We start from the raw sequence: 56,197 nt of genomic DNA on the forward strand, positions 1-56,197 counted from the left end.
TGGTGATCCCGGGCCTCGCGACCGAATGGAAGGTCGACGAGTCAGACAAGACCAAATGGACCTTCAAGCTGCGCCCCGGCGTCACCTTCCACGACGGCACCCCGTTCAATGCCGACGCAGTGGTCTGGAACGTCGACAAGGTCTTGAAGCAGGACGCGCCGCAGTTCGATCCGAGCCAGGTCGGCGTCACGGCCTCTCGTATGCCGACGCTGGCCTCCGCAAGGAAGATCGACGACATGACGGTCGAGCTCACCACCAAGGAGCCCGACAGCTTCCTGCCGATCAACCTCACCAACCTCTTCATGGCGAGCCCGGCAAAGTGGCAGCACTTCTACGACAAGGCCGAAGGCGCAGATGCCAAGGCCAAATCGCAGGCCGCCTGGACTGCCTTTGCCAAGGACGCCGCCGGCACCGGCCCGTGGAAGATGGCGGGCTTCACGCCGCGCGAGCGGCTCGAGCTGGTCAAGAATGCCGACTATTGGGACAAGACCCGCGTGCCCAAGATCGACAAGATGGTGCTGTTGCCGATGCCGGAGGCCAACGCGCGCACCGCGGCGCTTTTGTCTGGACAGGTCGATTGGGTCGAGGCGCCGGCGCCGGATGCGCTGCCCGAGCTCAAGCAGCGCGGCTTCAAGCTCTATGCCAATGAGCAGCCGCACGTCTGGCCGTGGCAGTTCTCGCGTGTCGAAGGCTCGCCCTGGAACGACATTCGCGTCCGCAAGGCCGCCAATCTTTGCGTCGATCGCGAAGGCCTCAAGGACGGATTGCTTGCAGGGCTGATGGTGCCGGCGACCGGCACCTTCGAGCCCGGCCATCCCTGGCGCGGAAAACCGACCTTCGAGATCAAGTACGACAAGCCGGCTGCGCAAAAGCTGATGCAGGAGGCCGGCTTCGGTCCGAACAAGAAGCTGACGGTCAAGATCCAGACCTCAGCCTCGGGTTCGGGCCAGATGCAGCCGTTGCCGATGAACGAATACCTCCAGCAGGCGCTCGCCGAATGTTATTTCGACGTGCAGCTCGACGTCATCGAGTGGAACACGCTGTTCACCAACTGGCGCCGCGGCGCCAAGGATCCGAGCGCCAACGGCTCGAACGCGACCAACGTCACCTATGCGGCGATGGACCCGTTCTTCGCGCTGGTGCGCTTCCTGCAATCGGGCATGGCCCCGCCAGTCTCGAACAATTGGGGGTTCATCAACAATCCCAAATTCGACGAGCTGGTGAAGAAGGCAAGGCAGACCTTCGACCCCGCCGCGCGCGACGCCGCGCTCGCCGAGCTGCACGCAGCCTCCGTCGACGACGCCGCCTTCCTCTACGTCGCCCACGACGTCGGCCCGCGCGCCATGAGCCCGAAAGTGACAGGTGTGATCCAGCCGAAGAGTTGGTTCATCGACTTCTCACCGATTGCGATGCAGCAGTGAGGTGAGCACGCTGGTAGAGTTCCCTCCCCCCTTGTGGGGGAGGGTTAGCCACACAGGGACTGCCCGTGTGAACCCCCTTCCCCAACCCCTCCCCGCAAGGGGGAGGGGAGCCCTACCATCGCGCGTCCCTTACTGAAGACGCGCACCCAATCGTACGACATCACGTCAGGTCAATCCGTGCTCGCCTATATCGCCAGACGCATCGTCTATGTCATCCCGATCGTCATCAGCGTGGCGCTGGTGTGCTTTCTGCTCGTGCACATCACGCCGGGCGATCCGCTGGTCGCGGTGCTCCCCGCCGATGCCTCTCAGGAGCTCGCGGCGCAGCTCCGCGCCGCCTATGGCTTCGACCGGCCGCTGCCGGTGCAGTTCGGCCTCTGGCTCTTGCGCGCGCTGCATGGCGATCTCGGCAATTCCATTGCCACGGGGCGCCCCGTGCTCGCCGAGGTCATGCGCGCGGTCGGCAACACCGTTACGCTGGCGATTGCGGCCGCCATCATCGGCTTCACCATGGGCATCCTGCTCGGGCTGATCGCCGGCTATTTCCGCGAGACATGGATCGACAAGCTCGCGACGTCGTTCGCGATCGCCGGCGTCTCGGTGCCGCATTACTGGCTCGGTATGGTGCTGGTCATTATCTTCTCGGTGGAGCTGAACTGGCTGCCCGCGGTCGGCGCCGGGCCCGGCGGCTCTGCGGCCTGGGCCTGGGATTGGGACCACCTGAAATATCTGGTGCTGCCGGCGATCACGACCTCGGTGATTCCAATGGGCATCGTCACACGCACCGTCCGCGCGCTCACTGGCGATATCCTCTCGCAGGATTTCGTTGAAGCGCTGCGCGCCAAGGGCCTGCACGAAACCGGCGTATTCCGCCACGTCATCAAGAACGCCGCGCCGACCGCGCTCGCGGTGATGGGGCTCCAGCTCGGCTACATGCTCGGCGGCTCGATCCTGATCGAGACCGTGTTCTCCTGGCCGGGCTCGGGCTTCCTGCTCAACTCCGCGATCTTCCAGCGCGACCTGCCGCTGCTGCAGGGCACGATCCTGGTGCTGGCACTGTTCTTCGTCTTTCTCAATCTCCTTGTCGACATCGCCCAAGCCGCGATCGATCCGCGTATCAAGCGGGGCTAGCGGGATGAGCGAGCTTCCCTTGTCCACCACCGCCGATGCCGCGCTGCAGGCCGCGCCCGCGACCAAGGCGCGCGGCTATTGGGCGACGGTCGGCCGCCGCATCCTGCGCGACAAGGTCAGCATGGCCTGCGCCATCGTGCTGCTGTTGATCTTCGTCTCCGCGATCCTCGCGCCCTGGCTCGGCCTGGAAGATCCCTACAAGGGTTCGATGATCCGCCGCCTGCGCCACATCGGCACATCAGGCTATCCGCTCGGCACCGACGAACTCGGCCGCGACATGCTGGCGCGACTGATCTATGGCGGCAGGCTGTCGCTGGTCATCGGCATCCTGCCTGTGATCCTCGCCTTCTGCATCGGCACCTCGCTCGGCATCATCGCCGGCTATGTCGGTGGCAAGCTCAACACCGCGATCATGCGCACCGTCGACGTGTTCTACGCCTTCCCGTCGGTGCTGCTGGCGATCGCGATCTCCGGTGCGCTCGGCGCCGGCATCCTCAACTCCATCGTGGCGCTGACCATCGTGTTCGTGCCGCAGATCACCCGCGTCGCCGAGAGCGTCACGACAGGCGTGCGCAACATGGATTTCGTCGAAGCCGCACGTGCCTCCGGCGCCGGGCCGCTCACCATCATGCGCGTGCACATTCTCGGCAACGTGCTGGGCGCGATCTTCGTCTATGCCACGAGCCTCATCTCGGTTTCCATGATCCTGGCGGCCGGCCTCTCCTTCCTCGGCCTCGGCACCAAGCCGCCGGAGCCGGAATGGGGCCTGATGCTGAATACGCTGAGGACCGCGATCTACGTCAATCCCTGGGTGGCAGCATTGCCGGGCGCGATGATCTTCGCGGTCTCGATCTGCTTCAACCTGCTCTCGGACGGCCTGCGCAGCGCCATGGACATCAGGAATTAGAGCGATGAGAGAGATTCTGATTGCGGCGATGTTGGTGCCACACCTCTCCCGATGGGAGAGGTCGGATTGCATCGCAAGATGCAATCCGGGTGAGGGGTTACGCTCTATCGAGTTTGCCGCGCCCCCTCACCCGGCGCTGAGCGCCGACCTCTCCCCGACGGGGAGAGGTGGGAGATCGTGGCGATGACAACAACTGAACCAATTGCCATGCTGGAGCCGGTCGAGGACCGCGGCGGCGTCGCGCAGCCGCTGCTTCAGGTCAACGGGCTGACAAAACACTTCCCCGTCCGTGGCGGACTGTTCGCCGCCAAGCGCACCGTGCGCGCCGTGGACAATGTCTCCTTCTCTGTCGCCAAGGGCGAGACCGTCGGCATCGTCGGTGAATCCGGCTGCGGCAAGTCGACCACGGCGCGCCTCTTGATGCATCTGATGCCGCGCGATGACGGCGACATCATCTATGATGGCATGACCGTCGGGCAGTCGCTCTCCTTGCGCGAATTGCGCCGCGGCATGCAGATGGTGTTCCAGGACTCCTACGCCTCGCTCAATCCGCGCCTGACGATCGAAGAGTCCATCGCGTTTGGCCCGAAAGTCCACGGCATGGCTGATGGCGCGGCGCGCGCATTGGCGCGCGAGCTGCTCGGCAAGGTGGGTTTAGTCCCTGCAAATTTCGCCAACCGCTATCCGCACGAAATCTCCGGCGGCCAGCGCCAGCGCGTCAATATCGCACGCGCGCTGGCGCTGTCGCCGCGGCTGGTGATCCTGGACGAAGCCGTCTCCGCGCTCGACAAATCCGTCGAGGCGCAGGTGCTCAATCTGCTCGCCGACCTGAAGCGCGAGTTCGGGCTGACCTATCTCTTCATCAGCCACGACCTCAACGTCGTCCGCTACATCTCGGACCGCGTGCTGGTGATGTATCTCGGCGAGGTCGTCGAACTCGGCCCGGTCGATCAGGTCTGGGACAGCCCCGGGCATCCCTATACGCGCGCGCTGCTTGCAGCGATGCCGTCCTCCGATCCTGACAGGCGCACCGAGAAGCCGCCGATCTCGGGCGACCCGCCCAATCCGATCGATCCGCCCACGGGCTGCCGCTTCCATACCCGTTGCCCGTTTGCGGAGCCGCTCTGCGCAAATGCGACACCAAAGCTTACGGCACTCGATAAGATGGGCCACGAAGCCGCGTGCTATATGGCCATTCCGGGATCTGGCCATAGCCGTGCGCCAGGAGAGGAAACCGCATGACGAGACCGACGACGAAAGAAATCCAGGCGACCGCGCAAGTCGCCGGCGTTCCTGTCGACGAGGAGATCGCGACACGCATCTCCAATTCCATCGGGCCGGCCTTCGAGGGCTTTGCCGCCATTGCCGGCACGCTGCCGTTCGACCTCGAGCCCGCGCTCTATCCGCTTGCGCAAGCCGCGAAGGTGTCGAAATGAGCCGTGAACCTGCCCTGATGACGCTCACCGAGGTCGCGCGTGCGATCGCGATGAAGCAGGTGTCCTCGCATGAGGTGACGCGCGCGCTGTTGCACCGCATTGCGCAGTGGCAGCCGCATCTCAACGCCTTCATGTCGATTGAATCAGAAGCCGCGCTGAAGGCAGCCGATGCCGCCGACGCCGCGCTTGCGAACGGCGAGGTGCGTGGCCCGCTGCATGGCGTGCCGCTCGCGCACAAGGACATGTATTACGATGCCGGCAAGGTCTCGACCTGCGGCTCGTTGATCCGCCGCGATTTCGTGCCATCAGTGACGTCGACTGCGTTGCAGCGGCTGAAGGATGCCGGCCAGGTCAGGCTCGGCACGCTGCATCTGGCCGAATTCGCCTATGGCCCGACCGGGCACAACGCCCATTATGGCCCGGTACGCAATCCCTGGAATGTCGCGCATATCACCGGCGGGTCCTCCTCGGGCTCCGGTTCGGCGGTGGCCGCTCGGCTGACCTTTGCGGCGCTCGGCTCGGACACCGGCGGCTCGATCCGTATGCCCGCGCATTTCTGCGGTGTCACCGGGCTGAAGACCACGGTCGGTCGCGTCAGCCGCGCCGGCGCGATGCCATTGTCGCAATCGCTCGACACGGTCGGCCCGCTCGCTCGCACCGCGGAAGACTGCGCGCTGCTGCTGGCGCTGATGGCTGGCCCCGACCCCGAGGATTCGACCACGAGCCAAGAGCCGCTCTCGGACTACGTCGCGGCGACCAAGGGCTCGCTCAAGGGCCTCAAGATCGGCATCCCTGCGTCCTTCTATGTCGACGATCTCGACAGCGAGGTCGCGCGCGTGCTGGACGAGACCATCGCGGTGCTCAAGCGCGAGGGCGCAGATATCGTCAAGGTGGAGCTGCCGGACCAGCGGCAATTGCAGGCAGCGAGCCAGCTCGTGCTCGCCGCGGAAGCCGCCGCCTTCCACAAGCGCTGGATGATCGAGCGTCCCCAGGACTATGGTCCGCAGACCTTGATGCGGCTTCAGAACGGCCTCGCCATACCCGCCATCACCTATCTCGAGGCGATGCGCTGGCGCGGCCCGGCCCTCGCTGCGCACAATGCAGCGACCGCCGGCGTCGACGCGGTGATCGCGCCGGCCTCGCCCATCCCGGCGCCGACGATCGAGGAGAGCGATGTCGGCGGCGGACCGAACGCGCCGGCGCTGCTGCAGCGGCTGACGCTGTTCACCCGCCCGGTGAATTTTCTGGGCCTGCCGTCGCTCACCGTACCATCAGGGTTTACCAAAAGCGGCTTGCCTGTCGGCATGCAGCTGATCGGCCGCTCCTTCGATGAAGCGACTTTGCTGACCATCGGCGCCGCCTTCCAGCGCGTCACCGATTATCACGAGAGGTTGCCAAAACTGCCGTCATGACAAAGCTCGTCGAGATTTCAGGCCTCAACATCCGCTTCACCGGCGAGCGCACGGTCTATGCCGTGAACGATCTCAATCTCTCGCTCGGTGATGGCGAGGTGTTGGGCCTGCTCGGCGAGTCCGGTTCGGGCAAGAGCGTGACCCTGCGCGCGCTGATGCGGCTGTTGCCGAAGAAGCGCACGCAAATTTCGGGCGCTGTCAATGTGATGGGCCGCGACGTGCTCGCCATGAACGACGAGGAGCTGTCGTCGTTTCGCGGTCAGACCGTGTCGATGATCTTTCAAGAGCCGGCGCTCGCGCTTGACCCCGTCTACACCATCGGCGCGCAGATCGCCGAAAGCGTGGTGCGGCACGAAGGCAAGTCTCATGCGGAAGGGCGCGCGCGGGCGCTCGAAATGCTCGACATCGTGCGCATCCCCTCGGCAAAGCGACGGCTGGATGCCTATCCGCACGAAATGTCCGGCGGCATGCGCCAGCGCGCGATGATCGCGCTGGCGCTCGCATGCCGGCCGAAAATCCTGCTCGCGGACGAGCCCACCACCGCGCTCGATGCCACCGTGCAGATCCAGATCCTCTTGCTGCTGCGCGAGCTGCAGCGCGAGTTCGGCATGTCCGTCATCTTCGTCACCCACGACATTGGCGTCGCGATCGAGATCTGCGACCGCGTCGCGGTGATGTATGCCGGCCAGATCGTGGAGCAGGGCGCCTTGCGCGACATCGTCCGCACCCCGGTGCACCCCTATGCCAGGGGCCTGCTCGCCTCGACCATCCAGGGCGCCAAGCGCGGCGCCCGCCTCGAAACCATCCCCGGCACCCCGCCATCCCTCGCCGAAAAGCCGAACGGCTGCTCCTTCGCCCCCCGCTGCGCCGTGGCCCAGCCCCGCTGCCTGGAGCAGCTGCCGCCGAACGTCGAGGTCGGCCCGGGCCGGGCGGCACGGTGCGTGCTGGCCGAGCCGGTGCACGTCTGAACTCAAAAATACCCTGCGCCGGCACGCCCTTGTCACAATCCACCGCGCCCATCCCGCTGCGGCCATTTCTACTGTGCATGGGGTTGTTTTCGCGATTGCGGATCCGAGGGCCCTCCGGGAACACCATTCAGACCCCATTCATCCCGGTTCCCGTTCCATGGCCCCGTTAACGGAGAGGGACTTCATCTTATGTACATTTCTGGTCAAAGCCTCATCGTCATCCTGTTTGTCGGCTTGGTGGCCGGCTGGCTCGCTGGCAAGATCGTGCGCGGCGCCGGGTTCGGCATCATCGGCGATATCGTGATCGGCATCGCCGGCGCGTTCGTCGCAACCTTCCTGTTCCCGAAGCTCGGCATCCATATTGGCGTCGGGCTGGTCTCGGAGATCATCTATTCCGCCATCGGCGCCATCATCCTGCTGCTGGTGGTCCGGCTGATCCGCGGCGGCGGCCGGCTCTAGCGGTTCGACCGATCGGAACCTTGTGCCTCTCCCCGGCGCCTCGTCAGCGCCCTGGGGGGAGGCGCTTGTCTTTACTCGAAAAAGCCGCAAAGACTGTGAAATACCGGACTTGCGGATCGGGCTGTCCGCAGTAGATGTGGCAAGGTCCGGATGAATTTGATTGCATTGCAAGCGGGGAGAACCCGATATTAATCCGCGGCGCGTACGCCTCGATTTGCCTTTTAAATCAGGGGGTCTGCCCCTCACCCGAAAGAGATCAGACTGATGGCAGCCGTTCCCGGCCTCCGCCGTTCAGAGCTCGGTGACGCGCTGCGTGCCTGCCGCACTGCATTCGTCGGCGTCGGCTTCATGAGCTGCATGATCAACCTGCTCTATCTGACCGGATCGATCTTCATGCTGGAGGTCTACGACCGGGTGCTGCCGAGCCGCAGCATCCCGACCCTGGTCGGCCTGATCGTCCTCGCCGGCGGCCTGTATGTGGCACAAGGCGTGCTCGACATGATCCGCAGCCGCATCCTCGGACGGGTCGGTACCGCGCTCGACGAAGCCCTGAACGCGCGTGTGTTCGACACCATCGTGCGGCTCCCGCTCCTCGTCGGCAATCGCAACGAGGGGCTGCAGCCGCTGCGCGATCTCGACAATGTCCGCTCCTTCCTCGGCAGCATGGGCCCGAGCGCCTTCTTCGACCTGCCCTGGCTGCCGCTCTATCTCGGCATCTGCTTCGTCTTCCACGTCTGGATCGGCGTGACCGCGCTGGTCGGTGCCGTCATCCTGGTCGGCCTGACGCTTGTCACCGAGTTCCTGTCCCGCCAGCCGGCGAAGGAGGCGATGGGCCTTGCCGCCCAGCGCAACGACCTCGCCCAGTCCAGCCGCCGCAACGCCGAGGTGCTGGTGTCGATGGGCATGGCCGGCCGGCTCAACGCGCGCTGGAGCGCGGCCAACGAAAAATACCTCGCCGGCAATCAGCGTGCGAGCGATGTCTCCGGCGGCCTCGGCGCGATCGCCAAAGTGCTGCGCATGATGCTGCAATCGGCCGTGCTCGCTGTCGGCGCGACGCTCGTCATCCACCAGGAGGCGACCGCCGGCATCATCATCGCAGGCTCGATCCTCTCGGCCCGCGCGCTGGCGCCGGTCGATCTCGCCATCGCGCACTGGAAATCCTTCGTCGCGGCCCGCCAGAGCTGGCACCGCCTCAGCCGGCTCCTGGACCAGATACCGGCGCAGACGATGCCGACCCAGTTGCAGGCGCCCACCAGTCGCCTCTCGGTCGAAGGCGTCGCCATGGTGGCGCCGGGCGACCAGCGCCTGATCGTCCAGGACGTCAATTTTACACTCGAAGCCGGCAACGGCCTCGGCGTGATCGGGCCGAGCGGCTCCGGCAAGTCCTCGTTGATCCGAGCACTGGTCGGCGTCTGGCAGCCGGTCCGCGGCAAGGTCCGGCTCGATGGCGCCGCGCTCGACCAATGGTCGAGTGACGTGCTCGGCCGCTACATCGGCTATTTGCCGCAGGACGTCGAACTGTTCGGCGGCACCATCGCGCAGAACATCAGCCGGTTCGATCCCGAGGCGACCTCCGACGGCATCATCGCCGCGGCCAAGGAAGCCGGCGTGCATGAGATGATCATCAAGATGCGCGAGGGCTACAACACGCAGGTCGGCGAGCAGGGCACTTCGCTCTCCGCCGGCCAGGCCCAGCGCGTGGCGCTGGCGCGCGCGCTCTATGGCAATCCGTTCCTGATCGTGCTGGACGAACCCAATTCCAATCTCGACACCGAAGGTGACGAAGCGTTGACCCGCGCGATCCGCAGCGCCCGCGAGCGCGGTGCGATCGTCGTCGTGGTCGCACATCGCCCGATCGGCGTCGAGGCGGTCGACCAGATCCTGGTGCTGCGCGATGGCCGCATGCAGGCCTTCGGTCCGAAGGAGCAGGTGCTCGCCCAGGTGCTGCAGCCCCGCGTCGCGCCGCCGGCGCCGATCAAGGTCGTCAGCGAAGGCGGAGTGGCCAAAGCATGAGCACGATGACGGTTGGCGGGACCAAGTCCGCCGCGACGAAGACCGTACGGGAATCGATCCGGTTTCACCTGTTCCTCGGGCTCGGAATCGTGGCGTTCCTCGCCGTCGGCCTCGGCGGCTGGGCCTCGACGGTGCTGATCTCGGGCGCGCTGATCGCGCCGGGCCAGATCGTGGTCGAATCCAACGTCAAGAAAGTCCAGCATCCGACCGGCGGCGTCGTCGGCGAGGTGCGCGCCCGCGACGGCGACGTGGTCAAGGCCGGCGACATCGTGGTGCGGCTCGACGACACCGTCACCAAGGCGAACCTGGCCATTGTCACCAAGAACCTCGACGCAGCGCTGGCGCGCGCGGCGCGGCTTCAGGCCGAGCAGCGCGGTCTGGACAAGATCGAGTTTCCGCAATCATTGCTTGACCGCGGTGACGATCCCGACGTCAAGGCGTTGCTCTCTGCCGAGACCAAGCTGTTCGACGTCCGCGTCAACGGCCGTGCCGGTCAGAAGGCGCAGCTGCGCGAGCGCATCCAGCAGCTCAATGAGGAGATCGAGGGTCTTTCCGCGCAGGAGAAAGCCAAGGACAAGGAGATCGCGCTGGTGCAGCAGGAGCTCACCGGCGTGCGCGATCTCTATGACAAGCACTTGGTGCAGATTTCGCGCCTGACCACGCTCGAGCGCGATTCGGCCCGCCTCAACGGCGAGCGCGCGCAATACATCGCTTCGCGGGCGCAGGCCAAGGGCAAGATCACCGAGACCGAGTTGCAGATCATCCAGGTCGACAAGGACATGGTGAGCGAGGTCTCCAAGGATCTGCGCGAGACCAACGACAAGAGCGGCGAGCTGATCGAGCGCAAGGTCGCGGCCGAAGACCAGCTTCGCCGTGTCGACATTCGCGCCCCGCAGGACGGCATGGTGCTGCAATCCACGGTGCACACCGTCGGCGGCGTCGTCACCGCCGGCGACACCCTGATGCTGATCGTGCCGCAGGCCGACGACCTTCAGGTCGAGGCCAAGGTCAATCCGGTCGACATCGACAAGCTGCAGATCGGCCAGAAGACGCTGCTGCGCCTCTCCGCCTTCAACCAGCGCACCACGCCCGAGCTCACCGGCGTCGTCAGCCGCGTCTCGCCTGACGTCACCACCGACCAGCGCACGGGCCAGAGCTACTACACCATCCGCGTCTCGATGTCGGCGGAGGAAGTCGCCAAGCTCGGTGATTCCAAGCTGATTCCTGGCATGCCGGTGGAAGCGTTTGTGCAGACCGGCGACCGCACCATGCTGTCCTACCTGTTGAAGCCGCTGCACGACCAGTTCATGCGGGCCTTCCGGGAGAAGTGACGCGCGGCAGCGCGTCATCCCGGAGCGCGCTCAGCGCGCATCCGGGATATCGAGCGGCAAGCTCAGTCTCGTAGGGTGGGTTTAGCCCTGCGGACTGCGCGAAGCGCAGACCGCTCTGCGTAACCCACCACTACTCTATCCGCGGAAGCAGAAGTGGTGGGTTACGCTGCGCTAACCCACCCTACGGCACTTTTTTCTTTGCTATAGTTCGACTCAAGCTCCAGCAACCCCGCCGGTCGAACAATGCAATCTCCACCCTCCATCGCCACGAAATCCTTCTCCGATGCATCCGCGGCCGTCGCTCGCCTCGAAGAGATCTACGAGCGCAATACAAAGTTCCTGCGTGACCGGTTCGAGGTCTATGTCTCCGGCGAGGCGATCACGACGCGGGTGCGGGCCTATTATCCTTTCGTCCGCCTCACCACTGCGACGCATGCGCGACTGGACTCGCGTCTCTCCTATGGCTTTGTCGCCGGCCCCGGCGTGCACGAGACCAGCGTGACGCGGCCGGATCTGTTCCGGGCCTATCTCACCGAACAGATCGGCCTGTTGATCCAGAACCATGGCGTACCCGTCGAGATTGGCGAATCCGCCGAGCCGATCCCGATCCACTTCGCCTATCGCCGCGACATCAACATCGAAGCCGCCATCACCACCAGCGAGAATTCGCCGATCACGCGATCGCTGCGCGACGCGTTCGACGTGCCTGATCTCGCCACGATGGACGATTCCATCGCCGACGGTACGTTCCAGCGTCAGGCGGGCGCCCCCGAGCCGCTGTCGCTGTTCCGCGCCGCCCGCGTCGACTACTCGCTGCGCCGGCTCTACCACTACACCGGCACGGACCCGGAGCATTTCCAGAACTTCGTGATTTTCACGAACTACCAGTTCTATGTCGATGCCTTCGCGCAAGCGTGCCAGCAGCGGCTCCAGTCCGGTGAAGCTGGGCTCGACGCGTTCGTTGCACCCGGCAACGTCATCACGCGCGGCGACGGAAGCACGACCGGGATCGCGCCTGCGCGTACACCGAATATGCCGGCCTTTCATCTGGTCGCGCCTGATTGTCGCGGCATCACGCTGATCAATATCGGCACCGGTCCGTCCAATGCGCGCAACGTCACCGATCACGTCGCGGTGCTGCGGCCTCATGCCTGGCTGATGCTCGGGCACTGCGCGGGCTTGCGCAACACGCAACGGCTTGGCGACTATGTGCTCGCGCACGGCTATGTGCGCGAGGACCATGTGCTCGATCGCGAGCTGCCGCTGTGGGTGCCTATCCCGGCACTGGCCGAGATGCAGGTCGCGCTCGAGCAAGCGGTTGAGGACGTCACGGGGCTCGAGGGCTTTGAACTCAAGCGCCTGATGCGTACCGGCACCGTCGCCAGCGTCGACAACCGCAATTGGGAGATCTCCGGGTCCGAGGTCATTCGCCGCCTGTCGCAATCGCGCGCGGTCGCGCTCGATATGGAATCGGCCGCGATCGCCGCCAACGGTTATCGCTTCCGCGTGCCTTACGGCACGCTGCTCTGCGTCTCCGACAAGCCGCTGCACGGCGAGATCAAGCTCGCCGGCATGGCCAGCGAATTCTACCGTGCCCGTGTCGGCCAGCATCTCGAGATCGGCCTGAAGGCGCTCGAACGGCTCAAGCAGCAGGAATCGGAGCGGCTGCATTCGCGCAAGCTTCGCAGCTTTGCCGAGGTCGCGTTCCAGTAAAGCCGGGCAGCTCTGCCCGAACAACGGCAGCACGCCTGTCGTGCCGAGCCGCTGATGTGCTCGCCTTCGTGTCGCGGGAATATCCCTGCCGAAGCAGGGTTATCATCTCGTCCGGGGCGTGTTCGAGCAGACATCAGGAGACCTCAATGGTCAGTCCGATCATCAGGCTTGCCGTTCGCGGCGCGTATCTTGCGGCGTTCGTTGTCGCAGCCGGATCTGCGCCTGTCTGGGCCGCAGGCGGAGGTGGCGGCGGCGGTGGTGGAGGCGGCGGTGGTGGCGGAGGCGGCATGGATCCCTTCGCCCACCCCTCTTCCAGCCAGAGTACGCCGGCCCCGACCTATCCCGCGCGCACCGGCACCAAAGCCACCCAAAAGGGCAAGAAGGCCAACAACCAGTCGAGCATCGATGATCCGGCTTTTGCCGCAGGCTACCGCGTGGCCTACGACACCATATACGAGCGCAACGACTACCCCGCCGCGATCGCGCAGTTGAAGTCACTTGGCCACGACGACAATGCGAATGTCGCGAACCTGATCGGTTACTCCTACCGCAAGCTTGGCGACTACAAGCAATCGCAGGTCTGGTACGAGCATGCGCTGACGATCGATCCGAACCACGTGCTGACCTGGCAGTATTATGGTCTATGGCAGCTCGAGCAGGGCAATCGCGAGCAAGCGATGTTTCATCTCAGCCGGATCGCGGCCATTTGCGGTACGGATTGCGATGAATACAAGTCGCTGGCCACGGCATTGAACAAGCCCACTGGAACAGCTCTCGCGTACTGAAGCAGGCCGGGACGGCCGGCTATGAGATGCACGCCATCTGCGGGGTGACAAGTTGCGCGAATTTCAGCATTGTCCCGTTCGGGGGGCGAACGGGACAGTTGCATGCCGCTTTTGCGCGACAGGATCATCGGCCACGACATCGAACGTCTGGCCTTTCGCTTCACCATGCTGAATGACGGTGACGTTGTGGACTGCCAGATCAGCGACGCTGCAATGGACGAACTCGCGGGCATGCAAGGCACCGAGAGCAGCGCCCGGCAAGCGCAGTTCTTGTCTTTGCGCGAAACCATCGAGCGGATCGCGTCAGATCTTTATGATGAGGCGCCGCGGTTCAAGGGTTATGTGGTGCGGATTTTTGTGCGGCATTTGGGGCGGTAGCTATCGCGTCCTATTCTGCCGTCATCGCCCCGCTTTCGCGGGGCATGACAGAGAATATATTGCGATAGCGTCCCGATTCACGAGAGCAGCAGGAGCCAGCTCATCCCTCGAGTTTCCCTAACAGCAACTTCAGCGCCGTCGCCGCAAACACCTGCATGTTGGCGAAGCGATCACTGCTGCCCGTCTCCAGCGTCACCACCTCCGTCGCGGGCCCTGTGACCGCCATGCAGCTGTGGCCGGCGGCATCGCCGTAGCGGTTGCCGCTCGGGCCGGCTGCGCCGGTCTCGGACAGGCCCCAGTCGGAGCCGAAGCGGCCGCGCATCTGCTCGGCGAGCAGCTTTGCGTAGGGCTCCGAGGATGAGCGGAAGCCTTTCATTCCTTCGTCCGAAATATCCATCAATACGCGTCTGGCGTCGCGGGTGTAGACCACTGCGCCGCCGAGGAAATAGGCCGAAGCTCCGGGCACCGCGAGCAGGCTTGCTGCGATCAGGCCGCCGGCCGAGGATTCTGCAACTGCAATGGTTTGTTGGCGCGCGATCAGTTTCGCTGCAACCTGTTCGGCAATGCCGACGAGCTCTTTCATCCCTCACCCCTTGTTCCCTCGCAACCGAGCTCAGCCTTCCTAGCATATGACAGCGGCATTGGCCGAGTTGCGGGCGAGGGGCAGGCCTGCTTGAATGGAAGGCGAGGCGGCCAAGCGCCGCCCGCGACAAGACGACGAGGAAACGTGAGAAGGGAGACGTCATGGCGTCCCTGATCGCCGGCGGGGTGGATTGCGATGTGCATCCGGCCGTGCCGCATCTGACCAGCCTGCTGCCCTACCTGAACGACTATTGGCGCGACCAGGTGACGACGCGCGGCATGGTCGACCTTGTCTCGCAATCCTATCCGAAGAACTCGCCGATCGTGGCGCGACCCGATTGGCGTCCCGAGACCGGCAAGCCGGGCGAGAGCCTCGAGGACATGCAGCGGCATGTGCTCGATCCCTTCCAGCTCAAACACGCCATCTGCAATCCGATTTACGGCGTGCAAATGGTGTTCTCCGAGGACATGCAGGCTGCCTTCTGCCGCGCGCTGAATGAATGGCTCGCCAGGGAATGGCTCGATCGCGACTCCAGATTGCGCGGCTCGATCGTGATCCCGACGGAAAGCGTCGAGAAATCAGTCGCCGAGATCGAGCGTTGTGCAGAGGACAAGCGCTTCGTGCAGGTGCTGATGCTGGTCATGGGGGACACCCCGCTCGGCAAGCGCGCGCTGTGGCCGATCTATGAAGCCGCGGAGCGGCTCGACCTGCCGGTCGGCATCCATGCCGGTTCCGCCTATCACAATCCGCCGACCGCGGTCGGTTGGGGTTCCTATCACATCGAGGACTATGTCGGTCAGGCCCAGGCGTTCCAGACCCAGCTCACCAGCCTGATCGTTGAGGGCGTGTTCGCAAAATATCCGCGGCTGAAGATGGTGATGCTGGAGTCAGGCGTCTCCTGGATCTCGCCCTATCTCTGGCGCCTGCACAAATTCTGGCGTGGGGTGCGGATGGAAACGCCCTGGGTCGATCGCGCCCCGCTGGACATTGTGCGCAGCAACATCCGCTTCTCATTACAGCCATTTGATGCGCCGCCGGACGAGGCGACATTAATTCGCCTGTTTGATCATATGCAGTCCGACGAATTGGTCCTATTCTCCACGGACTATCCGCACTGGCAGTTCGACGGCCAGGACGCGCTGCCCGAGGGTCTCACCCCCGATCTCGTGCGCAAGATCATGATCGACAATCCGCATGCCACCTATCCCCGCCTGAAATGAGCCCGCTGCCAAAGGAGGCAAGGCGATGAATATCCAGTTCCGCGAGAGCCAAGAAGCCGCTTCCCCCTTGACGACGAAGACCGCAATTGCGGACTGCGACATCCATCCGGCACGCGCTACGCGGACCGAGCTTTATCCCTACCTCGCCAAACGCTGGCAGCATCATCTCGAGGTCTACGGCGTCCATGCCTATCAGGGCATGATGGAAGGCCCGCCCTACCCGAAGGCCCAGCCCAACGCCTCGCGCCGCGATGCTTATCCGCCCGAAGGCGGCCCGCAGGGCTCTTCGCTCTCCTTCATGCAGAAACAGCTGCTCGATCCCAACAACGTGCAGCTCGGTGTGCTCAATCCGCTCAACACCGGGCAGGGCATCCGCAATCACGAACTCTCGGCGGCGCTGTGTTCGGCGATCAACGACTGGCAGATCGACAAATGGACCAGCAAGGACAAGCGGCTGAAGGCGTCCATTGTCGTGGGCAATGAGGACGGGCTGTCGGCTGCTGCGGAGATTCGCGAGCGCGCCGGCGACAAGAACTTCGTGCAGGTGCTGCTGCTGAGCCGCAATGTCGAGCCGCTTGGCCAGCGCCGCTATTGGCCGATCTATCAGGCCGCGGAAGAGGCGGGGCTTCCGGTCGGCGTCCATGCCTTCGGCTTTGGCGGTAATCCGATCACGCCATCAGGCTGGCCGTCCTATTACATCGAGGAGATGGTCGGCCACTCGCAGTGCCAGCAATCCGCGCTGGCGAGCCTCGTGCTGGAAGGCGTGTTCGAGCGTTTCCCGAAACTGAAGATGGTGATGATCGAGGCCGGGTTCGGCTGGGCGCCGTCGCTGGCGTGGCGGCTCGACAAGGTCTGGCAGCGGTTGCGCAGCGAAGTGCCGCACGTCAAGCGGCCGCCGTCCGAATATATCCGCGAGCAGGTGTGGTGGACTACGCAGCCGATGGAAGACCCTGAAAGACGCGAGGATCTGTTCGACGTCATCAAATGGATCGGCTGGGACCGGCTGTTGTTCGCGACCGACTACCCGCATTGGGATTATGACGAGCCGTCGCGTGTGCTGCCGGCGGGCGTCAGCGAAGCCGATCGCGATGCGTTCTATCTCGGCAATGCCAAGACGCTGTACGGGATTGCTTGATGGCGCGGCATGTGGTCGCCGCGGTCGATGAATTGCCGCCCGGCACGCGAAAATTTCTGGAGATCGACGGACGGCCGATCGCGGTCTTCAACATCAAGGGCGAGTATTTCGGTCTGATGAACCGCTGCCCGCATCAGGGTGCGGCCTTGTGCGAGGGCCCGCTGATCGGTCTCGCGCAGTCAAAGGATCCGGGCGAGATCGAATACACCAAATTGGGTGAGATCATCCGCTGTCCCTGGCACGGCTGGGAGTTCGACATCCGCACCGGCCAATCCTATTGCGACCCTCGCCGTTTCCGCGTGAAGGCCTATCCGGCCCATGTCGAGCCGGGCGCAAGCGTGGTGAAGGGACCATATGTGGCGGAGACGATACCCGTGAAGGTCGAGAGCGACTACGTGGTGGTGGAGCTGTAGCTGCTGGCCGCACGGGAGCTGCGCTCCTTCTCCCCACAGCCGGGGAGAGGCGAAGAACAACGACCATCCTAATGCCCCGTCGCCGGCTCGACGGCCGTATCATAGACCGGCACCGTCTTGCCGCCGCCGCGATAAACCACGAGCGCGGCGATGATGCCGAGCGCGGCGCCGAACATGAGCCAGTACGCCGGCGAGGCCTTGTCGCCGTTGGTCATGCTGATCAGCTTGGTCGCCACAGCCGGCGTCGATGTGCCGAAGATGCCCGCAGCCAGTGCGAAGGCGATCGAGAAGCAGGTGGTCCGGACATGGGCCGGCACGATCTCGACCAGACATCCCAGCATCGTGCCGCTGTAAACGCCGAAGTAGAACGAGAACATCATCTGGACGGCCAGCAATTTCCCGAGCGTGGGAGCTGCCGCGAGCCAGGATAGCGCAGGGTAAGCCGTCAGGAATGACAGGGTTGCGATGGTCACCAGCACGGGCTTGCGGCCGATCCGGTCGGACAGCGCGCCGCCGACCGGATTCCAGATGAAGTTGGTCACGGCAACGAGCAGGGTCACAAGCAATGTTCCCGTCGGCGAAAGGTTGAGCTGCTTGCCGAAGCCGGGGGCATAGACCGTGATGAAGTAGAAAGTGGTCGTGGTCAGCACGGCAATCATCATGCCGAGGATGACGATGCGCCAGTTGGCGAGCGCCGACGCGAACACTTCGCGTGCGGTCGGATGCTTCTTCATGGCCAGGAACGCCGGCGTTTCCTCGAGCGAGCGCCGCAGGAAGAAAATCACGGGGATGATGATGCAGCCGACGAAGAACGGGATGCGCCACTTCGCGACTCCCCCAAACACATCCAGGAAGGTGTCACCGGGGATAGCTTCCCGCAGGATGAAACCGAGGATCGCTGCGACGAAGATCGCGACCTGCTGACTGGAGGACTGGAACGAGGTGTAGAAGCCGCGATTGCCTGGTGTTGCGATCTCCGACAGATAGACCGAGACGCCGCCCAGCTCCACGCCGGCGGAGAAGCCCTGAATCAACCGGCCAATGAGCACAATGGCCGGTGCGGCAACGCCAATCGCTGCGTAAGACGGGCAGAAGGCGATCACCACAGTGCCGAGCGCCATGAGCGCGAGCGTGACGATCAGGCCCTGGCGGCGGCCGATACGGTCGATATAGGAGCCGAGGACAATGGCGCCCACTGGGCGCATCAGCGCGCCAAGCCAGAACACACCATACGCATTGAGCAGTGCCGCGGTCTCGTCCGCGGCGGGGAAAAACGCCTTGGCGATGTCCTGCGCATAGAAGCCGAACAGGAAGAAGTCGAACTGCTCGAGGAAATTGCCCGATGTCGCGCGCAGGATCGCGCCGATGCGCGACTTGAGCTCGGGCGGATTTGATGATGCTGCTGGTCCAGCCATTGACGTTGCTCCCCTTGAAGACGCGGCCGGACCGGAACTCATTTTCACGGCAAGGCGACAGATTGCTGCTGCGACAATCTGCCTAACCCCTCTCGCGCGAGGCCTTGCGAGTCAACCCATTTCACTGCGGAAGCTGATGATTTTTCAGGCTTTATTCTGCGTCGCAGCGATCATCCATTGGCGAAAGGCGGCGAGTTTCGGCACCTCGCGACGGCCCTCCGGCGAGACGAGATAGAAGCCGGCATCGGCCGGCAGCGCGATCTTGAAGGGAACCACGAGCCGACCCTTGGCGATGTCGTCCTTGACGTAGGAGGTTCGTCCCATCGCCACGCCGATGCCGTCGATCGCGGCCTGGATGGTCATGAAGATCATGTCGAAGGTGATGCCGGGCTGCTTGGCGATGTCGGCCGGCAGCCCGGCCGCCGTCAGCCAGAGCCGCCAGTCGTCGCTGTTGGCATTGGAGGTGTGCAGCAGCGGATAGCCGCGCAGATCCTCCGGCTGACGCAGCGGCTTGTCGCCGCGCAGCAGTGAGGGGCTGCACACAGGGAACAGCTCGTCCGCCATCAGCCAGTCGGCGCGCAGGCCCGGCCACTGGCCACGGCCGTAGCGGATCGCGGCGTCGACGTCGTCACGCTGGAAATCGACCAGGCTGGTGGAAGTGGTGATGCGGACGTCGATGTCGGGATGCGCATCCTGGAAATCAGCAAGCCGGGGCAGCAGCCATTTTGCGGCGAGCGAGGCCAGCGTCGAGACCGTCAGCACCTTGTCGTCGTCCTTGCGCAAGAGCCGGTCGGTGGCGAGCCGGAGATCGTTGAAGGCGGCGCGAACACCTGGGAGGTAGTCGCGCGCCTCCGGCGTCAAGGCCAGCGCGCGGTTCTGCCGGATGAAGAGACGGATGCCGAGCTCCTCCTCGAGCCGGCGGATCTGATGGCTGATCGCGGTCTGAGTCACGTTCAGCTCGCTGGCGGCCAACGTGAAGCTGAGATGGCGCGCAGCAGCCTCAAACGCCCGCAATCCGTTCAGGGACGGCAATCTGGCAGTCATTTGGCAGCAGGATGCATGAGCTTATTTCATGCGAAGAGGTACAAATTGTCGTTTGTCGCAGTGCACCTGGAGGCACATATTAGCGTTCAAGTTAGCTCAAGGAGCTGAAGATGTCCACTTTGACCCAGAATTCGATGACAAATCATCATGCACCGGGCCTGATCCAGCAGGTCAGTGAGACCATCCATGTCTGGCACGAGCGCTACCGGACCCGGCGCGAGTTGACCAACTGGACCGCCCGCGATCTCCACGACGTCGGCCTGTCCTGGACCGACATTGCCTTTGAGGCCGACAAACCCTTCTGGCGGGCCTGATAGGCCGTCAGGCCGGCGCCGCCTGATCACAGGGGCGCCGGCGGTCCCCTCTTTGCTATCCACACTTGGGCTCGTGTCATGAGCACCTATCGCCTCGAAGAGCTGAAGCAATATTCGGATACGCTGCGCACCCGCGACGGGGAGGCGGTCAACCTCCGCTTCGTCGAACCGCGCGATACGGACGAGCTTCAGCACTATTTCCGTTCGCTGACGACACGCTCCCGCTACAACCGATTCTTTGGCGCGATCAGCGAATTGCCGAAGGGGCTGCTGAGCGAATTCCTCGACGTCGGAACGCGCGAGCGTTTTACCGTGGTCGCGACCAAGATGGTCGATGGCTTCGAGACGATCGTTGCCGAGGCGCGCTACGCGCTCCACGCCGAGACGTCGACGCTCGAATTTGGCCTGTCGGTCGACGACCGCTGGCAGGGCCACGGCGTCGCGACCGCGCTCATGAAGAATCTCGAATGCCGCGCTGCCGCGCTCGGCGCCGAGCACATGTTCGGCGATACGCTGCGCTCCAACGAAACCATGATCTCGCTCGCACGCAAATCCGGCTTTGCCTTCGTCAATCATCCCGATGATTGGAAGCTGGTGCGCTTCGACAAGGAGATCAACGTCGCGCCAAAGGACATTCCCTGCGCGAGCTGGCGTCTCCCTGCGCTTTCCCGTCAGGCCGAACGCCCCTCAGCCTCGGCCTGACACCACTCCGAGCCCGGCCTGGCCAAGCCAGCGCCGGGCTTCTTTTTGTCGAGCGGCGTCCTTCTACTTCCCCGTAAACACCGCCTTCCGCTTCTCGATGAACGCCTGCACCGCCTCCTTGTGATCGGCAGTCGTGGTCAGGCGCACCAGCCGTTCGGCTTCGTGATCCCTGGCGGTTTCGAAGTCGAACAGCAGGGCCTCGTCGAGATTGTCCTTCATGTAGCGCAGCGCCAGGCGCGGGCCTTCGGCGAGCGACTTTGCCAAAGCGAAGGCCTCGGTCTGCAGCTTGTCGTCGGGGACGACGCGATTGACGAGACCGATGACCTCCGCGCGCGCGGCATCGACGCGGTCGCCGGTGAACAGCAATTCGCGCGCCCGCGCGGTGCCGACGAGGCGGGTGAGCAGCCAGGCGATGCCGTAATCGCCCGACAGCGCGATGCGGGCATAGCCGGTGGCGACGAAGGCCGATCGCGCGGCGATGCGGATATCGCAGGCCATGGCGATGGCAAGCCCGGCGCCGACCGCAGGGCCGGGCAGGGCTGCGATGGTCGGCTTGCGCACCGAGACCAGCGCGCCGGTAAGCAGCCGCTGCCGCTCCTGGAGATCGGCGATGCGTTCTTCCTGCGACATCTCGAGTGTCTTGGGGTCGCGATGCGCCCCCATGCCCTTGACGTTGCCGCCAGCGCAGAACGCCTCGCCCGCGCCGGTGATGAGGAGCGCGCCGACATCGGGGCTCTCGCCACATCTACGGATCATCGTGCGCAGCGCCGGCGTCAGGGTGTCTGACAGCGAATTGCGCGCCTCCGGCCGGTTCAGCGTGATCACGGCGACGCGGTCGCGGATGACGCAGAGAAGTTCGTTGGTGCCGGTGTCGATGGTGGTTTCCGTGGTCATGTTCGCCTCCCCATTTCTTGGCGTCATTCCGGGTTCGGTCCTGCGGACCGCCCCGGAATGACAAACCCAATTTAAAACTTCTCGACCCAAGGCCGCAGCTCCAGCTCCCAGCTCCAGGCGCTGCGCGGCTGCTGCAACACGTTCCAGTAACTCTCGGCGATCGCATCGGGATCCAGCATCGAATCCGGCTTGTCCGCCGCTTCCGTGCGCGTCGCACTCCGGATGCCGCCGTCGATCACGAAATGCGCGACATGAATGCCTTGCGGCGACAATTCGCGCGCCATGCTCTGCGCAAGGCCGCGCAGCGCGAACTTGCCCATCGCGAACGGAGCTGACTGCGCATAACCCTTGACGCTGGCCGAGGCGCCGGTGAACAGGATCGCACCGTGCTGGTTCGGCACCATGCGCTTTGCGGCCTGCTGCGCCACGAGGAAGCCGCCATAGGCGCTGACCGCGATTGCGTTCGCGACGTCGGCCGGGACGAGGTCGACGAACGACCCGCGTGCGCGGCCAGAGGCGTTGTAGACGACGAGGTCGGGCGTGCCGATCTCGCGCTCGATGAGGCCGAACAGGCGCTCGACCTCCTCAGGCTCGGTGGCGTTGCAGGCATAGGCCCTTGCGCCGGTCTGGCTGCAGAGCGCACCCAGCTTCTCGATCTTGCGGGCGGCCAGCGCAACGCGAATGCCTTGCGCCGACAGCAGCCGCGCCAGCGAGGCGCTCAGGCCTTCGCCGGCACCGACGATGAGGGCGATCTTGTATTTCGGATGTTCCATGATGTGGTCTCTGGCGTGATCTCTCGGGGACGGGACAGCGTTGATCTAGGCATGGCCATCGCAGACAACCAGCCGCGGCCCCGGGCTGGCCGATCACAATTCCGCAGAGCGAATTGCTCCTTCACGGCGATCATGCCTCCCTGACAATTTGCAGCTTTATCGGCTCTCGCGACGGGAGCATGATCGACATCATCTCAAGCGGCAAGCGATAAGAATTGCCACCGGGCGGAAGCGAAGAGGACGATCATGCACAAGCCGGTCACCGCGCAGCCAAAGCATGCCGCGGCCGAGCCGTCGGGCCTCCTGGCGCCGGATACGTCGGGCATGAATTTCTACCGCGCCGATCAGGCGTTGACGGATCTGTTGCGCATCCATCTGTCGCAGGCGCTGTTCCGTCACATCGAGCCGCATCTCGACCGCCTCGGCGAGCTCGCCGGTGGCCGTCTCGATGAATGCGCGCGGCTTGCCGACCGGCACACGCCGGTGCTGCATCAGCGCGACAAGTTCGGCCGCGATGTGCAGTGGATCGAATATCACCCGGCCTATCGCGAGCTGGAGAACGCCGCCTTCGGCGAGTTCGGCATCCACGCGCTGTCGATCCGCAAAGGCATCATGGGCTGGCCGGATAAATATCCGGTCGTTGCAAAACACGCTTTCACGTTTCTTTTCAACCAGACCGAATTCGGCATGGGCTGCCCGATCAACGTCACCGATGGCTGCGCCAAGCTGCTTTCGAATTTCGGCAGTGACGCGTTGAAGGCAAAGTATCTCGATGGCCTGACCTCGACGGACATGAGCAAGCTGACGCAGGGCGGCCAGTTCATGACCGAGAAGGAAGGCGGCTCCGACGTCGGCACGCTGACAACGCGCGCCGTGCAGGAGGGCGACCATTGGCGACTCCACGGCGAGAAATGGTTCTGCTCGAATGCCGATGCAAAAGTGGTGATGCTGCTGGCGCGCCCCGAGGGCGCCGGCCCCGGCACGCGCGGCGTCGGCCTGTTCCTGATGCCGCGCTTCCTCGACGACGGCTCGCAAAACCACTACCGGATCGTGCGCCTGAAGGACAAGCTCGGCACTCGCTCGATGGCATCAGGGGAGATCAAGCTCGAAGGCGCAATCGCTTATGCCGTCGGCAAGCTCGATCGCGGTTTTGTGCAGATGGCCGAGATGGTGAACTCGTCGCGGCTGTCCAATGGCGTCAAATCCACCGCGCTGATGCGCCGCGCCTATCATGATGCGATGACGGTCGCGAAGAACCGCGTCGTATTCGGCAGCCGCATCATCGACCTGCCGCTCGGCCGCCGGCAGATGCTGAAGATCATGCTGCCGGTCGAGCAGGCACTGTCGATGAGTTTTCTCACCGCCGACGCGCTCGACCGGGCCGAGGCCGGTAGCCAGGACGCGGCGGCGCTGTTGCGCATCCTGACACCGACCTTGAAATTTCGTGCCACGCGCGATGCACGAAAGGTGTGTGGCGATGCGCTCGAGATGCGCGGCGGCATCGGCTATGTCGAGGAATTCGCCACGCCCCGCCTGCTGCGGGATGCGCATCTCGGCTCGGTTTGGGAGGGCACCGGCAACATCGTCGCGATCGATGCGCTCCGGCGCGCCGTCGGCCGCCATGGCGCCGAATCCGCGCTTGCCGCCGATCTGCATGCGCGTCTCGATGACAGTGCCTCGGTGCCTCAGACCTGGCGCGACAATTTGCGCAGCCTCGTCGATCGCGCGGTCGGATATGCGCGCGAGGTCGCCAGCAAGTCCGAGAACGAGGCGGATGCGCGCCGGGCCACGAGCCTGCTCTATCATGTCGCCAGCGCCGTCGCGTTCGCTTGGGAAGCGCATCGCATCCACGACATGCGCGGCGATGCGCGCCGGCTGCTGCTGTCGCGGCTGGTGATCGACCACCGGGTGTCGCCGAGTGATCCGTTCCGGCTGACGGAAAATGCCACGCAGGCTAAGATCGGATCGCTGCTGCTCGGTGATCGCGATGCCGGCATGAGCGAGGTTGGCGAACTCGTTCTGGCGGCGTAGGCTGCGCTCCACGATCAAACAAGAAATGCGATAGGGAGTATTCGATGAAGGCCGCCGTCCTCTATGAAGTGAACAAGCCGCTGGTCATCGAGGATGTCAGCCTGCCCAAGCCCGGTCCGCGCGAGGTCCTGATCCGCACCGCGGTCGCTGGTCTCTGCCACTCCGACCTCCACTTCATGGAAGGCCTTTATCCGCATCCGCTCCCCGCGGTGCTCGGCCATGAGTCCGCCGGCATCGTCGAGCAGGTCGGCTCCGACGTCACTTATGTGAAGCCCGGCGATCACGTTGTCACCTGCTTGTCTGTGTTCTGCGGCACCTGCGATAACTGCACCACTGGCCGCACCGTGCTCTGCACCGACACCACGGTGAAGATGCTGCCGGGCGTCTCAGATCGGATGCAGTGGTCGAAGCCGGAGAAGCTGCACCAGTTCCTCAATCTGTCGTCCTTCGCCGAGCAGATGCTGGTGCACGAGAACGCCATCGTTAAAATCAGGAGGGAGATGCCGCTCGATCTCGCCGCGCTGATCGGCTGCGGCGTCATCACCGGCTACGGCGCGGTGGTGAATACGGCGAAGGTCACGGCCGGCGAGACCGTGGCAGTGATCGGCTGCGGCGGCGTCGGCATGGCCGCGATCAACGGCGCGCAGATCGCCGGTGCCGGCCGCATCATCGCCATTGACACCAATCCTGCCAAGCTTCAGCTCGCAACCAAGCTGGGCGCGACCGACATCATCAACCCCGCCGACGGCGACGTGGTGAAGCAGGTGCGCGATCTCACCAATGGCGGCGTGCATCATTCCTTCGAGGTGCTCGGCCGCAAGGAGACCGCCGAGCAGGCCTTCGCCATGCTCGCCTCGGGCGGCACCGCCACCATTGTCGGCATGATCCCGTTCGGCCAGAAGATCGAGCTGCACGGTTTTGACTTCCTGCGCGAGCGCCGCATCCAGGGCTCGTCGATGGGCTCCAACCATTTCCGCGTCGACATGCCGCGGCTGGTGGATTTCTACCTGCGCGGCCGGCTGCACCTGGAAGACTGGATCTCGGCCAAGCTGAAACTGAGCGAGATCAACGAGGGTTTTGCCAGCATGAAAGCCGGCAAGACGCTACGCAGCGTGATCGTGTTTGATAGCTAGGTGCTGCTGCTCAAAGGGGCCGCCTCAACACAGCTGTCATCGCCCGGCTTGACTGCAGAGTGTGAGGGCGGCCCACCTCACCGCGACACGTGCGCCGACACCGCCAGCCACGTCCCGTTCTTCTTCGCCCAGCAATCGGTATATCGCCCGGTCGACTGCTGGCTATCGGCCGTGGTGTAGCTCGTCGCCGCGTGGATGATGGCGAAGTCGCCCATGATGCGGATGATGACGTCAAACGCGTGCAAGTTCCGGATCGCGATCGGCCGTGCGGTCTGCTCCAGGAAGGCGGCGCGGTCGACCAGCGTCTTATCAGGGTTGGAGCAGTAAAACTCCGGCGCCAGGATCTCGTCGAAGCGATTGACGTCACAGTTCTGCACGGAAGCGACATAGTCGCGGTTGAGTGCGGTGAGCTGTTCGAGGTCCTGGCTCATGGTGCTTCCTCTCCCTGGGATGAGGCCTTCAATCATCAAACATCTTCGGCGGCACGAACCCGCCGAACTCACGCTCGATCAACTCAGCCAGCTTGAGCGGTGTGCGGTCCTCCAGCCACGGGCCGACGATCTGCACGCCGACCGGAAGTCCATCCGGCGCAAAACCCGTCGGGATCGCGGTCGCGGGCAGGCCGGGGAGCGTGGCGATGCCGGGCCAGGCGAGCTGGTCGGTATAGACGTGCTCCTTGCCGTCGATCCTGATCCGGCGCTGCTCCTGGTCCTCCGAGTGATCGTGGGGATAGGCCGGTATCGGCATGATAGGACAGATCACGGCATCGAAGGATTTGAACAGCTCGTGCCATTCCGCGCGCAGCCGTGTCCGGCCGCCGCGCGCTATCAGCCAGTCGCGATGGCTGAGCGCGATACCGCGCAGGCGTTCAGCCTGCAGGCTGTCGGCGCTGGCAGGCAGTGTGGCCGCCGCTGCAACTGCGCCTGCGTAGAATTCGGGAGAGAAGCTGGCGGCGAGGAACGACAACAGCATTCGCATATAGAGGCGCGAGGACGCCGCGAAATCCGGCAGTAGCGGACTATTGCGCTCGATCTTGACACCGGCCTTGGCAAGATTGTCGGCGAGCGTATTGATGCTCCCGCGCACGGCGGCGTCGGTCGGCAGCACCGGATCGGTATCGACCACGAGGACGCGGAAATCTTTCAGCGAGCTGTGACGTGCCGCAGGCAGCTCGAGCCTGTAGGCCTTGCCGTTGTCGAGCGGGTCGGGCCCGGCCATGACGTCGAGCAGCAGGGACAGATCGCCGGCGCTCCGCGCCATCGGGCCAACCACGGCGAGATCACGCTCATAGGCGAGTGGCGGAGCTGGCGGCGGCGTATGGCCGCGCGAGGGCAACAGATCGAAGGTCGGCTTGTGTGCGTAGACGCCGCAGTGAAAGGCCGGCACGCGCAGCGAGCCGCCGATATCCGAGCCGAGTGAAAGCGGGCCGTAACCGGCCGCGAGCGCCGCCGACGAACCGCCGGAGGAGCCACCCGGCGTGCGGCCGAGATCGTAGGGATTGTTGGTGGTGCCGTAGATGTCGTTGTAGCTCTGCCAGTCGGCAAGCGCGAGCGGCACGTTGGTCTTGCCGAGCACGACAGTGCCGGCGTCCTTCACCCGCGTCACCGGCAGCGAATCTTCCTTGGCGATGAAGTCCTTTTGCGCAGGATTGCCCCAGGTCGTGGGCAGGCCGGCGATGTTGTAGGATTCTTTCACCGTCATCGGCAGGCCGAGCAGCGGTCTGCGCTCGCCACGGGCCAGCGCTGCGTCGGCTGCGCGTGCCGCATCGAGCGCACGGTCGAAATCGCGGACGCAGATCGCGTTGACCTTGCCGTCGTGGCGTTCGATGCGACCGATCGCATCCTGCGTGAGCTCGACCGACGAGACCTTCTTTGCCGTCAACGCGGCCGACAGCTCGAGCGCGCTCTTGAAACTCCATTCTGATTTCGCCACGACATGCTCCTGCGCTTCATTGGTTGCGATGATGCGCAGTTTTAGCTGATGCCGCAACCGCCGTTTGATCGCGGTTGACCTGCCTGGAACATCTATCCGGGCAGCATTCGCCGCATGACACTGTCGCGATAGATGAAAATGTGCGCCAGCGCCGCGGCGATATGAACGCCGATGGTGACGAGAAGCGCCCATTCCATCGCCTGGTGCAGGCCGTCGATGGTGCGGCCGGCGGCGGCGTTGTCGGACGCGAGCATCGGCAGTGGCACGAGATAGAAGTACGAGACGGACCAGCCCCGGAAAGAGGCAAACACCCAGCCGGAGAACGTCGTCGCAAGCACGAGAGCGTAGAGCAGCCAGTGCACGACCTCGGAACTCAGGCGCTGCCAGGCGGGAAGAGAGCTCTCGGGCGCGACGGGATGAGCGAGCCGCCAGACAAGGCGGAGAGCCGTCAGCGCCAGGATCGTGATCCCGATCGAGATGTGAAACGTCATTCCGGCGCCCGGGCTCATGCCGCGATGGAGGTCCGGCATCAGCCAGCCGATCGGATATTGCACGGCGAGTAGCACGACGATGCACCAATGGAAAACCTTGGCCGGTGTACCGTATTGCAGCTGGGGCATCATGGAGGTCCTGAGGTTGATGCGGCGCCGGTCAGGGCTGGAAGCTTCGCGTCGCGGCATGGATGAACGGATTGACCGGCCCGCTGCTCATGCGTGTGTCGGCATCAGATTTCTGCCCCGGCACCGGAAAAGCGTAGCCGATGATGGTCTTGACCACGAGGCGGTCGGACGCCGGCGTCAACCCGTAGCCGACGCCGAAGTTCACATCGAACACACCGGCCTTGAAGTCGGTGACGGCAAAAAGCGTATGTTGCTGGTCGGAGAGCTTGTCGAAGTTCCCGATCTGGCCGAGATCGCTGTAATACTCGAAGCCTGCGAACAGGTCGTCGCCGAACTTCCGCGCAATGCGCGCGGCCGGCGTGAAGTGCTGCTCCGCAAATTTGCCGAAATGGACGTCGACGATCGGATTGACGATGAACTCGTAGTCGCTGTTCCGCACCCCGATGATGGGGCGAATCTCCATCGAGAAACGGGATGGGGAGAAAGGCGGCGTCTCGTTGCTGAATTCGAAGTTCACGCCGTAGAAGAAATTGCGTTGTTCGGCGTGCGGCGAGACGAACAGCGTTCTCAGCTTGAAGGCGTCCGAATAGAAGCGCTCGTCCTGAATGGAGAACGGCAGATAGAGGCCGACCTCCCACCAATCGGTCACGCCGTAAGCGAATTCCGGCGTGCCGTTGAGGCTGTGGTTGGAGGCGAGCCCGCCGGGAAACGGGGGGCTCTTCTGTCCAAGCGCGATATAGTTGAGGTGTTGCTGGATCGTGAACTGGCCGACATCGGCGATGCCGGCGTTGTAGACCTGGATCTCGTCGGTAGCGTGCGCGTCGTCGTTCGACACAAGCAGGATCAACGCGCCGGCGAGGGTCGCGGTCGCGACGAGATGTGAACGGCGTCGCTTCATCACCGTCGCCTAAGCCGCCCCGATCAATATTCCCACCGCCAGCACGATCGCGCCGCCCAGCACGATCTGGAACACGGCCTGCAGGAATGGCGTGTCCATGTAGCGTGCGCGGATGAACGCAATCGCCCACAATTCGAAGAACACGACGATGCCGGCGATACCAGTCGCGATCCAGAATGCGTTGGCCCAGTGGTCGGGTACGAGATAGGGCGCGGTGTGGCCGAGCCCGCCGAGCGTCGTCATCGCGCCGCAGGTAATGCCGCGCAGCCAAGGCGATCCGCGCCCCGTGAGCGAGCCGTCGTCGGACAGCGCTTCGGCAAAGCCCATGCTGATGCCGGCGCCGATCGAGGCGGCAAGGCCGACCAGGAACGTCTGCCAGTTCTGGTGGGTGGCGAAGGCCGCGGCGAACAACGGCGCCAGTGTCGAGACCGAGCCATCCATCAGGCCGGCGAGGCCCGGCTGCACATATTGCAGCACGAACATGCGGCGGTTGGTGCGGTCTTCTTCCGCGCGCACGTCGGTGCTCAGGATCTGGTCTGTCAGTTTCGCGGCAGTGTTTTCATGGCCTTTCTCGGCTTCGGCGAGATCGCCGAGCAGGCGGCGCACGCCGACATCCTGGGCCTGTTCGGCGGCCTTCACGTAAAAGCGCTCGGCCTGCATTTCCATGGTCTCGACCTCCTTGCGGATGGTGTCGAGTGGCAGATTCTTGACGAGCCAGACCGGGCGGCGCTTCAGGAATCCCTTGACGTCCTCGCGGCGGATCGGCGGCAGGTGCGGGCCGAAGCGTTGCTCATACATTTCCAGCAGCATGTGGCGATGGCTGCGCTCCTCCTCCGCCATCTGTTCGAAGAGCTTGGCCGAATCCGGATAGCGCTCCTTGAGGTCCTCGGCGAAGGTCATGTAGATGCGGCTGTCCTCCTCTTCGGAGGAAATCGCGACCGCCAGCACTTCACGCTCGGTCAAATCGGCAAAATTCTTCACTGACTGCGCCTGATGTAGTTTAGAAACATTCTAAACTGATATAGGCTGCAATTCGTTCATGGTCAATTCACGCGAGCCGCGCGAAGGCTTGCATCACAAGGGCCGTCACATCGGCGCTTTTGTGTACGGAACCGGGTCTCGACGTACAGGTTCGAATCTTTGGATGTGGGTGGACGGGTGAATGATGGACAAGGTCAAATTTCGTCTGAACGATCCGCGGCTGGCGCCGCGCCGCACCAAGCTCGAAATCCCCGGATGGGCCGGCAAGCGCGAACCACGCGCTGACGGTTCGCGTGAGCAGGTCTGGCACTGCGTGCCCTTTTCCGAGGGCGCGCAATACGGCATCGAGCTGTTCTATCCCTATGATTTCGAGCTTCACGTCACGACCAGGGAGGGTCGCTTGGTGCTCGAGGCCGATTGGGGTGAGCCGCCCGAAAGCGGCGCGGAATGGCCGCCGTTTCGCAAGTTCGGTGACGCCTTCTACACCTATCAGATCCTGCTCGATCTCAAGGTCGCAAAAGGCATGGCTGTTCGCACCGAGCCGCATCCGCGATTCTATACCGATCCGACTGACACCGTGCCGATTGCCGTCCCTGCGCTGATCCGCAATTGGTGGCCCATGATGTTCTTTTGCGTCTTCAAGGCGCCGGCCGAGGGCCGAACCCACATCTTCAGGCCCAACGAGCCGTTCGCGCAAATCATCGTCATTCCCGAGGAAGCGAATTTCGAGCTCGAGCCCATGGGCGAGGAAGAAGCGGCCGAGCGCGAGCTGCAGGCTCGCCGGATCTACACCAATCGCCCCAAACTGGCGGCAGGCACCGAGTGGACGTCGTCATCCGATACGGTGTTCGATGGCACTTATCGTCACCTGCATCGCGCGGCCAAGGAGAAGGCTCGGAACGGATAGCCGTTCCTGATCTTGCCGCGGACCTGCCAAGCTTTCCCAATTTCCCGTCACCAAAAGCAAACAGGACCCGCAGGTCCTGTTCGTCCACTCCCAGGCAGCTGCGACCTCAGTAGTCGCGGCGATAGAAGCTGTGATGATGGTGGTGATGGTGATGGTGGTGATAGTACCGCCGATATCGCGGGACTACCACGACCGGCGCGTCATAGTCGTAGTAGCGACGACGATAGAAGCTGTGGTGATGATGGTGGTGGTGGTGGTGATAAAATTGAGCCACCTGGACATTTTCGCTGGCTTTTGGCGGGGCCGCTTCATCGATCGCTTGCAGCAGGGCGCCGGCGTTTGCGATCGGCTCCAACAGGTCGGCGTATGAGTTCGCCTGCAGGACATCCGTCGGTGCCGGCGCGGCCTGGGCGGTACCGAGCCCTCCGAGCGCGGCCACCGCTCCCAATAGTCCGGCAATCTTCTTGTCCAATGTCGTTCTCCATGGTCGCCGGACCCAGCTCCGGTATCTCGCAACGTCAGACATTGCCGAATGTTCCCTGAACCGCCGATTAACGACTTGTGGCGGGAGGGTGACGTTGCTCAGTTTGCGGAGACTGTGGCGACGCGGCGAAGAAATTGCAGCAGCAATCGGCTCACCTCCGCGGGCTGCTCCTGCTGCACCCAATGGCCGGCGCCGTCGACGAGGTGGCAGCCGAGCAACTTCGTGCACCCACTCGTTTGCATCGCTTCGAACACGCCGGGGCGCTGATACGTGCCCCAATCCTGCTTGCCCGAGATGAAGCAGGAGGGCACGTCGATGCTGCGGCCCGCAAACAGCTGCATCTCGTTGTTGAGCATTCCCGACGTGCCGTAGCGGTACCACTGCAGGCCGCCCTGGAATCCGGTGCGGCCATATTCGGCGCTGTAGAAAGCGAGATCGCTATCCGGCAGCCATTGGTTGGCGGCGATCGCGGCGCGCGACGGCATCTCCTTCGCGACCGTCTCGGGCATGGTCTCGCCGAGGTCCATCACGTAATAGGTCGGCAGCTTTGCGAGCTCGCTCGCCGACCATGACTTGAGCGGATACGGCTTGTTGTCGGTCCAGTCCGCGCTCTTGTGATGATAATAGGCGCGCAGGAAACCGTGCACGCCTTGTGGCGCATGCAGCATGTCGGCATTGGCCGGACGCGTCGCGTAATACCATTGATAGTGGATGCGCGGGCGCGGCAGAGCGGCGAGCTCGCGATGCACGGGGTCTTCGACCGGAGGCATCGCCGGTGCATCGGCTGTGCCCAACGGCAGCGGCGGCGCTCCGCCGAAGGGCGCACTCATCAACGTCACCGAGCGAAACACGTCGGGTCGTATCAATGCGCACCATGCCGCAACAGGGCTGCCGAAATCATGTCCGGCGAGATCGACCTGCCTGTACCCGAACGCCGACACGAGTGCGAGCGCGTCGCGCACGAGGTTCAGAAACGAGAATGGCGTGAGATCGTCGTCATAATCCGCACTCCATCCGGCGGTGCGGCCATAGCCGCGCTGGTCAGGCGCGATGACGTGATAGCCCGCTGCCGCCAGCGTCGGCATCACCTTGCGCCAGGAGAAGGCGAGTTCGGGAAAGCCGTGCAGCAGCAGGATGCAGGGCCGGCCTTTGGTCTCGAAGCCGGCCTCGAGCACATGCATGCGCAGGCCGTTGATGCCGTCGACGTATCGCGAGCGGATGCCGGCGGGGAGGGGGATGTCGGGAAGTGCACTCATTGCCTTCTCCACGCGGGTGGAATCGTAGATTCGTAGGGTGGGCACGGCGCGGTGCGCCTTTGCCCACCCTACGGCATCTCGGCTAAATCACACCGCCGTACACACGAACGCATTGCCCTTGCGCTTGATCTTCCCCACCGATGGGGAGGGGAAATGCGCGGTGCAACACAGCGTGTCGGTGTCGCAATAGCGCTCGAGGAAGCTGCGGCGCGTCGTGGCCGCCTTGGCCGGATCGACATCGAACTTGATCGACAGCTCCGGATAAAGCGTTTGCAGCGGCGAGTGCATGAGATCGCCTGAAAATACCGCGTCGTCTTTGCCGCGTCCCATTGCGATGGCGACGTGGCCGGGCGTATGGCCCGGCGTCGGCACGATGCGGACATGATCGCCGATCTGGTGGTCGTTGCTGATCAGCTCGTGCCTGGAGGCCTCGACCACGGGCAGCACGCTGTCGGCGAAGGGCGGGATCTCGGTCTTGGCATTCTCCGCGAACCAGTGATCGTATTCCTGCTTGGCGAAGAGGTAGCGCGCCCTGGGGAAGGTCGGTACCCAGCGGCCATTCTCCAGCCGCGTATTCCAGCCGACGTGGTCGACATGCAGATGCGTGCACATCACGAAGTCGATGTCATCGACCGAGACGCCTGCGGCATTGAGTGCGCGCATGTACGTGTCGTCGGTCTTCATGTTCCATTTCGGGCGATTGGGTCGCGGCTTGTCGTTGCCGATGCAGCTGTCGATCAAGATGGTGTGGTGCGGCGTCTTCACCACATAGGACTGGAAGCACAGCATCAGCACGTCTTGATCGTCCAGCGCCTTGGCCTGCCGCATCCACGCCCGGTTCTCGGCCAGCACCTCAGGCGTCAGGCCCGGCAACATCTCCAGGGCCGGGACGAACGACGTCTCCTGCTCGATGATACGCTGGATGGTGAGGTCGCCGATCGTATATTTCAGGCTCATGCTCGCTTCCCTCGTGATCAGTGCCATTCGCGCACGGATGGAATGACGATATTGGTGAGGATGTCGATCGCAGCCAGGCCTTCTTTGGGCTGGCCGTATTGCGCCGTCGTCGTCATCATGACGAGATCAAGCTCGGGCACGATGAAGATGCGTTGTCCGCCCCAGCCGAAGGCGGCAACCCATTTGATCTCCTTGACGCCGGCCAGCGAGCGGCCCATCCACCATTGATAGCCGTAGAAGAACGTGCCGCCGAAATAGCCGACCGCCTGGAAGCGCGGCGTGATCGATTGCGCGATCCAGTCGGCCGAGACGATTTGCCGGCCGTTCCACTGACCGCGATTGAGCACGAGCTGGCCGATCTTGGCCGCATCGCGCGGTCGCAAGCGCAGGCCTGCAGCCGCCGCGATCTTGCCGTTCTTGTAGGGCTTCCACTCGACGTCGGTGATGCCGAGCGGCTGGAACAGCACTTCGCGTGCAAATGCCTCCAGCGATTGTTTCGAGACGCGCTCGATGATGTTGCCGAGCAGCTCAGTGCCGCCGCCGTTATAGGTCCATAGTACATCAGGCGGCGCGGCGATCGGCTTTGCGAGCACGTAGCCGATCGGATCGGCTTCAGAGACGAGATGCGGCTCGTCGTTTTTCGGATCGGTCCAGTCCCGCGCCTCGTCCCATTGGATGCCTGATGACATCGTCAGCAGATGCCGCAGCGTGACGGCGTCCCATCCCGGCTGCTTCACCGCTGCGGCGTCGGGGAAGAATTTTAGTACGGACTCATCGACGCCTGCGATAAGTTTGCGGTCGATTGCTATTCCGATGAGCAGCGAGGTCACGCTCTTGGTTGCCGAGCGCATGTCGTGCTTCGTCGTTGCGGTGAATTCGTACTGGCCGTGGGGCTGTCCCCAAGGCTCGTCGTAGCCGGGAAAATATTGCTCGAAGACGAGCCTGCCATGCCTGACGACCACGACCGAATGGAGCGCGGTTGCCCTCAGCGCAAGCCGCGCGGCGATGGTGCAAAGCTTTGCGGCGTCCATGCCGACGTTGTCGGGCGAGGCGATCTCCCAGCCATCGTCGATCGCTGCAGGCGATCCGCAGGCCCGGTCGGTTTGTCCATGCGGTATGCCCTCGGCCCGCAAATCGATGGCCGAGACGGACAGCGCGAGCACGAGGCTCGCACCGAGCATTGTAAGGCGGGAGAATCGATCGCGCATCGTCATTCTCCCGGAATGACCCGCTACGCCGCCGGCGGGACCGAGATCTTCACCGAGGGACGCTCCAGCATCTTCTGGTGGAAGGCGTCGAGCTTCGGATAGGCCTTGCGCCAGCCGCAATCAGCGAAGCGGAAATCGGCATAGCCGAGCACGCAAACAAGGCCGATCTGCGAGATGTCGAACGGGCCGTTCAGTACCTCAGGCATGTTCTCGAAGCGCGCCATGCCGGTCCAGGCCCGGTTCCAATGGTCGTCCGACCACGCCTGCCATTGCAGGCCCTGCGGCCGCACCATCTTCTCGTAGCGGCACAGCAGCATGGAATCGAGCATGCCGTTGATCAGCGAGTGGTTGGTCTTGGCCTTCCAGCGCCGCGGACCGTAATCCGGGATCAGGCTGCCGCCGGCCATCTCGTTGAGATATTCGACGATGACGTAGGAATCCAAAATCACGTCGCCATCATCAGTGATCAGCACCGGCAGCTTCTTCAGCGGTGTGATCTTCGAATAGTCCTCATTGACCGTGCCCGGCGCGACGGTCGCCGGCGTGAACTCGATCTTGTCGATCAGCCCGAGCTCGATCGCGGCGATGCGCACCTTGCGGGCAAAGGGCGAGGCGGCGGAGAAGGAGAGTTTCATGGTGAATGTCCTACGGGTTAGCCGGCAGTTGGTTTTGGTCATTGCGAGGAGCGAAGCGACGAAGCAATCCAGGCTGCCTCCGTAGGACCATCTCTGGATTGCTTCGCTTCGCTCGCAATGACGGGGAGAGGGCGGAGGCCTTACGCCGCCACGATCTCCTGGCGCTGCTCGCCGAGGCCTTCGATGCCGAGCGTGATGACGTCGCCGACATTGAGGAAGGTCGGCGGCTTCATGCCGAGGCCGACGCCGGGCGGGGTGCCCGTGGTGATGATGTCGCCCGGCAGCAGCGTCATGAACTGCGAGACATAGGAGACGCACTTGGCCATCGAGAAGATCATGGTCTTGGTCGAGCCGGTCTGGCGGCGCTGGCCGTTGACGTCGAGCCACATCGACAGGTTCTGCACGTCCTTGATCTCGTCCTTGGTGGCGAGCCAGGGGCCGACCGGGCCGAACGTGTCGTGCGACTTGCCCTTGGTCCACTGACCCAGGCGCTCGGTCTGGAAGTTGCGCTCGGAGACGTCGTTGCAGACGCAATAGCCGGCGACGTAGTTCAGCGCGTCGGCTTCCGAGACGTACTTGGCGCGGGTGCCGATGATGGCGGCGATCTCGACCTCCCAGTCGAGCTTGGTCGAGCCGCGCGGCTTCTCGACGTTGTCGTTCGGGCCTGACAGCGAGGTGTTGGCCTTCATGAAGATGATCGGCTCGGTCGGGATCGCGGCGCCGGTCTCCTTGGCGTGGTCGCTGTAATTGAGGCCGATCGCGACGAATTTCGAGATGCCGGTGACCGGCGCGCCGAAGCGTGGCTTGCCGGACACCGCGGGCAGCGAGGCCGGGTCGATCGCAGCGAGCTTCTTCAGAGATTCCGGCGAGTAGGCCTCGCCGGTGAGGTCCTTCAGATGCGCCGACAGGTCGCGCAATTGGCCGGATTTGTCGATCAGGCCGGGCTTCTCCGCACCCTTTTCGCCGTAACGAACAAGCTTCATTCTGGTTTCTCCCTTGGGATGGACTGATCGGTTAAATAGCTTCATGGAACAGGGCGGCGGGAAATTCAACCGCCGAAAAGGGGTGCATTGCAGCCCTTCATTCGCGGGGTGGCCGCCCCACGACCGCTAGGATTGCAGCGCCTCAAACCTGAACGCATCGCCCTCCCGCCGGATATGCCCGGCCGAGAAATGGCCGCCAATCACCAGCGTCGGGGTATCGGCAAAGCGCGAGAACACCTTGTGCCGGCTTGCCGCGGATTGGGCGATGTCGGTATCGACGACAGAGCACCAGTCGAGATGGGCCATCTGGCAGGGATGATGGGCGACGTCGCCGCTAAGCAGCGCCTGCTCGCCGCCGGATTCGATCAGGACGCTCATATGCCCGGGGCTGTGGCCTGGGGTCGGGATCACGCTGATCTCCTCGCAGAGCCGGTGGTCGCTCGGGATCGTTTCGACCTTGCCCGCATCGACGACCGGCTTCACGGAATCGTTGAACACCGCGACCTTGTCCGGCTCGGCCGTGTAGTCACGCCAATAGTCGTATTCGGTCCTGCCGAACAAATAGCGCGCATTGGGGAAGGTTGGCACCCATTTGCCATCGACCAGCTTCGTATTCCAGCCGACGTGATCGACATGCAGATGCGTGCACAACACGGTGTCGATGCTCTCAGGGGGAAAGCCCGCGGCTGTCATCATTTCCAGAAACGGCGTGTCGCGGTTATTCCAGACCGGGACGCCGCGGCCCTGCTTGTCGTTGCCGAGGCCTGTATCGACCACGATCCGGCGCGTCGGCGTCTCCACCACCAGCGAATGGATCGACATTTTCAGCCGGCCTTCCTCGGTGGCGAAATGCGGGATCAGCCAGGGCAGCTTCCGGATCTCATCATTGGTCGCGGCCGGCAGGATGAAGCGGGTCGAGCCGACCGTCTCCATTTCGACGACCTTGGTGATTTTGACCTGGCCGACCTTCCACTGCATCGGGCGTGCCCCTATTTTCTTTGTTTGGCGTCAAAAGATGCACACTTTCCGCCGCCAAGCGCAATGGATCATCTGTCGCGATGTTGCGTTATGTGAGGAACCCGTCGAGAGCCAAAGGGGGAGCCCATGCCAGAGCTTGCGATTTCCGCCGACAAGGTCGCTTTCATCATCGAGAAGGCGCGCGAATTCGACGTCAAGGAATCCGGGTCCGATCCGGATTCGGGCTCCAATCCGTCCGATGACGACGAGATCGACGTGCTCGAGGACAACAATTCCGATCCGGTCGCAGCCGAGCTCGCCGGCTTCATCCGCGCGCTGAACGAGGACGAGCAGCTCGACCTGGTCACGCTGATGTGGCTCGGCCGTGGTGACGGCGATGTCGACGAGTGGGACGATCTGCGCGCCCGCGCGGTCGAGGCGCGCAGCGAGTACAAGTCGCCGCGGCGCAAGACGGTGCAATATCTGCTGGGCGAACCGATGCTCGGCGATCTCCTCGCCGACGGCATGGACGAGCTCGGCATCGACTGGTCCGACGAGCGGACCACGCCGGTGGGGTAACTCCTATTTGGCGCAGTCGACGATGACGGTGCCGAGCTTGTCGCCCTTCTCGACGGCGAGATGGGCCTGCGCCGTATCCGACAGCGCGAATTGCGCCGCGATCGTGTGAAGCCGCGGCACCACCGCCAGCCATTTCGAGATGTCGGCCTGCGCCGCGGCGAGCAGCGCCGGCGGCAGGGCGAACAGCACCAGCGCGCGCAGATTGATGCACTTCTCCATCAGTTCGCGCATCGGCACCACAGGCGCGCGATTGCCGTTGGTGGCGTAGACAGCAATGGTCGAATTCAGCGCCATCAGCTTCAGCGTCGTCGCGATATTGCCGCCGAAATCGACATCGACGACATGATCGACACCGCGTCCGCCAGTAAACGCCATCGCTTTCGCAACGACGTCCTCGTCTTTGTAATTGACCACGAGATCAGCGCCCGCGCGCCGCGCCTGCTCGCCCTTCATCGCCGAGCTGACGGTCGTAATCACCTGCGCGCCGCCCCATTTTGCCAATTGCACCGCATAGTGCCCGACCGCGCCGGCGCCGCCGGTGACGAGAACCGTCTTGCCGACAACAGGCCCGTCCGCAAACAACGAGCACCACGCCGTCATTGCGGGGATGCCGAGCGTGGCGCCTTCCGCAAAGGAAAGATGGTCCGGCAACGGCGTCACCAGCTGCTCGGCGAGCGCGATATATTCGGCCGCAGTGCCGAAAGCGCGGCCATTGCGCTGGCCGTTGAACAGCCAGACACGGTCGCCGCGCTTGAACCGCGTCACGCCGTCGCCGACCTGATCGATCAAACCCGCGCCATCACTGTTCGGGATGACGCGCGGATATTCCATCGCGCGATAAGAGCCGCTGCGCCGGCCGACATCGGCCGGATTGACGCCGGAAGCTTCCAGGCGAATGCGGACTTCGCCTGGACCCGCGACCGGCGTCGCCATCTCTCCATAGGTGAGAACGTCGACGGCCGGCCCTGTTTGCTCGTACCAGACCGCTCTCATCCGGATTGCTTTCCGAGTTGAAGTTTTGGGCCAGCAGGCGCGGCATCAAAAATCCACCTCTCCCTTGGGAGAGGTCGGCGCGCAGCGCCGGGTGAGGGGTTACGCTCTCGCGTGTCGCAGCACCCCCTCACCCGATTTGCTGACGCAAATCGACCTCTCCCCGCTGGGGAGAGGTGAAGAGCCACCATCGCCCTCACAGTGTGCCCGGGAAGGCACCGCCGTCGAGCAAAATGTTCTGCCCGGTGATGAAGCCGGCCTTGGCGCCGCAGAGGAAGGCGCAGGCATAGCCGAACTCGTCCGGCTGGCCGAAGCGGCCGGCGGGATTGAGCTTGGCGCGCTCGGCCAGGATCGCTTCCGGCGTCGTGCCGCGCTTGTCGGCCTCGGCCTTGGCCGTGCCGGTCAGGCGGTCGGTCTCGAACGGGCCCGGCAACAGGCCGTTGATCGTGACGTTGTTGATCACGGTCTTGCGCGACAGGCCGGCGATGAAGCCGGTGAGGCCGGCGCGCGCGCCGTTGGAGAGGCCGAGAATGTCGATCGGCGCCTTCACCGCGGCCGAGGTGATGTTGACGATGCGGCCGAATTTGCGCGCCATCATGCCGTCGACGGTCGCCTTGATTAGCTCGATTGGCGTGAGCATGTTGGCGTCGATCGCCTTGATCCAGTCGTCGCGGGTCCAGTTGCGGAAATCGCCGGGTGGCGGGCCGCCGGCGTTGTTGATGAGGATATCAGGCTCGGGGCAGGCCTTGAGCACGGCTTCGCGCCCGGCAGGCGTCGTGATGTCGCCGACGATCTCGGTGACCTTCACGGAAGGATAGGCTTTCCGGATTTCGTCGGCCGTCTTCTTCAGCGCCTCGGCGCCGCGCGCGGTCAGCGTGACGTCGACGCCGGCTTCGGCCAGCGAGAAGGCGCAAGCGCGCCCCAGGCCCTTGCTGGATGCGCAGACGATGGCGCGGCGACCCTTGATCCCAAGATCCACTGTTTCACTCCCGAAAATAGCAGGCAGGTTTTTGAACGGGCGGCACTCTAGCCAACATCGGTGCCGCTGATAAGGGACGTGCCCGCGTCAAAATGCATGCGGGTTCGCGCTGCGATGCAAATGCGCCTGATCAGATGCGCCGCTCTTGCTTGAGACGGTCGATCGCCTCGGCGGCCTCCGGCGGCAGCGACTTGAAGCCCATCTGCCCGGCCCGCGAGAACAACGGCCGCAGATGCGAGCCGGCGAGGAAGGGCGGCTGGTGGTTGGCCGGCACGATCTGGTCGAACACCAGCACAAGCGTGGTGGCAACGAGCCCGACCCTGATGGCGCCAAGCGCGGCGCCGCCGAGGCGGTCGCCGATCCCGGCGTCACGGATCGTGTCGCTCAGCGCGAGCCGGCCGATATAGCCGAACAGCATGCCGACGACGATGAAGATGCCGAAGAACCAGATCCAGTTCTGAACCAGCGGCGCGTTCGGATTGCCCGCGACCTGCGGCACGATCAGCGGCATCAGCGCCACCGCAATGGGAGCTGCGAGGAGATAGGCGAGGATGGTCATGGCGCTGCCGAGCAGGCCGGTCCTGAAGCCGAAGCCGATGGCAATTGCGAACGCCGCATAGACCGCGAGATCGAAACTGTTCATGAGCGAAACCCTGCCAATGGAACGAATGAACGTCGCACCGATCGTTCCGGTTTCAGATCGCTAAAATCGTCTGTATTTTTTGTGGCTCCGTGGCTGAAATACTGCACCCACTCCATGACTATTCAACGTCAGTAAAGAAAATATCCGCTCAGGCGCGAGCTCTCGTGGAGTTGAACACCGCCGTCATCCCGGATCTGCGCTTCGCTTGTCCGGGACGACAGCGGAGTTTGCGGGGAGCTCTACCGCACCTCCGCCCGGATCATATCCGCGGCCTTCTCGCCGATCATGATGACAGGCGCATTGGTGTTGCCGCCGATCAGCGTCGGCATGATCGAGGCATCGACGATGCGCAAACCGTCCACGCCATGCACCTTCAGCTTCGGATCGACCACGGCCATCGCGTCCGTGCCCATCTTGCAGGTGCCGACAGGGTGATAGACGGTGTCGACGCGATTGCGCAGAACGTTGCGGATGTCGTCGTCCGTGCGCACATCTGACGTGAACATATCCTTCTTCTGCAACGCGCGCAGCGCAGGCGTCTCCATCAGCCGCCGTGTGGTCTTGAAGCCCGCGACCATCGACTCGAGATCCTCCGCCTCGCCCAGAAAATTCGGATCGATCATTGGTGCAGCGAGTGGGTCGGCGCTTCTGAGCCACACGCTGCCGCGGCTCTTCGGCCTGAGCAGGCAGACGTGGCATGAGAAGCCAGCCTCCTTGTGCTTCTTGCGGCCGTGATCGTCGAGCATCGCGATGACGAAGTGGAGCTGGATGTCAGGCACGTCGAGATCGGGGCGCGTCTTCAGGAAGCCGCCGCACTCGGCGAAATTGGTGGTCATCAGGCCGCGTCTCTCCCGGCGGTATTGCTGGATGCCGCGAAGCAGGGATGGCAACCGGCCAAGCGAGGCGTGAACGAAGTGCGGATAGTCGGAGGCATAGACGAACACGAAATCCGGATGGTCCTGCAGATTTCGCCCGACGCCCGGCAGGTGATGCGTGACGCCGATGCCGTGCTTGCCCAGCGCCTCGCCGTCGCCGATGCCCGACAGCATCAGCAATTGCGGCGACTGGAACGCGCCGGAGGCGAGGATGACCTCGCGGCGTGCGCGCAGCTGCGTCTCTTGCTTACCCTGTACATATTCGACGCCGACCGCGCGCCCACCTTCGAACAGGATTTTGGTGGCATGCGCGCCCGTCTCGACGCGCAGATTGGTGCGCTTGTCCAGATGGGGATTCACATAGGCCCGCGCCGCGCTCCAGCGCTCGCCCTTGTGCTGCGTCACCTGATAGCTGCCGAGGCCTTCGTGATCCTCTGCGTTGAAGTCCTCGCGGATGCGGAACTGCGCCTCGCGCGCGGCCTGATGGAAGATCTCATGGATCGGATTGTCCGAGCGCAGCCTGTTGACATGCAGCGGGCCGCCCTTGCCATGATATTCGCCGTCGAAATCGCTGTTGTTTTCCGAGCGCTTGAAATAGGGCAGCACGTCTGCATACGACCAGCCGACATTGCCGAGCGAGGCCCAGTGGTCGTAGTCCCATTTGTGGCCGCGGATATAGACCATGGCATTGATCGCCGAGGAGCCGCCAAGGCCCTTGCCGCGCGGTTGATAGCCGATGCGGCCGTTCAAGCCCTTCTGGGGCACGGTATCGAAGGCCCAGTTGGCCGCGCTGTATGGCAATGCGAGCCCGAACGGCGTGGTGATGCGCCATGTGTCGTTGCGCCCGCCGGCATCGAGCAGCGCTACAGATGTCGCCGCATCCTCCGACAGCCGCCCCGCCGCCGCGCATCCGCCCGAGCCCGCGCCCACGACGATGAAATCGAATGTGTCAGTCACTTGTGTTTCCCCCTGCATTTTCTTCTCGTCATTCCGGGGCGCGACGAAGTCGCGAACCCGGAAGCCATTGCGCCACCCGTGACGCGGTTGGATGGATTTCGGGCTCGCCTCTTCGAGGCGCCCCGGAATGACCGCGAGCTACGACATGAACCGCATCATCTTCTCCAGCCGCGCGATCTTGCCGCCATAGGGCGGATAGAGATCGGCGAGGCGGTTGAACTTGGAGCGATAGAACACCGGCTTCAGCTTGCTGAATGTGCGAAAACCCCACTCGCCGTGATAGGCGCCGGTGCCGGATGCGCCGACGCCGCCCATCGGCTGGTTAGTCTGCGCGAAGTGAAACAGGCAATCGTTGATGGTGACGCCGCCCGAGACAGTGCGCGCCAGCACCTGGTCTCGCGCCTCGCCGTCCTTGCCGAACCAGTACAGCGCGAGCGGCCGGTCGCGGCGGTTGATGAAGGTGATGGCGTCGGCCGGCTCGTGCGTGCCCAGCACAGGCAGCACGGGTCCAAAGATCTCCTCCCGCATCACCGCCATGTCTTCAGTCGCGCCAAGGATCAGCGTCGGCGGAAATTTGCGGTGCGCCTTCCAGTTGGGATCATCGGCCCTAGCGGGTTGCAGGATCTTTGCGCCGCGCTGGGCCGCCTCCGCGACCAGCCCTTCGAGCCGTGCATAGTGGCGGTCGGAAATGATCGAGGTGTAGTCCTTGTTGGCGGGGTCGGTGCCGAACATGCGCCGCATCGCGGCGCGCACCTTCTCGGCGAACGCCTGCAACGTGGACTCGGGCACCAGCACATAGTCGGGCGCGATGCAGGTCTGACCGGCATTGAGCAGCTTGCCATAGGCGATGCGCTCGGCCGCTTCGTCGAGATCGGCTGACGCATCGATGATCGCGGGCGACTTGCCGCCGAGCTCGAGCGTGACAGGCGTGAGATTGCGCCCCGCGGCTTCCGCGACCAGCCGCCCGACCCGGGTCGAGCCGGTAAAGACGAGATGATCGAACGGAAGGTGAGCAAAGCCCTTCGCGACGTCGTCCTCGACACCGGTGACGAGCAACTCGGTGGCGTCGAACCTCTCCGCGACCATCTCCTTCAATAGCGCGGAGAAGTGCGGCACCAGATCGCTCGGCTTGATGATGATTCGGTTGCCGGCCGCGATCGCGCCGATCGCGGGGGCTAGCGTAAGCTGCAGTGGATAATTCCAGGGCGCGATGATGCCGACGACGCCGAGCGGCTGCGGCATCAGCCGGTTGCGCGCGGGCAGGAATTGCAGCGCGGTTGCCACGCGCTGCGGCGCCATCCAGCCCTTCAGATGTTTTGTGGCGTGCCGGATCTCAGAGAACACCAGCATCGCCTCGGCGATGGTGGTCTCGACCGCCGAGCGATGGCCGAAATCGGCGGAGATGGCCTGCCGGAAGCGCTCCTCATGATCAGCCACCACGGCGCGCAACCGCGCCAGCCGATCGAGCCGCTCGGCGCAATCAGCCGGCGGCTCCGCCCGCGAGCGTGCAAACATGGCCTCGAAACTGACCGTCAGCGCGACCAGCGCGGCGCTCGCCTGGGGGCGGTCCACAATGTTATCCATGGCGCTCCTCCCTATCTGGCGCTTCGCGGCTGTTTTGTTGCCGCAAGCTGGCGGTTTGTGGAACTTCTGGCAAGTGTGCGGCAAATCGGCCGGAATTCGCACCCGTCAGCTGTCATAAAGTCGAAAAAAACGTCCCCACAGCCCTTTCCAAAGACAGTCCGGGTTGGTACATACCCCCCGCACCCAACGGGCTTTGCCCCGGGGTTGCCTTCCAGGGAAGCCTTCGGGACGGGAGAAGCAAGCCACGCGAGCAGCGTTGGCCCTCAATCCACCGTCCCCGGCATTTTCAGAAGGCGCGCAACGGTTTAACGCGGGGTGGAGCAGCCCGGTAGCTCGTCAGGCTCATAACCTGAAGGTCATAGGTTCAAATCCTATCCCCGCAACCAAATTCGGAATGACCGGTTCCGATACGAAAATGGCCCGCTTGATGCGGGCCATTTTTGTTTTGGAGCTTGCGCAGCGGCCCTAATCGAGCAAATCGGCTTTCTGATGTAGCAGCGATAGCCATACCATCGCTGTCGTCTCCGCCGTCGTGCCTTCTGTCCACGAACCGAGTTATCCGATGACCGACGTCGAGCTTGTCAACGTCTTCACCCACTTGGGGCAGGGCGGCAATCCATGTCCTGTTGTCGTCGATGCATCGAAGCTTTCCGCTGCGGAGATGCAGTCGGTGGCTCAGCAATTTGGGCATGAGTCGGGCTTCGTTCTGCCGTCACCGAGACTCGACGCTGACTACGTCTTCCGGTTCTGGGTTCCTCGGCACGAGATGGAGATGTGCGGTCATGCGACGATCGGCGCGCTCTGGGCTCTCGCGATCAAAGGTCGCTTGCCCGCTGAACAGGTCCGCATCGAGACGCGCAGCGGAACGGTGACGGGCTACGTCGATCATGCTGATTCAGCTGACCCGTCCGTCGAAATCAGCCAGCCTGTTGGCAAGGTCGTCGATCTCTCGCGTGCCGATGAGGAAGATGTCCTGTCGACGCTCAAGCTGTCGCGCCGCGATCTGCTCGACCTGCCCATTCAGAACGCCGTCACCTCGCGCGTGAAGACGCTGATCCCGGTCAAGGGTGTCCGCGAACTCAACGCAATGGTGCCGAACCCGTCGGCGATCGAGGCGTGCTGCGAGCGGATCGGATCGACCGGCCTCTACCCCTACGCCATCGATCACCAGGGCGAACGACGTTTCGAAGCGCGGCAATTTCCGAAATCGTCGGGTTACCCGGAAGATGCCGCCACCGGCATCGCCGCTGCGGCGCTGTCGTTCGGACTGCTCAAGAACGAACTGGTCGAACCCAGCAGCGCGCGGATCACCATCATGCAGGGCCGCGCGATGGGAGCGTTGTCCGAGATCCGGGTGCGCCTCGGCTTCGCCGGCGAGAGGCCTGTTGGTTGCCTGCTGGGAGGCTCTGTCACGCGCGCGGAGCCGCGTGTCCTGCAGCTTTAGCAGGTTCGACGCAGAGACGGTACTCGACCTGCAGCTTCGGCGCGGCATCGACGCGTTCGCACAACACGCGAAGCGCATGCCGTCGCTTGCGCGCCGTTCGGCCCCGCGTTTGCAAGTTGGATTGACGATCGTCTTGGCAGTGTAGCAAAACTCCTTTAGATTGTACATCGATACTGCACACGTTGAAGTGATTTTCGCCCTCGTGCTGCGCCGGATCACGGCTGTGACGGCGTGCAGGAGCCATCATCTCGCAATCCGTCAGATCGGGAGTGAGCCATGTCGCATCACCGGACGATTCAGACCCTAGCTCTCGCCGTGGTCATCACCGCGGCCGGTGCCGGCGCAGCAAAGGCCGAGCGCGCCGGTTGCGAGTACAAGGACATCGACGTTGCACGTTATGGCGAAAAGCCATTCCACAATCCGCCCGAGATCACTTCCGCGAACGGTGTGCTGAAGGCCGGGCTCGACGTCGAGTACACCGACCCGACCAAGGTCAGCATCGGTGGATGCGGCGTTACGCTGCGGACTTATGGCGGGCAACTCGCGGGGCCGACGCTGCGTGCCAAGCCGGGCGACGTACTCAACATCCTGTTGTCGAACAAGCTCCCGGTGGAAACGCCCGACCAGGTCAATCAGCAATTCGAGCAGGAGCGGTCGAACGCGCATCTGAGCGTGGTGCCCGCCTCGTTCAACACCACGAACCTGCACACCCATGGCCTGCATGTCTCGCCGGTCGGCAACAGCGACAACGTTTTGCTCGCGCTGTTGCCGCAGACGCAGTTCCCGTACGAGATCCGGGTGCCCGCGAACCATCCGCCCGGCTCGTTCTGGTATCACGCCCACACCCATGGCTCGACGTCGATCCAGGTCGGCAGCGGCATGGCCGGCGCGCTCATCCTGGATGACGATCGGGCGAAAATTCCGCTCGCGTTGCGCGAAGCCAACAAGGGCGAGAAGGTCATGCTGTTCCAGACCATCCTCTACAACACCAATGGCGAGCTGAACCAGATCTCCGCGCTGTTTCCCGATCCCCCCGCGCCCTGTCCGACGCCCAACCCCGGCACATGGACCTGCAGCAAGCGGCAGATCACCATCAACGGCCAGATTCGTCCTGTCATCACGATGCGGCCCGGCGAGGTGCAGCGCTGGCGCATGATCGACACCGGCTTCCGCGCCTCGCTCGCGATCCGGCTGGAAGGTCATCCGTTGCATGAGATCGCGCTCGATGGTCTCTATCTCGGCCGCGTCGATACCTGGCCCGCGGGGCAGACGATCGAGCTCCAGCCCGGCTACCGCAGCGACGTTCTGGTGCAGGCCAGCAAGACACCAGGCCGCTACCAGCTGATCAACGGGGCGCTGACCGCCGCGCAGTCGTTGCGCGCCGTGGCCCAGCCCGAGGAGGTGTTGGCGATCGTCGACGTGCAGGGCGATCCCGTCGATATGGCGCTGCCGACCAGCGCCGAGATGGCCCCGCTCGCGCCGTTCCCGAACCTCGACCTGAAGGCGAAGGCGGTCGGCGTGCAGCAGGTCGTGTTCAAGCTCGGCCAGGATGTCCCTGGTAGTCGCAACTACTTCCAGATCAATTACGAGGCCTTCGATCCCAACCACAGCCGCAAGGTGGTGCTGAACACCGTCGACCAATGGTCGCTCTCGACCGTCGGCGATCCCGCCGCGAACAACGGCATTCCGGCGTTGCCCCACGTCTTCCACATCCACGTCAATCCGTTCCAGTTCGAACGGCAGGGACCGTCGGGCCCGGAGACGGTGTGGAAGGATACCGTGCTGATCCCGCCAGGGAAGCAGATCAACGTCTACACCCAGTACACCGACTATATCGGCGCGTTCGTCCTGCACTGTCACATCCTGGATCACGAAGATCTCGGCATGATGGAGGTCGTCGAAGTCGTCAGCCCGGAAGGCACCTCGCCGCTGCGGGCGATGGCCGGCGGCGGACATCACCACTGACGCGACTTGACTGCCGCATACGGGCGCGGACTACGTTCGCGCCCGTTTGCGTGGAGGCGATTCATCAGGTGCGAGGCGCCGTCGCGCCCGGACTTACGTGGACGCCTGCTGCGGATAGAAGATCGGCGTCTGCGGATCGCGGTGCCAGTCATATTCCGCGGCCATGGCGGCATTCTCGGCGACGGCGCGGCCGGCGAGCCGCGAGACCAGATAGAAGCCCATGTCGGTGCCGGCCGACACGCCGGCGCTGGTGACATATTTTCCGGCGTCGACCCAGCGTGACACGCTGTCCCACAGCACCTTGGGACCAAACTGCGCCACCCAGCTGAAGGCGAAATGGTTGGTTGCGGCCGGCTTTCCATCGAGCAGCCCGGCGCGCGCCAACACCGCGGCGCCGGTGCAGACCGACGTCATGATGGGGACGCGGGCATCCATCTGATGGACCCATGCCAGCAACGCCTTGACCTCTTTCGGATGCTTCTTTTCGTCCAGCAGCGGCCGCGTTCCTTCGCCGCCCGGGATCATCAGGAGATCGAGCCGCTCCTCGAGCGCGCGCGCGAAATCCCAGTCGGGCGCGACCGAAGGTCCGTTGCTGCTTTTGACGTTCTTGCCGTCGCGGCTGATCAGCTTGATCTCGAAGGGATAGGCGGGCGGCGCCTCATAGGATGTGCCGAGGAAGCGCGAAATCGAGAACGCCTCGACGAATCCCCAGACGTCGATCGGCTCGAATCCATTGAACACGACGATCCCGATCCGCTGGGTGCGGGGGAAGACCTTGTTGCCTGCCATCCTAAGGTTCTCCTGCAAAATGCACGGCCGGTTCGCGATCGAACGGCTCGGCCGCATGACGGCGCTGCCAGAACGCGGATCCGCTCCAGCGCCGCTCCATGCGATAGACGGTGCGCCTGTCGCGCCGGTAATGGCGGTACTCGGCTTCGATCAGCCTGCGATATTTCGCGCCGCCGCCATCGACGCCTCTGATCGCATCAAGCAGGACGAATGCGCCGAGCTTGCCGGTGCGCAGCGCCTTCATGATGCCGGCCGACGACAATGGATCCCAGCTCGAGGCCGCATCTCCCACCGCGACCCAGTTGCGTCCGCTCACGTGATCGAGGCAATGCGAGCGCGCCGGCCAGGTGAAGATGCGCTCTGCGCTATTGGCCGTGGCTGCGCGCGCCGCCGTCAGCGGCGCCGCGCGCAATTGCGCGAGCCAGGGTCCGAGCCGTGCGCTGGAATGATGGTGGACGATGTCGCTGTCGCTCATCCAGGCCAGCACCATCAGGCCATCAGGGAGTGCAGTCGAATACCACCATCCGTTCTCGCAGGCCTCGACCAGCGTAGCGTGATCGCGGATCGCACCATCGCGAAGGCGCACCAATGCGGCAACGCCCACCAGGCGATCGGCAAAACGTCTGCGGCTGCCCTGGCTCGTCGCGAACCGCGCCGATCGTCCGGTGGCATCAGCGACGAAGCGCGCGCCGATCTCGACGCGCCGTCCCTGGCAGTCGAGGGAAAGCTGCCATCCCGCAGCTTCCGCGACGGCGGACAGGAAGCGCGCGCCGCGCCAGACCTCGATGCCGGCAGCCTCGGCAGCGGCGCGTAAGGCTTCGTCGAAGCTGGTACGGTCGAGGTGCCAGGCACTGCCGCGCGTCGAAAACATGAAGTCATGGGCATGAGGGCGGTCGCTTCCCCAGGCGGCCTGGGAGCGGACGCCCTCGATCGCTCCATCGCGCAGGATGTGGTCCCGGCAGCCCAGTCCGTTCAGGAGTTGCACAGCGCCCGGCGCGAGCGTTTCCCCGATCCGCCAGTCCGTCGCGATGGCGGCCTCGGCGATCAGGATTTTCAGGTCAGGCGCGTGACGCTTCAGCTCCAGCGCCAGGGCCGTTCCGGCAGGGCCTCCGCCGAGGATCACCACATCGTGATGCGACATATCAGCGTCGCCTCACGATTTGGGTTGGTCCGGCGGCGTGGGCGCGAACGTGTATTGCCCGTCGCTCTGGATGATGAAGCGCAACGACGCCCATGCCGTGGTCATGGCGAGATCGCCGGCGTTGTTCTGCGCCGTCGGCGACCATGGCGCACCGTTGAAAATGAAGGGGCGGTGGACCGGCCACCAATAGGTCAGCTGAAAGGCCTGCGCGGCAGGGTCGCCGACGCTGTCGAGCTCGAGATTGTTCCAGTCGCGATAGGTGACGTCGACCGGCTGGTTGGTGCATTCGTTGAAATCGGACTGCCACGGCAGCGCGCTGTATTTGGTGATGTCGCCCGGCTCGAGCCCGTTGCTGAGCTCTGCTCCGCCCGGCAAGGAAAGCTCGCCTTGCGACGGCGCTGCCGGCTTGATGCGGTAGGCCGCGGAATAGATCGCGGGATTGCGCATGATCCAGCCCGCCTCGGCGCCCGGACAGAACGCTCCGCCGAGGGCTGAGGCCAGCGCGCCGCGGTCCAGCGCAGCGCCAGGTCCCGGATGCATCAGGCCGGGTTTGATGTCTTCGGCGTCCTCGTTGATGAAGAGCCCGTCGGCCCATTGCTTGAGCAGGAACAGCATGGTCTCGGTCAGGCGCAGGAATTTCGACGGCGCCGTGTTCGAGAGCGCATTGTCGCCGCACAGCAGCGGCATCGCGAACAGCTTGCCGCCCGGGATGCCTGGGCCTGCCGGTGCGAACAGTTCGTTTTCCTGTCCGGGCTTGCGCAACACCGCATACAGCAGCTGGCGCATCTGATGGCGGCGGCGGCGATCCGCCTCGGGCTCGTCAGGATAGGGCGGCACCGACAGATCGGTGAAATCGAAATTGCCGCCGGGGGCCGTGTTGTGCGGGTTGCCGCCGGTCAATGCATCGGCGTCCATGAAATTCTGCGCATCGAGCGGGCGCAGCAGGATCGGCAGGATGTCGCGACCGAAATACGGGCGGAAGTCGGCGTTCCATTGCGCCTGTGCGCGCCAGATGCGCAGGCCCGCCTCGTCCTTCGGAACCACGGCCGATCCCGTGTAAGGCGGGATACCGTAGAGGTAGGGCACGTAACCGAAATGCCGCACGGCGATGTCGAACAGCAGGTCATCCATAGTGACGACGTCGACGGCCTGCGGCACGTAGCGCGGATAACCGACGATGACCCAGGCCGGATCAATCGCGGCCGGCGCGAGAACCGGCTTGCCCAGCGGTTTGACAGGGCGTTTGTCGATGGCGACCACGGTGCCGATGAAGCGCGCGTTGACCGGGCCATCGGAGATGTCGTCGAACCAGCCGTCGTTGTTGGCGTATTCCTCGATCTTGGGATTGCCGAAACCGTCCAGCATTGTCCCCGAATTGCCGAAGCCGCCCAGCACCAGAAGCCGGTTCTTGTTCGCCATCTGGGTGCATCTGAGCTCGCCCAAGGCCGCGATCGAGTTCGGCACCAGGTCGGGCGGAAAGCTGGTCGGCCCGGGACTGTTCTTGTCGAAGATCGCCTGCTGCGACCCCATGAAGCTCACGGTGCGCGGGCCGGGATCGATGATGAGGCGCTGGCGCTCCTCGCTGTTGGTGATGTCGGCGTTGCGCAGCGGATGGTCGGACGCATAGCCGTGCTCGCCATCGGTCTCCGCGAACGCGTACCAGCTCGCCTTCTTGTTGGCGAGATAGGCCGTCCACTGGATGTCGTCGATCCGCAAGGTCAGCAGCTGGCCGTTCCGGCGATTGACGATGTCGACCTGGTCGCCGATGGCGGCCTCGCGGCCATCAGGTGATTTGTCGTCGTAGATGAAGACGCGAAAGCGCGCCGCCTGGCGCAGGATCCTGCCCTTGTCGTCATTGAAATATTTGACGCTCTCCTCTTCGCCCTTCTTGTTCAGGATCGGATTGCCCTGATCGTCGCATTTGATCGGCAAATGTCCGCCCTTGTCGGGGGAGATGCAGAACTTGTCCGGCGAGTTGCCGAGCCGCGCAATGCCGATCGCGGGATGAATGCGAAAGCTTGTTGCCATGACGGGCCTATTGTCTCGATCTCGAGAACCGATCGAAGAAGTTGAGTGAAACGGCGTCGATCTTCAGGGCATCGGTCGCCGGCGTGCCGTCGGTGTTGAGGACGACGAGGTTGACGCTGAACGAGGTCGCGCCATTGGCCTTGAGCCGCTTCACCGCGTCGGTGGCGTCGATGCGGAAATTGCCGGGGGTCTTGTGCGGTCGCGGCCGCAAATCGAAGCGCGCGGTGCGCGGTTCCGGAACGTCGCAATGGCCGGGGCCGCCGACGCAGACGCCGGTGAACATGCTGACCATCCCGACATAGTTGGGATTGCCGCGCGTCGGCGTCTCGACGGTCGCGCCCGGCGTGTTGAGGAAGGCGCGGATGTGAAAACCGGGACGCGTGACGTATTGCACCGCGTGCAGGCGGATCTCCGCGTGACTATGGTCGGCGACGACCTTGGGATGGACAGGCGCCGCGGCGGACTGGAAGCGCTGCAGCGGCACCGCGCTGTTGGTCACGAACATGTTCGCGGCCATCATGTATTCGTAGCCGAGCCGCGAAATGCTGGCGGTGTCGGCGACGGTGAAGTTCCACGGCGGCAGCACGTCGCCGGGATCGTCGGGTCCGCCGCTGGGATTGCGACGCTGCCATTCCGCCCACAGCCGGTCGCAATTGCTGTGATGCCCCCAGAAGATCGGATCGAACGCGGTGGTGCCGGGATCCTGCATGTCGCCGTATGGCTGTTCGCTAGGCACGATGCTCGAAAACGGGTTCTTGCCGCCCGAGAAATTGTGAATCAGGTTGTGGATGGTCTCCAGCGCGCCGAAGAACTGGTTGCCGCGGCTGCCGCTGGCGAAATCAAAGAAGCTTTCGATCTCAAGGATGCGCTCGACGTCGTCGGGCGTCGGATAGGCCTCGAAGATCAGGTCGGCGTTGCCGCCGGGCCAACGCTTCCAGTCGAACAGCGGATTGATGTCGCCGAGAACCGACTTGATCGCCTCGTCGCTCTCGGGCGCCGCGCCGTAGCTGATCTTCGCAGCGGCGAACAAGCGCGCGCCGGAATTGAAGTCCTTGCCGATGATGCCGCGCAAGGCCGCCAGCGCCTCCGCCGAGACCTTGCCGCCGTCGGTCAGCTTGCGCAATCCGTCCTCGTCGATCCAGCAGCGATAGGCGGCGGGGACGATGCCGTTGTCGTTTGCGACCTTGCCCATGTCCTCGAGCGAGGCCTTGACGTTGGCGCTGTCGGCCGCCCAGTCCCAATAGGGCAGGGTCACGGTCGGATCGATGTCCTGAAGCTGCTTTTCGAAGCCGTAGAGATAGGCGCGATGCCAGGTCAGGAACTGCTCCCAGCCGTGCTGGCACTGGTTGGCGTGGATGCGGGCCCAATAGGCAAAGCTTCGCTCGTCCTGCGGATAGGCATCGAGCGACTTCATCTGGGCGATCGCGGCCCGCAGGCGCCGCAGCTCCTCGTCGGAGAGATAGGCCACGTTCTTGCGCGCGCGCACGCCACCGGAATCGTGCGCGAGCTGGTTGGTGGGGCCCGTGAACAGGGCGTGCGGCGCGTCTCCCGTCACCAGCGCGCGCGTGACGGCCGAGGCCTGTGCCGCGCCGGCATGAAGTTTGTCTTCGTCAGATCCGGGACAGCCGTCGGTGATCCAGTGCGCAATGAACGCAATATCTGCTTCGCTGACGCGCTTGCCGCCCCAGGGAAGCGGCGGAAATTGCGTGCCGTCGAACGGATACTGGCCGCGCAGGCCCTTGATCAGCCCGGCGTTGTCGCCATTGCCGGGCGAGGCTGCGGCTGCATGCTCGTCGCAGCTTCCATGACAGCAGGATGATGGCTTGGCAGCCGGCGGCGAGCCCTCTCCGCCGCGCATCATGGGGATGCCATAGAGCTCGAAGGCTCTCAGTTCCGGCAGCGGCAGAGTCCAGAAGCGCGGATGCGACATGTAGCTTGCCGTCGAGGCGCCGGCAGCCGCGTCCATGATGGCCCGAAACCGGTCGTAGCGCGAGGGCGGCGTGGCTTCGCTCAAATCCGGCATGCCTTGTTCTCCTGGCGAGATGCCACGGTCGCTTGGCTGTCACGCGCGACACGCATTGCGATCTCGATTGCACGCATTCATCGCATTCAGCTCCGGTCGGTGTGAACCGGCCGGTCGTTGCAGTGCAGTCGGCTCACGCCACCTTCTTGAAGGTGCCGTGAAATTGATCGAAGGTGAGATCAGGCGGACTCGTGATGTTGGTCACGATCGTGTGTCTCGCGTAATCCTCGATGTGCACGACCGTCGTCTTGTCGGACTCCTGCCATGTCACCAGGAAGATATGCTCGGTGATCGGCTCGACCTTGATCGTCACCGTTTCGGAGCCGACGATTTTTCCGTTGGCATCAACGTTGTAATAGGTGAGCGAGGTGTCGGAGGTGAATTCCAGCTCGACACGGAAGGCGACGAAATCCACCAGGTATCTGTGACCGACGGCCGGGAAAGCGCGCGACATGGGCACCTCCTGTTGTCGAAACAATTAAATGAACTGCGGCTGACGAGAGTAAACCCTTCGTCATTGCTTCCTCAAATCTGCAATTTAAGGTAGCGCTGTTTCAGCGTGCCGTCAATGAACACCTGGCGTCTTGCCGAGGATCGAAACTGCGACGGTTTGTTGCTCCAACAATCTTCACAGATCTGTTGCGATCGTCACGACGGCCATCGCCGCGGGCCGTCACACTGGACGCTAGCTGAGATCGTGCAGATCCTTGCCGAGTGGCGGCTTCAGGGAAAATCCGCTGAACCTGACCGGCAATCCCTCTCGCTCCGGTGTGCAAGCCATTGGTCCGACGAGGTAGGATCGCGCCGCGGTGAACGGAGCCAGTCGGACGAGGGGCCAGGTCTTGCCGTCAGCTGACGCCTGCAATCGCAGAACGCCGTCGGCGATGGTGACACGCATCCAGAAATCGCCGGCATCGTGCTCATAGGGGGCGGTTGCCCAATCCGACTGCCCAATGGTCAAGACGCTCGAGAGCATCGCGCGCCCGTCCGAAAACTCGATTCCGGCTTTGACCCAGTGCTCCGCATCGATACGCACCATGATGCCGGCTTGATCGTAGAGTTCCCGAAAATTGCTCTGGATTCGCAGCTCGGCGGTAAACGCCTCCGCGGTCGCAAATCCCAGAAAATGGCCGCTGTCGCGGCAAAACCCATAATGCGTTTTCTGCCAGAAATCGGTGGCCTTGTCGGTGACGAGCTCGAGACTGTCGCCCTGCGCGGTCCACCGTTCCGGTTCATTCAGCCAGACACCATCATGTCTTGCGAAGATGGCAGCGTTCATGTCGAACCTCGACGAAAATTGCCGACACCGCCTGATGTCGAGCTGGTGCGGCAAGACAGCCGCAAGACGAACGGAGAGCGCGAATGCGCGATCACGCACCCCGGCTCTCCAGGACGCACTTTAGTGACGCATTTCAGTGTGGCCAAATCAGAGCAGCCCGTTCTTCTTCGGGATATCGGGTGATCGCTGGACGCTCCGGTTGCTTCCAGCGGGTAAGCAAGTATCGTTCAGCCCTGTGTTGTCTGTAGTCATTGCACCCACAGTTCGATTAGAGATTAGCTGGTGAAACGGGATGAGACGGCGAGATTTTCTTCGCGTTATGGGCATGGCGGCGGCATGGCCGCCAGCGGCGCTGGCCCAACAGGATTCATCCCGTCACATGCCCACCGTGGGCTTCATGGGCTTTGCCACAGCGGAGGCTGACGCGCCGGCCCTGCAGCATTTTCGCAAGGGCTTGAGTGATCTTGGCTATGTCGAAGGGCGCACGATCTACATCGATGCACGCTCGGCCAACGGCGACGTGGCGCGCGGGCTCGCGATCATTGACGAATTCGCGGCCAAGCCGGTCGATGTCCTGTTGTCACCGGGGCCTGCTGCAGCGCGCGCTGCCGTGCGCAAGACCAAAATCCCTGTTGTCGCCGTGGCGCTGCCTGCGGTGCAGAGTGATCCGGAATTATTCCAGAGCCTTGCGCGTCCCGGCGGCACCCTGACCGGCTTCGCAGCTTTCGGCGAAGAGATGTCGTCCAAGCGGATCCAGATGCTGAGGGAGATCTTGCCCGAGCTGAAGACGCTGGGCGTGATGAACAATGCAACCGATCCCACATTCAGCGCCTGGGGCGCGCAGACAATGCTGGAAGCACGGTCTGCCGGCATGGAGCCAATGCGTCTCGGCCTCACGGCAGCTTCTCCAGCAGCCGTGTCTGAGCAGATCAAAGTGTTGGCGGATGCGGGCGGTGCCGCAATGGTGGTGATCCGCGATTACATGACGTCGGCGATGCGAGACGAAATTTGCCATGCTGGCATCGAGAGGAAGATTGCTGTCGTCGGCGAACAAGCCGAATTCGCTCGCGCCGGCGCACTGCTCAGCTATGGCGCCGACATCGGCGACCTCTTCCGCCGTGCGGCTGGCTATGTCGATTTGATCCTGAAAGGACGAAAGCCGGCAGAAATGCCGATCCAGCTGCCGACCAAATTCGAATTGGTGGTGAACCTCAAGACGGCCCGCGTCTTGGGGTTGACGATCCCACCCTCAATACTCGTGCTCACGGATGACGTCATCGAGTGATGCGGCCGGCTTGCAGTTGCAGCTCGCAGGATGGGTTGAGCTCTTGCGAATCCGTCGCCTGATGGGCAGAGTCAGTACCAGCAATCGTTGGTGGGATCTGTTTGAGAGTACGAGCTTGATGGGTTTCGCTTCGCTCAACCATCTTGCGCGCGACTACGCCTCCGCATCCGGCGCGAATGCTCTCAGTCCGGAAAGCTCAGGATCATC

Annotated in this window: 54 protein-coding genes and 1 tRNA gene (2 of these 55 cut by a window edge); 26 read left to right on the forward strand and 29 right to left on the reverse strand. The window is 63.8% G+C overall.

From position 1 onward, the window contains the following. The 13 genes from L6637_RS13065 to L6637_RS13125 form a co-directional block, all read left to right on the forward strand. Positions 1-1,421 carry the 3' portion of an ABC transporter substrate-binding protein gene (locus L6637_RS13065; protein WP_237870867.1) on the forward strand. 238 nt of this gene lie to the left of the window's left edge, so the window shows 1,421 of its 1,659 coding nt (coding positions 239-1,659); its start codon lies off the left edge, out of view; it ends in the stop codon at positions 1,419-1,421. A 177-nt stretch (positions 1,422-1,598) separates the two neighbouring features. Continuing rightward, on the forward strand, positions 1,599-2,552 hold the full coding sequence (locus tag L6637_RS13070) for an ABC transporter permease (protein WP_237864042.1): 954 nt from the start codon (positions 1,599-1,601) through the stop codon (positions 2,550-2,552). 4 nt (positions 2,553-2,556) lie between these two features. Continuing rightward, the gene (locus L6637_RS13075; protein ID WP_237864041.1) at positions 2,557-3,459 is read left to right on the forward strand and encodes an ABC transporter permease; all 903 of its coding nucleotides are present in this window, start codon (positions 2,557-2,559) and stop codon (positions 3,457-3,459) included. 183 nt (positions 3,460-3,642) lie between these two features. Further along, on the forward strand, positions 3,643-4,701 hold the full coding sequence (locus L6637_RS13080; protein WP_237864040.1) for an ABC transporter ATP-binding protein: 1,059 nt from the start codon (positions 3,643-3,645) through the stop codon (positions 4,699-4,701). Further along, positions 4,698-4,895 (forward strand): hypothetical protein, encoded by a 198-nt coding sequence (locus L6637_RS13085; protein WP_194464777.1) that lies wholly within the window; start codon positions 4,698-4,700, stop codon positions 4,893-4,895. The genes L6637_RS13080 and L6637_RS13085 overlap by 4 nt, the downstream gene beginning before the upstream one ends. Further along, positions 4,892-6,307 (forward strand): amidase, encoded by a 1,416-nt coding sequence (locus L6637_RS13090; protein WP_237870870.1) that lies wholly within the window; start codon positions 4,892-4,894, stop codon positions 6,305-6,307. The genes L6637_RS13085 and L6637_RS13090 overlap by 4 nt, the downstream gene beginning before the upstream one ends. Continuing rightward, positions 6,304-7,275, forward strand: coding sequence for an ABC transporter ATP-binding protein (locus L6637_RS13095; RefSeq protein ID WP_237870871.1), 972 nt, complete (start codon positions 6,304-6,306; stop codon positions 7,273-7,275). Before L6637_RS13090 ends, L6637_RS13095 begins: the two co-directional genes overlap by 4 nt. A gap of 189 nt (positions 7,276-7,464) precedes the next feature. Next, complete coding sequence (locus tag L6637_RS13100) at positions 7,465-7,734, forward strand: GlsB/YeaQ/YmgE family stress response membrane protein (RefSeq protein ID WP_237864037.1); 270 nt, start codon at positions 7,465-7,467, stop codon at positions 7,732-7,734. A gap of 264 nt (positions 7,735-7,998) precedes the next feature. Then, complete coding sequence (locus tag L6637_RS13105) at positions 7,999-9,747, forward strand: type I secretion system permease/ATPase (RefSeq protein ID WP_237870873.1); 1,749 nt, start codon at positions 7,999-8,001, stop codon at positions 9,745-9,747. Next, positions 9,744-11,078 carry an HlyD family type I secretion periplasmic adaptor subunit gene (locus tag L6637_RS13110; RefSeq protein WP_237870875.1) on the forward strand — a complete coding sequence of 445 codons (1,335 nt, stop codon included), beginning with the start codon at positions 9,744-9,746 and terminating at the stop codon, positions 11,076-11,078. The genes L6637_RS13105 and L6637_RS13110 overlap by 4 nt, the downstream gene beginning before the upstream one ends. 243 nt (positions 11,079-11,321) lie before the next feature. Next, complete coding sequence (locus L6637_RS13115; protein WP_237870877.1) at positions 11,322-12,791, forward strand: AMP nucleosidase; 1,470 nt, start codon at positions 11,322-11,324, stop codon at positions 12,789-12,791. A 146-nt stretch (positions 12,792-12,937) separates the two neighbouring features. Next, a complete protein-coding gene (locus tag L6637_RS13120; RefSeq protein ID WP_237870879.1) occupies positions 12,938-13,576 on the forward strand; it encodes a tetratricopeptide repeat protein in 639 nt (212 codons plus the stop codon). 102 nt (positions 13,577-13,678) lie between these two features. Further along, complete coding sequence (locus tag L6637_RS13125) at positions 13,679-13,954, forward strand: DUF1488 family protein (RefSeq protein WP_237864032.1); 276 nt, start codon at positions 13,679-13,681, stop codon at positions 13,952-13,954. A 100-nt stretch (positions 13,955-14,054) separates the two neighbouring features. Here the strand turns inward: L6637_RS13125 and L6637_RS13130 are convergent, their stop codons facing one another. After that, positions 14,055-14,537: a CinA family protein gene (locus L6637_RS13130; RefSeq protein ID WP_237870881.1), complete on the reverse strand. Its 483-nt coding sequence runs from the start codon at positions 14,535-14,537 to the stop codon at positions 14,055-14,057. Positions 14,538-14,698: 161 nt separating this feature from the next. Between L6637_RS13130 and L6637_RS13135 the strand changes: the two genes are divergently transcribed. Genes L6637_RS13135 through L6637_RS13145 form a run of 3 tightly spaced genes read left to right on the forward strand, consistent with a single transcriptional unit; the run spans position 14,699 to position 17,305 of the window. After that, the gene (locus L6637_RS13135; protein WP_237870883.1) at positions 14,699-15,757 is read left to right on the forward strand and encodes an amidohydrolase family protein; all 1,059 of its coding nucleotides are present in this window, start codon (positions 14,699-14,701) and stop codon (positions 15,755-15,757) included. Between the two features lie 25 nt (positions 15,758-15,782). Then, entirely contained in the window at positions 15,783-16,892 is a 1,110-nt protein-coding gene (locus L6637_RS13140) for an amidohydrolase family protein (protein ID WP_237864029.1), read from the forward strand. Next, on the forward strand, positions 16,892-17,305 hold the full coding sequence (locus L6637_RS13145) for a Rieske (2Fe-2S) protein (RefSeq protein ID WP_057746215.1): 414 nt from the start codon (positions 16,892-16,894) through the stop codon (positions 17,303-17,305). Before L6637_RS13140 ends, L6637_RS13145 begins: the two co-directional genes overlap by 1 nt. A gap of 68 nt (positions 17,306-17,373) precedes the next feature. Here the strand turns inward: L6637_RS13145 and tcuC are convergent, their stop codons facing one another. Both tcuC and L6637_RS13155 read right to left on the reverse strand, forming a co-directional pair. Further along, entirely contained in the window at positions 17,374-18,720 is a 1,347-nt protein-coding gene (tcuC, locus tag L6637_RS13150; RefSeq protein WP_237864027.1) for an MFS transporter, read from the reverse strand. Positions 18,721-18,864: 144 nt separating this feature from the next. Beyond that, positions 18,865-19,764 carry a transcriptional regulator GcvA gene (locus tag L6637_RS13155; RefSeq protein ID WP_237864026.1) on the reverse strand — a complete coding sequence of 300 codons (900 nt, stop codon included), beginning with the start codon at positions 19,762-19,764 and terminating at the stop codon, positions 18,865-18,867. Between the two features lie 110 nt (positions 19,765-19,874). On the opposite strand from L6637_RS13155, the gene L6637_RS13160 reads away from it, so the two are divergent. Together L6637_RS13160 and L6637_RS13165 are read left to right on the forward strand one after the other, a co-directional pair. Next, on the forward strand, positions 19,875-20,078 hold the full coding sequence (locus L6637_RS13160) for a DUF1127 domain-containing protein (protein WP_237864025.1): 204 nt from the start codon (positions 19,875-19,877) through the stop codon (positions 20,076-20,078). A gap of 78 nt (positions 20,079-20,156) precedes the next feature. Continuing rightward, entirely contained in the window at positions 20,157-20,780 is a 624-nt protein-coding gene (locus tag L6637_RS13165; protein WP_237864024.1) for a GNAT family N-acetyltransferase, read from the forward strand. 63 nt (positions 20,781-20,843) lie between these two features. Here L6637_RS13165 and L6637_RS13170 read toward each other — a convergent pair whose 3' ends face one another. Then, positions 20,844-21,674, reverse strand: coding sequence for an enoyl-CoA hydratase (locus tag L6637_RS13170; protein WP_237870885.1), 831 nt, complete (start codon positions 21,672-21,674; stop codon positions 20,844-20,846). 71 nt (positions 21,675-21,745) lie between these two features. Next, positions 21,746-22,447, reverse strand: coding sequence for an SDR family NAD(P)-dependent oxidoreductase (locus tag L6637_RS13175; protein WP_237864022.1), 702 nt, complete (start codon positions 22,445-22,447; stop codon positions 21,746-21,748). A gap of 246 nt (positions 22,448-22,693) precedes the next feature. Here L6637_RS13175 and L6637_RS13180 point away from each other — a divergent pair, with 246 nt between their 5' ends. Together L6637_RS13180 and L6637_RS13185 are read left to right on the forward strand one after the other, a co-directional pair. Next, entirely contained in the window at positions 22,694-24,478 is a 1,785-nt protein-coding gene (locus tag L6637_RS13180) for an acyl-CoA dehydrogenase family protein (RefSeq protein WP_237870887.1), read from the forward strand. Between the two features lie 44 nt (positions 24,479-24,522). Further along, positions 24,523-25,611 (forward strand): Zn-dependent alcohol dehydrogenase, encoded by a 1,089-nt coding sequence (locus L6637_RS13185; RefSeq protein WP_237870889.1) that lies wholly within the window; start codon positions 24,523-24,525, stop codon positions 25,609-25,611. A gap of 77 nt (positions 25,612-25,688) precedes the next feature. Here L6637_RS13185 and L6637_RS13190 read toward each other — a convergent pair whose 3' ends face one another. From L6637_RS13190 to mbfA, 5 genes are all read right to left on the reverse strand, one after another. Continuing rightward, complete coding sequence (locus L6637_RS13190) at positions 25,689-26,042, reverse strand: nuclear transport factor 2 family protein (RefSeq protein ID WP_237870891.1); 354 nt, start codon at positions 26,040-26,042, stop codon at positions 25,689-25,691. A 28-nt stretch (positions 26,043-26,070) separates the two neighbouring features. Then, entirely contained in the window at positions 26,071-27,543 is a 1,473-nt protein-coding gene (locus tag L6637_RS13195; protein ID WP_237870893.1) for an amidase, read from the reverse strand. Between the two features lie 92 nt (positions 27,544-27,635). Beyond that, on the reverse strand, positions 27,636-28,166 hold the full coding sequence (locus L6637_RS13200) for a cytochrome b (protein WP_237864017.1): 531 nt from the start codon (positions 28,164-28,166) through the stop codon (positions 27,636-27,638). Positions 28,167-28,194: 28 nt separating this feature from the next. Continuing rightward, positions 28,195-29,061: a hypothetical protein gene (locus L6637_RS13205; protein ID WP_237870895.1), complete on the reverse strand. Its 867-nt coding sequence runs from the start codon at positions 29,059-29,061 to the stop codon at positions 28,195-28,197. 9 nt (positions 29,062-29,070) lie between these two features. Next, positions 29,071-30,042: an iron exporter MbfA gene (gene mbfA, locus L6637_RS13210; protein ID WP_237864015.1), complete on the reverse strand. Its 972-nt coding sequence runs from the start codon at positions 30,040-30,042 to the stop codon at positions 29,071-29,073. Positions 30,043-30,226: 184 nt separating this feature from the next. On the opposite strand from mbfA, the gene L6637_RS13215 reads away from it, so the two are divergent. Continuing rightward, positions 30,227-30,949, forward strand: a complete 723-nt coding sequence (locus L6637_RS13215; protein ID WP_237870957.1) for a hypothetical protein — start codon at positions 30,227-30,229, stop codon at positions 30,947-30,949. Positions 30,950-31,055: 106 nt separating this feature from the next. Here the strand turns inward: L6637_RS13215 and L6637_RS13220 are convergent, their stop codons facing one another. The 7 genes from L6637_RS13220 to L6637_RS13250 all read right to left on the reverse strand — a co-directional run bounded on the left by L6637_RS13220 (position 31,056) and on the right by L6637_RS13250 (position 37,450). Next, entirely contained in the window at positions 31,056-31,421 is a 366-nt protein-coding gene (locus L6637_RS13220; protein ID WP_237864014.1) for a hypothetical protein, read from the reverse strand. Positions 31,422-31,531: 110 nt separating this feature from the next. Further along, positions 31,532-32,689, reverse strand: coding sequence for an alpha/beta hydrolase (locus L6637_RS13225; RefSeq protein WP_276575735.1), 1,158 nt, complete (start codon positions 32,687-32,689; stop codon positions 31,532-31,534). Between the two features lie 87 nt (positions 32,690-32,776). Next, positions 32,777-33,646, reverse strand: a complete 870-nt coding sequence (locus L6637_RS13230) for an MBL fold metallo-hydrolase (RefSeq protein WP_237870897.1) — start codon at positions 33,644-33,646, stop codon at positions 32,777-32,779. 17 nt (positions 33,647-33,663) lie between these two features. Continuing rightward, the gene (locus L6637_RS13235) at positions 33,664-34,854 is read right to left on the reverse strand and encodes a serine hydrolase domain-containing protein (RefSeq protein WP_237870899.1); all 1,191 of its coding nucleotides are present in this window, start codon (positions 34,852-34,854) and stop codon (positions 33,664-33,666) included. Between the two features lie 23 nt (positions 34,855-34,877). Further along, the gene (locus L6637_RS13240) at positions 34,878-35,489 is read right to left on the reverse strand and encodes a glutathione S-transferase family protein (RefSeq protein ID WP_194464747.1); all 612 of its coding nucleotides are present in this window, start codon (positions 35,487-35,489) and stop codon (positions 34,878-34,880) included. A gap of 140 nt (positions 35,490-35,629) precedes the next feature. Continuing rightward, complete coding sequence (locus L6637_RS13245; RefSeq protein ID WP_237864012.1) at positions 35,630-36,472, reverse strand: fumarylacetoacetate hydrolase family protein; 843 nt, start codon at positions 36,470-36,472, stop codon at positions 35,630-35,632. Positions 36,473-36,598: 126 nt separating this feature from the next. Next, on the reverse strand, positions 36,599-37,450 hold the full coding sequence (locus L6637_RS13250) for an MBL fold metallo-hydrolase (protein ID WP_237870901.1): 852 nt from the start codon (positions 37,448-37,450) through the stop codon (positions 36,599-36,601). Between the two features lie 126 nt (positions 37,451-37,576). Here L6637_RS13250 and L6637_RS13255 point away from each other — a divergent pair, with 126 nt between their 5' ends. Next, complete coding sequence (locus L6637_RS13255; protein WP_237864010.1) at positions 37,577-38,008, forward strand: DUF3775 domain-containing protein; 432 nt, start codon at positions 37,577-37,579, stop codon at positions 38,006-38,008. A gap of 3 nt (positions 38,009-38,011) precedes the next feature. Here the strand turns inward: L6637_RS13255 and L6637_RS13260 are convergent, their stop codons facing one another. The 5 genes from L6637_RS13260 to L6637_RS13280 all read right to left on the reverse strand — a co-directional run bounded on the left by L6637_RS13260 (position 38,012) and on the right by L6637_RS13280 (position 44,036). Further along, entirely contained in the window at positions 38,012-39,001 is a 990-nt protein-coding gene (locus L6637_RS13260; protein ID WP_237870903.1) for an NADPH:quinone reductase, read from the reverse strand. A gap of 193 nt (positions 39,002-39,194) precedes the next feature. Beyond that, a complete protein-coding gene (locus L6637_RS13265; RefSeq protein WP_237870905.1) occupies positions 39,195-39,977 on the reverse strand; it encodes an SDR family oxidoreductase in 783 nt (260 codons plus the stop codon). 130 nt (positions 39,978-40,107) lie between these two features. After that, the gene (locus L6637_RS13270) at positions 40,108-40,620 is read right to left on the reverse strand and encodes a CvpA family protein (protein WP_237870907.1); all 513 of its coding nucleotides are present in this window, start codon (positions 40,618-40,620) and stop codon (positions 40,108-40,110) included. A 239-nt stretch (positions 40,621-40,859) separates the two neighbouring features. Then, complete coding sequence (locus tag L6637_RS13275; protein ID WP_237870909.1) at positions 40,860-42,452, reverse strand: GMC family oxidoreductase; 1,593 nt, start codon at positions 42,450-42,452, stop codon at positions 40,860-40,862. Between the two features lie 138 nt (positions 42,453-42,590). Beyond that, positions 42,591-44,036 (reverse strand): coniferyl aldehyde dehydrogenase, encoded by a 1,446-nt coding sequence (locus tag L6637_RS13280; RefSeq protein WP_237870911.1) that lies wholly within the window; start codon positions 44,034-44,036, stop codon positions 42,591-42,593. A 309-nt stretch (positions 44,037-44,345) separates the two neighbouring features. Between L6637_RS13280 and L6637_RS13285 the strand changes: the two genes are divergently transcribed. From L6637_RS13285 to L6637_RS13295, 3 genes are all read left to right on the forward strand, one after another. Beyond that, positions 44,346-44,422, forward strand: a tRNA-Met gene (locus L6637_RS13285). Positions 44,423-44,598: 176 nt separating this feature from the next. Then, positions 44,599-45,480 carry a PhzF family phenazine biosynthesis protein gene (locus tag L6637_RS13290; protein WP_237864005.1) on the forward strand — a complete coding sequence of 294 codons (882 nt, stop codon included), beginning with the start codon at positions 44,599-44,601 and terminating at the stop codon, positions 45,478-45,480. A gap of 276 nt (positions 45,481-45,756) precedes the next feature. Further along, positions 45,757-47,445: a multicopper oxidase family protein gene (locus tag L6637_RS13295; protein WP_237864004.1), complete on the forward strand. Its 1,689-nt coding sequence runs from the start codon at positions 45,757-45,759 to the stop codon at positions 47,443-47,445. A gap of 93 nt (positions 47,446-47,538) precedes the next feature. On the opposite strand, the gene L6637_RS13300 is transcribed toward L6637_RS13295, so the two are convergent. The 6 genes from L6637_RS13300 to L6637_RS13325 all read right to left on the reverse strand — a co-directional run bounded on the left by L6637_RS13300 (position 47,539) and on the right by L6637_RS13325 (position 54,705). Continuing rightward, positions 47,539-48,234 carry a DJ-1/PfpI family protein gene (locus L6637_RS13300; protein WP_237864003.1) on the reverse strand — a complete coding sequence of 232 codons (696 nt, stop codon included), beginning with the start codon at positions 48,232-48,234 and terminating at the stop codon, positions 47,539-47,541. A gap of 1 nt (position 48,235) precedes the next feature. After that, entirely contained in the window at positions 48,236-49,375 is a 1,140-nt protein-coding gene (locus L6637_RS13305) for an NAD(P)/FAD-dependent oxidoreductase (protein WP_237864002.1), read from the reverse strand. A 12-nt stretch (positions 49,376-49,387) separates the two neighbouring features. Then, positions 49,388-51,403: a LodA/GoxA family CTQ-dependent oxidase gene (locus tag L6637_RS13310; protein WP_237864001.1), complete on the reverse strand. Its 2,016-nt coding sequence runs from the start codon at positions 51,401-51,403 to the stop codon at positions 49,388-49,390. A gap of 7 nt (positions 51,404-51,410) precedes the next feature. After that, a complete protein-coding gene (locus L6637_RS13315) occupies positions 51,411-53,426 on the reverse strand; it encodes a tyrosinase family protein (RefSeq protein ID WP_237864000.1) in 2,016 nt (671 codons plus the stop codon). A gap of 133 nt (positions 53,427-53,559) precedes the next feature. Beyond that, positions 53,560-53,880 (reverse strand): MoaF-related domain-containing protein, encoded by a 321-nt coding sequence (locus L6637_RS13320; RefSeq protein WP_237863999.1) that lies wholly within the window; start codon positions 53,878-53,880, stop codon positions 53,560-53,562. Between the two features lie 231 nt (positions 53,881-54,111). Beyond that, on the reverse strand, positions 54,112-54,705 hold the full coding sequence (locus L6637_RS13325; protein WP_237863998.1) for a DUF1349 domain-containing protein: 594 nt from the start codon (positions 54,703-54,705) through the stop codon (positions 54,112-54,114). Positions 54,706-55,024: 319 nt separating this feature from the next. Here L6637_RS13325 and L6637_RS13330 point away from each other — a divergent pair, with 319 nt between their 5' ends. Then, positions 55,025-55,990, forward strand: a complete 966-nt coding sequence (locus tag L6637_RS13330) for an ABC transporter substrate-binding protein (protein WP_237863997.1) — start codon at positions 55,025-55,027, stop codon at positions 55,988-55,990. A 182-nt stretch (positions 55,991-56,172) separates the two neighbouring features. Here L6637_RS13330 and L6637_RS13335 read toward each other — a convergent pair whose 3' ends face one another. After that, positions 56,173-56,197: the 3' end of an ArsR/SmtB family transcription factor gene (locus tag L6637_RS13335; RefSeq protein WP_237863996.1), read on the reverse strand. 287 nt of this gene lie beyond the right edge of the window; 25 of the gene's 312 nt are visible here — the last part of the coding sequence; its start codon lies off the right edge, out of view — the gene reads right to left on this strand; its stop codon occupies positions 56,173-56,175.

Source organism: Bradyrhizobium zhengyangense, assembly GCF_022012435.1.
GTDB classification, from domain to species: Bacteria; Pseudomonadota; Alphaproteobacteria; order Rhizobiales; family Xanthobacteraceae; genus Bradyrhizobium; species Bradyrhizobium zhengyangense.

Bases quoted from the DNA above. Each gene is read 5' to 3' on its own strand.
- L6637_RS13330 (WP_237863997.1), top strand. From the start codon at position 55,025: ATGGGCATGGCGGCGGCATGGCCGCCAGCGGCGCTGGCCCAACAGGAT.
- L6637_RS13190 (WP_237870891.1), bottom strand. From the start codon at position 26,042: ATGAGCCAGGACCTCGAACAGCTCACCGCACTCAACCGCGACTATGTC.
- L6637_RS13295 (WP_237864004.1), top strand. From the start codon at position 45,757: ATGTCGCATCACCGGACGATTCAGACCCTAGCTCTCGCCGTGGTCATC.
- L6637_RS13260 (WP_237870903.1), bottom strand. From the start codon at position 39,001: ATGAGAGCGGTCTGGTACGAGCAAACAGGGCCGGCCGTCGACGTTCTC.
- L6637_RS13245 (WP_237864012.1), bottom strand. From the start codon at position 36,472: ATGAAGCTTGTTCGTTACGGCGAAAAGGGTGCGGAGAAGCCCGGCCTG.
- L6637_RS13310 (WP_237864001.1), bottom strand. From the start codon at position 51,403: ATGGCAACAAGCTTTCGCATTCATCCCGCGATCGGCATTGCGCGGCTC.
- L6637_RS13325 (WP_237863998.1), bottom strand. From the start codon at position 54,705: ATGAACGCTGCCATCTTCGCAAGACATGATGGTGTCTGGCTGAATGAA.
- tcuC (WP_237864027.1), bottom strand. From the start codon at position 18,720: ATGGCTGGACCAGCAGCATCATCAAATCCGCCCGAGCTCAAGTCGCGC.
- L6637_RS13140 (WP_237864029.1), top strand. From the start codon at position 15,783: ATGAATATCCAGTTCCGCGAGAGCCAAGAAGCCGCTTCCCCCTTGACG.
- L6637_RS13115 (WP_237870877.1), top strand. From the start codon at position 11,322: ATGCAATCTCCACCCTCCATCGCCACGAAATCCTTCTCCGATGCATCC.
- L6637_RS13135 (WP_237870883.1), top strand. From the start codon at position 14,699: ATGGCGTCCCTGATCGCCGGCGGGGTGGATTGCGATGTGCATCCGGCC.
- L6637_RS13080 (WP_237864040.1), top strand. From the start codon at position 3,643: ATGACAACAACTGAACCAATTGCCATGCTGGAGCCGGTCGAGGACCGC.
- L6637_RS13130 (WP_237870881.1), bottom strand. From the start codon at position 14,537: ATGAAAGAGCTCGTCGGCATTGCCGAACAGGTTGCAGCGAAACTGATC.
- L6637_RS13200 (WP_237864017.1), bottom strand. From the start codon at position 28,166: ATGATGCCCCAGCTGCAATACGGTACACCGGCCAAGGTTTTCCATTGG.
- L6637_RS13225 (WP_276575735.1), bottom strand. From the start codon at position 32,689: ATGAGTGCACTTCCCGACATCCCCCTCCCCGCCGGCATCCGCTCGCGA.
- L6637_RS13230 (WP_237870897.1), bottom strand. From the start codon at position 33,646: ATGAGCCTGAAATATACGATCGGCGACCTCACCATCCAGCGTATCATC.
- L6637_RS13250 (WP_237870901.1), bottom strand. From the start codon at position 37,450: ATGCAGTGGAAGGTCGGCCAGGTCAAAATCACCAAGGTCGTCGAAATG.
- L6637_RS13175 (WP_237864022.1), bottom strand. From the start codon at position 22,447: ATGGAACATCCGAAATACAAGATCGCCCTCATCGTCGGTGCCGGCGAA.
- L6637_RS13085 (WP_194464777.1), top strand. From the start codon at position 4,698: ATGACGAGACCGACGACGAAAGAAATCCAGGCGACCGCGCAAGTCGCC.
- L6637_RS13185 (WP_237870889.1), top strand. From the start codon at position 24,523: ATGAAGGCCGCCGTCCTCTATGAAGTGAACAAGCCGCTGGTCATCGAG.
- L6637_RS13215 (WP_237870957.1), top strand. From the start codon at position 30,227: ATGGACAAGGTCAAATTTCGTCTGAACGATCCGCGGCTGGCGCCGCGC.
- L6637_RS13315 (WP_237864000.1), bottom strand. From the start codon at position 53,426: ATGCCGGATTTGAGCGAAGCCACGCCGCCCTCGCGCTACGACCGGTTT.
- L6637_RS13095 (WP_237870871.1), top strand. From the start codon at position 6,304: ATGACAAAGCTCGTCGAGATTTCAGGCCTCAACATCCGCTTCACCGGC.
- L6637_RS13165 (WP_237864024.1), top strand. From the start codon at position 20,157: ATGAGCACCTATCGCCTCGAAGAGCTGAAGCAATATTCGGATACGCTG.
- L6637_RS13155 (WP_237864026.1), bottom strand. From the start codon at position 19,764: ATGACTGCCAGATTGCCGTCCCTGAACGGATTGCGGGCGTTTGAGGCT.
- L6637_RS13305 (WP_237864002.1), bottom strand. From the start codon at position 49,375: ATGTCGCATCACGATGTGGTGATCCTCGGCGGAGGCCCTGCCGGAACG.
- L6637_RS13105 (WP_237870873.1), top strand. From the start codon at position 7,999: ATGGCAGCCGTTCCCGGCCTCCGCCGTTCAGAGCTCGGTGACGCGCTG.
- L6637_RS13300 (WP_237864003.1), bottom strand. From the start codon at position 48,234: ATGGCAGGCAACAAGGTCTTCCCCCGCACCCAGCGGATCGGGATCGTC.
- L6637_RS13110 (WP_237870875.1), top strand. From the start codon at position 9,744: ATGAGCACGATGACGGTTGGCGGGACCAAGTCCGCCGCGACGAAGACC.
- L6637_RS13255 (WP_237864010.1), top strand. From the start codon at position 37,577: ATGCCAGAGCTTGCGATTTCCGCCGACAAGGTCGCTTTCATCATCGAG.
- L6637_RS13180 (WP_237870887.1), top strand. From the start codon at position 22,694: ATGCACAAGCCGGTCACCGCGCAGCCAAAGCATGCCGCGGCCGAGCCG.
- L6637_RS13170 (WP_237870885.1), bottom strand. From the start codon at position 21,674: ATGACCACGGAAACCACCATCGACACCGGCACCAACGAACTTCTCTGC.
- L6637_RS13290 (WP_237864005.1), top strand. From the start codon at position 44,599: ATGACCGACGTCGAGCTTGTCAACGTCTTCACCCACTTGGGGCAGGGC.
- L6637_RS13100 (WP_237864037.1), top strand. From the start codon at position 7,465: ATGTACATTTCTGGTCAAAGCCTCATCGTCATCCTGTTTGTCGGCTTG.
- L6637_RS13075 (WP_237864041.1), top strand. From the start codon at position 2,557: ATGAGCGAGCTTCCCTTGTCCACCACCGCCGATGCCGCGCTGCAGGCC.
- L6637_RS13320 (WP_237863999.1), bottom strand. From the start codon at position 53,880: ATGTCGCGCGCTTTCCCGGCCGTCGGTCACAGATACCTGGTGGATTTC.
- L6637_RS13120 (WP_237870879.1), top strand. From the start codon at position 12,938: ATGGTCAGTCCGATCATCAGGCTTGCCGTTCGCGGCGCGTATCTTGCG.
- L6637_RS13205 (WP_237870895.1), bottom strand. From the start codon at position 29,061: ATGAAGCGACGCCGTTCACATCTCGTCGCGACCGCGACCCTCGCCGGC.
- L6637_RS13235 (WP_237870899.1), bottom strand. From the start codon at position 34,854: ATGCGCGATCGATTCTCCCGCCTTACAATGCTCGGTGCGAGCCTCGTG.
- L6637_RS13240 (WP_194464747.1), bottom strand. From the start codon at position 35,489: ATGAAACTCTCCTTCTCCGCCGCCTCGCCCTTTGCCCGCAAGGTGCGC.
- L6637_RS13160 (WP_237864025.1), top strand. From the start codon at position 19,875: ATGTCCACTTTGACCCAGAATTCGATGACAAATCATCATGCACCGGGC.
- L6637_RS13270 (WP_237870907.1), bottom strand. From the start codon at position 40,620: ATGAACAGTTTCGATCTCGCGGTCTATGCGGCGTTCGCAATTGCCATC.
- L6637_RS13280 (WP_237870911.1), bottom strand. From the start codon at position 44,036: ATGGATAACATTGTGGACCGCCCCCAGGCGAGCGCCGCGCTGGTCGCG.
- L6637_RS13125 (WP_237864032.1), top strand. From the start codon at position 13,679: ATGCCGCTTTTGCGCGACAGGATCATCGGCCACGACATCGAACGTCTG.
- L6637_RS13090 (WP_237870870.1), top strand. From the start codon at position 4,892: ATGAGCCGTGAACCTGCCCTGATGACGCTCACCGAGGTCGCGCGTGCG.
- L6637_RS13145 (WP_057746215.1), top strand. From the start codon at position 16,892: ATGGCGCGGCATGTGGTCGCCGCGGTCGATGAATTGCCGCCCGGCACG.